We start from the raw sequence: 54,375 nt of genomic DNA, 5'->3' as shown, positions 1-54,375 counted from the left end.
TGGCGATGATCGACGCGGCCGTGAAGGACAAACGCGCGCTGTCGGTTGGCCTCGTCGGCAATGCGGCGGAAATCTATCCCGAGATTGCCCGGCGCGGCATCGTGCCCGACGTCGTCACCGACCAGACCTCGGCGCATGACCTCGTCTATGGCTACGTGCCGAAGGGCATGAGCCTCGAACAGGTGAAAGGCCTTCGCGACGATGGCCAGGGCCAGCTGATGGCAGCAAGCCGCGCCTCGATCGTCGAGCACGTCAAGGCGATGCTCGATTTTCAGAAAAAGGGCGCCGAAGTCTTCGACAACGGCAACCTGATCCGCACGCAGGCCAGAGAAGGCGGTGTTGAGAACGCCTTCGATATCCCGATCTTCACCGAGGCTTATCTGCGGCCGCTATTTGCCCGCGCTATCGGCCCGTTCCGCTGGATAGCGTTATCGGGAGCGGAGAGCGACATTGCCCGCATCGACGATCTGCTGCTCGAAATGTTTCCCGACAACAAGATCATTACCAACTGGATCCGGCTTGCCCGCGAGCACGTGCCTTTCGAAGGGTTACCGGCGCGCATCGCCTGGCTCGGACATGGCGAGCGCACGTCGCTCGCCCGCCGCGTCAATGAGCTGGTGGCAAGTGGCGAGTTGAATGGGCCTGTCGCCTTTTCGCGCGACCATCTCGACGCCGGCGCCATGGCGCATCCAAACATCATGACGGAGCGCATGAAGGACGGTTCGGACGCCATTGCCGACTGGCCGCTGATCGACGCGATGATGCTCTGCTCTTCCATGGCCGACCTCGTCGTCATCCATTCGGGCGGCGGCGGCTATGCCGGCTACATGACCAGCTGCGGCGTCACAGTCATTGCCGACGGCACGGAAGCGGCCGACGAGCGGCTCGACCATGCGCTTACCAACGACACCGCGCTTGGCGTGATGCGCTATGCCGATGCGGGCTATGAAGATGCGCTGGATGAAGTCGAGAAAAAGGAAGTGCCTTACATCCAGCTCGGCTGATCCGGCTGTTCTTGCCCGTGCGGGCGGGGTATGGTCAGGGCAATTCCTGAACGATTTGAAGAGACGCCCGTGATCCCCTGGTCCCTGCTCGACACCGCGAAAATACCGAATGGCGGCGGAGACCTTCGTCTCAAGCAGCGCGGCCAGGAGTTCTCGATCATGCTCGGAACCAACGAGCTGATGAATAGCCGGCTAAGCGGCTCCGAGCAGGCGCTTGCGACGCTTGCCTGCGAAAAGATCGGCGGCAGGCCGAAGCCGCATGTCCTCATCGGCGGGCTTGGGATGGGCTTCACCCTGCGGGCGGCGCTTGGCGTGCTTGGCACCGACAGCAGGATCACCGTTGCCGAGCTTGTGCCGGCCGTCGTCTCCTGGGCGCGCGGTCCGATGGCCTCTGTATTCGAGAACAGTCTCGACGATCCGCGCGTTACCATTCACGAGGGCGATGTCGGGTTGCTTATCCGTGCCGGCAAGAGCGAATTCGATGCCATTCTGCTCGACGTCGATAACGGTCCCGATGGTATCACCCACCAGGCAAACGACGGGCTTTACGATCTTGCCGGCCTTCGGGCTTCGTGGAATGCCCTTCGTCCCGGCGGCGTACTCGCCGTCTGGTCGTCTGGGCCGGATGCAAAGTTCACCAAGCGGCTCCGCGAAACCGGCTTTGCCGCCGATGAGGTCAGCGTGCGGGCAAACGGCAAGCGCGGCGGCGCCCGGCATATGATCTGGATCGCGACCAGGGCGGCTCGCTCGTAGTGTGTCGGAGGTCCGCCTGATTGCGAAAGCGGTTGACGCTCGGCGCACTGTCGTTTCCCGGGACACTTGATAGGTGTAAGGCAATACGGATCGCGGCGATCGCCGAATGCCTGAACACCTCTGACGCATCCATAAGTCATTTCAGGCGCTTGGCGCGGGCTTGACGGGAGATCCAATGTCCAACCGCAGCTTTGGGATTGCTCGATCTCGATGTGTGGACAGTATTGTGCTGGCGCTCCTCTTTTGGCGGCGCGACGCTTTTGCTGATCACGCTCTACCCGGCCCAGATGCGTCCGACGACCACGTCGACGGCCATGCCGCTCCATCTGCTTTCCGGTCTCGTCGCCGCGATCTCCATGTTCGGCTATATCGGCGCGCTGAAGCTGACGACCGTCGCCAATGTGCTGGCAATCTACGCAACAGTGCCTTTCGTCTCGGCCGGCATCGCATTTGTCTGGATGAAGGAACGGGTCGAACGCCGCGTCCTCGTCGCCAGCGCAATCGCCCTCGTCGGCGTGCTGATCGTGGCCGGATTTGCGGCGCGGCCGCAGGATCTTGTCGACAGTGCGCTCGCGCTCCTGATGACGGTTACATTCAGCATCCTTCTCGTCATGGCGCGTCGGTTCACAGCGCTTAAGCTCGCGCCGGTCAACGCAATCGGCGCCGGCCTTTGCGTGCTGCTCTGCCTGCCACTGATGTCGCACACGATCCCGGGCGGCCCGCCCGAACTGATGGTGCTGGCTGTATTCGGGTCGACAACATCGGGGCTCGCCTATCTGCTGTTCATGACCGGTGGGAGGCACATTCCCGCCGGCGAGGCCGGCCTTATCGGATTGCTCGACATCGTGCTCGGTCCGCTATGGGTATGGCTGGTCTTCGGAGAAAATCCGGGCACTGCCGCGCTCCTCGGCGGCGGGCTGATCCTTGCGGCTGTCGTCTGGTATATGTGGAGCGGGCTGAGGGCTGCTCAGGCGCGCAATACCGCTCGTCTGAAGTCCAGTCGCGCGGCGTGATATTGGTCGAGACCTCGATGAGGCTTCGACGTTTCGCTCTCTTCACCGGCTGGCGAGCCTCGCGACGCAAAGGGCTGCCACAAGACAACCCGCCAGCAGGAAGAGAATGAAACCGACCACGGCAGACCAACCGTCTGAGAGCCAGAAATAGCCGCCGAGCGAACCGGCAATGCTGGAGCCGAGATAATAGGCGAGCAGATAGAGCGACGAGGCGTGGCCCTTTGTATCGCGGGCGAGCCTTCCGACAAGGGCGCTCGCAACCGAGTGGGTGGCGAAGAAGCCGATCGTCACGAGGACGATGCCGAGGATGATCAGCGGCAGTGAAGACGATAGCGTGACGGCGGCGCCTGCAGTAGCGATTAGGACACTTGCCGGCAGGACGACGAAATGGCCGATGCGATCACCGAGGCCGCCGGCTGCCCATGATGCCGCGATCCCGAACAGATAGGCGGTGAAGATCAGGCCGAGTTCGGTCTGCGTGAGGTTGAAGGGCTCTGCGACCAGCCTGAAACCGGCATAATTATAGACGGTGACGAAGGAGCCCATGGCGAGAAAGCCGATGGCAAAGAGCAAAGGCAGGGCCGGGTTTCCCATGTGTCCAAGCCAGGCCTTCAGATGGAAACCGGCATTGAAGCCCTTGCGGGGCACGAAATTGCGCGACGGCGGCAGCAACAGCATGAAGCCGATTGCCGTCAGCAGGCCGAGAATGCCAACCGCGGCAAGCGCCGGGCGCCAGGAGAGATATTCAGCAATGGCGCCGGTGACGACGCGCCCGGCCATGCCGCCAAACGCGTTGCCGGCGATGTAGAGCCCCATTGAAGCGCCGAGGCCGCGCGGATCGATCTCCTCCGCTAGATAGGTCATCGCGACCGCCGGGACGCCGCCGAGCAGAAACCCTTCAAGCGCGCGGATCACCAATAACTGATGCCAGCTCGGCACGAGCGAACAGGCGATGGTGCAAAGGGCTGCACCCATCAGCGAGACGAACATCAGGCTGCGCCGGCCGAAGCCTTCGGAGGCCGCGGCCGCACAAAATATGGCAAAGGCCAGGAACCCGGTCGACAACGACAGCGACAGGGAGCTAGCCGCCGGGCTGACCCCGAAATCCCGAGCAAAGATCGGCATAAGCGGCTGGACGCAGTAGAGAAGCGAGAAGGTGGAGAAGCCGGACAGGAACAGCGCGAAGCTGGCGCGCTTATAGGCTGATGTGCCGCGCGTCAGGAACTGTGCGGTCTCCTGAAGCGGCTCAGGGGCGACGAGCCTGAGATCGGCGCGTGGCAAGGTAGCGGAGTTTTCGACCTGTTGAACTGCGATGGACATGGGCACACACCTTTCTTGCCCTCCGATCTAGTCAACCGGCCATCATTTGTCCAATATATGAAACAGGCGATTTCAATAGCTTTTGGAGATGACGATGGAGCTGCGGCATTTGCGATATTTTCTCACCCTCGCCGAGGAAGGCAATTTCACTCGAGCGGCTGCAAAAATCGGGATCGGCCAGCCGCCGCTCAGCCAGCAGATCCGCGATCTCGAAGACGAGGTGGGAACAAAGCTTTTCCACCGGGTGCCGCACGGAGCCGAGCTGACGGCGGCCGGGGCCGCCTTTCTTGCCGAAGCCAAAGCTTCGGTCGCGTCTGCCGAACGAGCCAAGATTGCAGCGCAGCGCGCCAATCGTGGCGAGACGGGGCGCTTGTCGTTGGGCTTCACTGCATCAGCCGCCTTCAACACCGTCGTCAGCGCGACGATCCGGCAATATCGCAGCCGCTGGCCCGAGGTGAGGCTTTCCTTGACGGAAATGAACAGCAAGGGGCTAATGGAGCGTTTGATGCGTGGCGAGATCGACGCGGCCTTTATCCGTCCAGGTCTTGAAGACCCGAGGGATGTGAGGCTGAAGCGGCTCGCAGACGAACCGATGCTTGTCGCCCTGCCGGCGGGTCACGTGCTGGCAAAGCTTCCGCGTGTACCGCTTTCGGCGCTCGCTGCGGAGCAGTTTATCCTGTTTCCACGCGTCGTCGGCCTCAGTCTCCACGACGACATCGCGGCGGCCTGCCGAAATGCGGGCTTCGAGCTCGTGGTCGCCCAGGAGGCGCCGCAAATTCCCTCTGTGGTCAATCTCGTCGCGGCCAGCCTCGGCGTCTCTATCGTGCCCGCGTCGATTGCGCAGATCAAACTCGACGGCGTCGCCTACCGTCCGATCGAAGGGCCGCCGGTGGTGGCGCGACTGGCGCTCGCGAGCCTGAAAGCGCAGCGAGCGCCGGTCACCGACAATCTCGTAAGCGTGCTTCCCAGCGATTGAGATTGATCATGGATCCCAATAGGGTGGATCGCCGAACGCCTTTTTCAGATGGTCGGCGACGGCCCGCAACTTGGCCGAGGGGCGTCGCCCTTCGGGATGCGCCATGTAGATGAATTCTGTGTCGGGCGCACAACCGACATCGATTGCCGTGAGCGTGCCGGCGCTGACCGCCGGGCCGGCGATGAAGGTGGGCAATAGCGCGATTCCGAGACCGGCGGTGGCAGCGTCGCGGATCATGTCACCATTATTGACCCTCAGCCCAAACCTGGCGCGGACAAGCACCGCGCCGTTGGGTCCTTGGAAGCGCCAGTCTGCCACGCCGCGATTGGTGTAGAAGATGCCGCGATGGCCGTCGAGTTCAGCCAGTGAACTGGGCGTTCCGTTGCGCGCCAGATAGTCCGGCGATGCAGTCAGGACGCGGCGGCTCTTCGCCAGTTTCCAGGCGACGAGGCGGCTGTCGGCAATTGCCCCATGGCGGATAATCGCATCATAGCCGTCCGATGCCGGGTCGACGCGACGGTCGTCGAGATCGAGGGAGAGTTCGATGTCAGGATGCTCGGCAAGGAAAGGGTAAAGCGCCGGGCCGAGATGCATGCGTCCAAAGGTGACGGGCGCCGCGATGCGAAGGGGGCCAGCAAGCGTACCGCGACGCTCGGCCATGTCGCTGGCGGCATCCTCGACCTCGCGGACGATGCGCGTTGCCCTCTCAAGGAAAGCGGTGCCATCTTCCGTCAATGTCAGTTTGCGAGTCGTCCGATGCAGAAGTGTCGCGCCGAGCGATCTTTCCATTTCCGCAAGGCGGTCACTGACGACCGACTTCGATAAGCGCAACCGCCGCGCAGCCTCGCTGATCGATCCCGCCTCGGCTACGGTCACAAAAGCCGCTATTCCCTCGATCTTCATCATCGTTCGGCGATTCCGGATTTCAGTTCCTCGATTTGCACACTAACCCGAACGCCGGAGATGCACCATTCTCTGGTCATTCGACAGGGCAGCGGATCGTCCGCACCCGTCTTCCCAAAAGGAAAATGAAATGGGACGTCTATCTGGAAAAGTCGCCGTCATAACCGGAGCAAGCGCTGGCATCGGCCGCGCAACCGCGAAACTCTTCGCCGCCGAGGGCGCAAAGGTCATTGTCGGGGCACGCCGGCAGGTCGAACTCGATACCCTGGTGGCCGAGATCGAAAGCGACGGCGGCAAGGCCGTAGCGCTTGCGGGCGACGTGCGCTTGGAAGACTATAATAAGGCGTTGGTCGCGCTGGCCGTGGAGCGGTTCGGCAAGCTCGATGTCGCCTTCAACAATGCCGGTGTTCTCGGCGAGGCGGGGCCGAGCACCGGCGTATCGGAGGCCGGCTTTAGCGAGGCGATCGCGATCAATCTTACGGCGTCCTTCCTTGGCGCCAAACACCAGATCGACGAAATGGTCAAGCATGGCAGCGGGTCAGTCATCTTCACCTCCACCTTTGTCGGCCACAGCTTTGCATTTCCGGGCGTTGCCGCCTATGCCGCCAGCAAGTCCGGCCTCATCGGCCTCACGCAGGCGTTAGCGGCCGAGTTCGGCCCGCAGAATATCCGCGTCAACGCCATCCTGCCCGGAGCAGTCGACACGGGGATGTACCGCGAGATGAACGACACTGCCGACAAGCAGGTATTCATCACCAATCTCCATGCGCTGAAGCGCGTTGCGACCCCGGAAGAGCTCGCCCGCTCTGTCCTTTACCTCGCCTCGGACGATTCGAGCTTTGTCACCGGCACCGCATCACTGGTCGACGGCGGCGCATCGATCACTCGGACGTAACACCTGGGAGTGTTGCTTCGCGCGCCGCTCGGTCTCGACGATGAATTGCGGCAGCACAAACGACGCGGCCTCAATGACTTCGGCCGCGCCGATACTTGCTTACGGCTTGATTCTTCTCATCGTTTTCGGATTTTCCGCTTGGTTAGGCTTTGCCTGCAATCAGGCGATCGCCGAAGAAGTCGACGATTGATCTGCCTTGGGCGTTACTTCCTCGAAACAAGGCCGCGCAGCGCCGTTTCTAAGGTTGTCGTTCCTTTGATCGAACTGGCTTCGCCGCCTTCAAATTCAATCCAGCCTTCGTTGAATCCGTCCAGCATGCGCATGCGAGGCATCGGGTTCTTCATGCCTTGCGATAGAAAGAGATTTTCCCAAGTGTGCCTGGCGACGGGCTCTGCGTGGACGGGTTTGCTCAGAACCTTTGCGAAGGTTGCCGCCAGTTCATTGGGTGTTACCCTTTCCGGTCCTTCGAGTTCGACGATGCGTCGGCCAGCCCAAACGTCCTGCAGCATCTGTGCGCCGAGTTCGCCGATATCTTCTACCGCTACCATCGGAAAGCGCTTGTCGAGCGGCTGGAGAAAACTCTGGATGATGCCCGCCTCTCTTGCGGGAGCGATATCCCAGGCGGCGTTTTCGATAAACCAGGCTGCACGCAGGAATGCGACCGGCATCGAAAGACTGGAGAGTAGCTGCTCGACGAGCCCCAGTTGGCTCAAGAGGTTGAGTTCGCACGCTTGTGCGCCGATGGTGGAAAGGCAGACGACGTTCGCGGGCTTCGCCTCTTCAAGCGCCGATTTCAATGCTGCAATGACGGCGCGCGTTTGGGGGAAACCCAAGGTCGGATCGAAAGTCGGCGGTATAAGCACGAAGACGCCGTCGACGCCGGCAAAGGCTTCTGCCAGCGCATGGGCATCTGTCATCTCCGCCAGGGCCAGCTCACAGCCGCGTGCTTCCCATACCGCACCCTTTTCGGCATTGCGGACGACGGCGCGGACCGGCAACCCCTCGGCCAGAAGCTTGTTGGCGACGCTGCCGCCCACCTGACCTGTAATTCCTGTAACGGCAAACATCGGCACTCTCCTTGGTGTTTCACTTCGAGTGCATCATGGGCGCCAAATTCTTTTGACTGAAGCGCGCTTTCGTCACATGATTGGTGACTGAAAATCATGGATCGCGCGATGTTCGACAGCCGGTTGCTGAACGGGGTCGGTGTGCTGGCAGCCGTTGTCGAAAGCGGCAGTTTCGTGCGCGCCGCCGACGCGCTGGGGCTGACAGCCTCCGGTGTCAGCCGGGCGATATCACGGCTGGAGGCGCGTGTCGGCGTTCGGCTGCTCGAGCGCACCACAAGATCGGTCGGCCTCACCGACGAGGGACGACGATTCTATACGGCGGTAGCACCTCTCCTTGGCGGCATCGAGGAGGCGGCCGTTGATGCAGCGGGTGCAGCCGGAACGGTGCGTGGGCGGTTGCGCGTCAATGTCGACCCCTATTTCTCAAGATTGCTGCTCGGGCCGCGCCTCGGCGAATTTCTCGATCGGCACGCGGACTTGCAACTCGAGGTGCTGACGCGCAATGAAATCGGGGAACTCGTCGCCGATGGCATGGACATTGCCATCCGCTTCGGGGAGCCGCTGCAGACATCGCTGATTGCAAGGCAGCTCCTGGCGACCCGCGTGGTGACCGTTGCAGCGCCCGGATATATCGAAAGATATGGCCGTCCGAGGACGCCGCTGGATTTGGCCGACCATGTCTGTATCCAATTCCAGGATCCGTTGACGGGGAGACCGTTCGAATGGGAGTTTCGAAACGCGAGCCAGACCATGCTGGTCGAAACGCGCAGCCGGCTTCTGGTCAACGATGCCGGGACGACGATGGCGACCCTGTTTGCGGGCGTCGGCATTGCCCAGGTCTTCGAGCTCGGCATCAAGGAATACCTGCGAGACGGCCGGCTGATCGACCTTTTTCCCGACTGGCCGGATGAGACCTTCCCGCTTAACGCCTTCTATCCATCGCGGCAGCATGTGCCGGCGAAGGTACGCGCCTTCATCGACTTCTGCCTTGAGATCGTCAGCTGAGCGACGCCTGATTGCATGTTGTGCGCCAAAGGCTTAGGCTCAAATCTGGTCCAGCAGGCGACGGGTTCAGGCCATGGTTCTCTCGGGAAAGCGCATACTCCTCATCATTTCCGGCGGCATCGCGGCTTACAAGAGCCTCGATCTCATCCGGCGGTTGCGTGAGCGCGGCGCATCGGTTCGACCTGTCATGACGTCGGGGGCGCAGGAATTCATTACGCCGCTTGCCGTCGGCGCGCTTGCCGCCGACCATGTCTTTACCGATCTCTTTTCCCGGCAGGATGAGCAGGATATCGGCCATATCCGGCTGGCGCGCGACTGCGACCTCATTTTGATCGCTCCGGCGACCGCCGATCTCCTTGCCAAGATGGCAAATGGGCTCGCCGACGATCTCGCATCCACCATATTGCTCGCGACCGACCGCCCGGTGCTGGCCGCACCGGCAATGAACCCGAAAATGTGGTCGCATCCGGCAACGAAGCGCAATGTCGAGAGATTGAAGAGCGACGGCATCCGCTTCATCGGGCCGATGTCCGGCGAGATGGCAGAGAGCGGAGAGGCCGGCCGGGGCCGGATGGCCGAGCCGCTGGAGATCACGGCAACTGTGGAGACGCTGCTCGACGACGGTCCGAAGCCGCTCGTCGGCCGCAAGGCAATCGTCACCTCGGGGCCGACCCATGAACCGATCGACCCCGTGCGTTATATCGCCAACCGCTCCTCGGGCCGGCAGGGACACGCAATAGCCGCAGCACTCGCAGCTCTGGGCGCAGAGGTCACGCTGGTGTCCGGCCCCGTGGCGATCCCCGATCCCACCGGCGTCAACGTCATACATGTAGAGCGGGCCGAGGAGATGCGGGATGCAGTGCTTGCAGCACTTCCGGCTGATATCGCTGTCATGGTGGCGGCGGTTGCCGATTGGCGCGTCGCTTCGGCATCTGACCAGAAGCTGAAGAAGCATCCGGGCGAATCCATCCCAACGCTGGCGCTCACGGAGAATCCCGACATCCTGGCGACCATCGGTCATCACACGATGCGACCGACATTGGTTATTGGCTTTGCCGCCGAGACGCAGGATGTCGAAAGCTACGCGCGGGCCAAGCTCGATCGAAAGGGGGCCGACATGATCGTTGCTAACGATGTGTCGCCCTCGACCGGCGTCATGGGCGGGCTTCGCAACACGGTTAAGCTCGTCCGCCGCGATGGTGTGGAGCAATGGCCGGACCTTGCCAAGGAAGACGTGGCCTTACGGTTGGCGGCATTGATCGCCGATCGTTTCAGGCGGGGATAGCGATCGGCAAAGACCTGGCCGATATGCGCTTTTCCGGCTGGAACACAGCCACATCGACCCCTGACGCCGTGACCGTGACGGCGCTGCCGTTTGGAATTTCGGCCCAGCTATCGACGTCGTCGTTCAAGGGCTCGGAGACAAGGCAATAACCCTGGCCGCTGCCAAGGGGGGCCGCATAGAGCGTCGGAGCCTTGCTGTCGGTCGCATAGCGGATGGCGTAGAGCGCCTTGCCATCCGAAAAAGCAGCGGTGAAGCGCAGGAGCGCTGATCCGATATAATTTTCGGCCAGGCCTTCGACAAAGCTTATCGTTTCGGCCATCGCCGCCATCGGCGTCTGGCAAAGGCCAAACTGCAGCGCCAACAGGAAGAGCAGCTCGGAGTCCGTGGTGCCGGTACGGGCGTTGAACAGCTCGTCGTCGAGCATCGCCTCCATTGGTCGACGAAGGCGGTCGAAATTGGCGATCTGGCCGTTATGCATGAAGGACCAGTTGCCATGAACAAAGGGATGGCAATTGTCGCGCCGCGTGCCGCCGCCGGTCGCCGCGCGGACATGGGCGAGGAAGAGAGGCGAGCGGATCTGCCGCGCCAGGCTTTTCAGGTTGCAATCGGACCAGGCCGGCAAGATATCGCGATATCGTCCCGGCTCCGGCCGATCACCGTACCAGGCGATGCCGAAACCATCGCCGTTCGTCGCCGTCTTGGCGCGGGTGGCGCAATGGGATTGCTCGATCAGGGAATGGGCCGGCGAAGAAACGAGCTCCTCCAGATAGAGGGGATCTCCGCTATAGGCTGCCCAACGACACATGGTTCTCTCACTCCGCCTTCCCGCATTTCAGTCTCGCGGGAGAATGTCGAAATCAAGGACGATTGTTAGGCGGAATGGGTAATAAAGTCTTAATTTTCCACCTGTTGCCGTCAATCATGACAGATTCTTGAAGAGGCGTCCGATCACGATTTTGCAACGCAGCATGCTCTTTTGTGAACAGTGCGTTTCCGGCGCGCCGCTTCGCGACGGAGATGGGATGATTATATTGGCGTCAAGTGAACCCGCCGAGAGGACCCGCCCATGTCGATCCGCCCCGTAAAGCATCAAAGCATTGCCACGCCAACCATGGAGGGCGCCGGTGTCAAGCTGCACCGTGTCTTCGGTTTCGGCGATCCGTCGCTGACCGATCCGTTCCTGATGATGGACGATTTCCGCAACGACAATCCGAGCGAATATCTTAAGGGCTTTCCCTGGCATCCGCACCGTGGCATCGAGACCATCACCTATGTGCTGGCCGGCACCGTGGAGCATGGCGACAGCCTCGGCAACAAGGGCCAGCTCGGTGCCGGCGACATTCAATGGATGACCGCCGGGAGCGGCATCATGCACCAGGAGATGCCCAAGGGAGATTTTGCCGGCCGGATGCATGGTTTCCAGCTTTGGGCGAACTTGCCTTCATCGCTGAAGATGACCGCGCCGCGCTATCAGGACGTCAAGTCGACCGACATCCCCGTTGCCGTGGACGACGACGGCACTGCGGTCCGCATCATCTGTGGAAACTTCTGGGGCAAGGCCGGGCCCGTCGACGGCGTCGCTGCGGAGCCGATTTACCTTGATGTCTCCGTGCCACCCGGCGTCAGGAAGCGGTTGCCTGTCGACACCTATCGCAACGCGTTTGCCTATATCTTTGCCGGGTCTGGCACCTTCCGCGATGCGTCGAAACCGATCGGAGTGAAGGTGGAAAAGGAAGTCAACGGCGAGGAGCTGAACATCCGCGACATGTCCGGCAATCGCACGCTCGTCGTCTTCGACAGTGGTGACGAGATCACCGTCCAGGCGGGCGACAAAGGAATCCGCTTCCTGCTCGTCTCCGGCAAGCCGATCGAGGAGCCGGTTGCCTGGCACGGCCCGATCGTCATGAACAGCCGCGAAGAGATCATGCAGGCGATGAAGGAACTGCAGAACGGCACATTCATCAAAGCCGCTCATTGAAGTCATCCCTCATCGAACAACCCTAAGGCAAACGGCCCCGCACGAGGCGGGGCCATTCTTCGCTAGCACTCAGATACAAGGCGATAGCGAAATCTCACGACGTCTGGATCAGGCCTTAGTGACCCTTGCTCTTGTTGTCCCCATGGCCGCCGTCGCCGGAATTGCCGTCACCGCCTTTGCCCTTGCCATCGCCTGACTGACCGCCTTTGCCATTGTCGCCAGAGCCCTTGTAGTCGGGGTTGCCCTTGCCGCCATCGCCTTTTCCGTCTCCAGCGTCGGCCTTGCCCTTGCCGTCGTCACCCTTGGCATTGTCGCCACCATTATCATGGCCCTTGTTGTCACCCTTGCCGCCGTCGCCCTTCGCACCTTCGGAACCGTGATCGGAGCCCTTGCCATTGTCGCCGCCGTCATGGCCGCCCTTGCCATTATCGCCGCCTTTGCCGCCACCGTTGTCATGGCCCCTGCTATCGCCCTTGCCGCTATCGCCACCCTTCGAGCCGTCGTGGCCGTGGTCGGAGCCCTTGCCATTGTCGCCGGCATCATGGCCGCCCTTGCCATTATCGCCGCCTTTGCCGCCACCGTTGTCATGGCCCCTGCTATCGCCCTTGCCGCTATCGCCACCCTTCGAGCCGTCGTGGCCGTGGTCGGAGCCCTTGCCATTGTCGCCACCCTTACCGCCGCCATTGTCATGGCCTCGGTTGTCGCCATCGTGACCGTGGTCGCCTCGCCCGTCGCCACCGCGACCGTGATGATCGCCTTCGCCCGAGCTGCCCTTGCCGTTATGATCGGAACCCTTGCCGTCGTGGCCGTGATCATGTCCACGGCTGCCACCGTCGTGATCATGATCGCCTCGCCCTTCGCCACCTCGGCCGTGATGATCGCCTTCGCCCGAGTGGCCCTTGCCGCTATGATCGGAACCCCTGCCATCGTGACCTTTGCCGCCGCCGTGGTCGTGGCCTCGGCCATCGCCGCCCCGGCCGTGATGATCGCCTTCGCCCGAGTGGCCCTTGCCGTCATGGCCGTGGCCATCGTGACCGCCGCGGCCGTTGTGATCGCCGCCATCACCCTTGCCGTGATGGTCGCCTTTGCCGTGGTCATGCCCATGATCTCCCCGGCCATGGTGGTCACCGCCTTTGCCGTCACCGCCGTGATGGTCGCCGTGGTGATCGCCCTTTCCATCGTGACCATGCCCGTGGCCATGACCATGACCATGGTGATCGCCGCCGCCGTTGCCACCATCGCCGTCGCCGCCGCCGTTGCCGCCGTTGCCACCGTCGCCATTGCCGCCGGTGCCGCCGTCGCCGTTACCGCCGGTGCCGCCCGAATTGCCACCGTCGCCGGAGCCGCCGGAACCGCTTCCACCACTCGAACCGCCACTACCGCCCGAGTTGCTGCCGCTTCCGCTGCCGGAATTACTTCCGCCGTTGCCGGTACCGGAATTGCCGCTGCCACTCGTGCCGCTGCTAGAACTGGTGCCTGCAGATGCACTGCGATTGCCCTGCGAGCCGCCGTTGCTGCCGGCGTTCCGATCGCCGCGGGTGCCGGCCTCGCCGGTCGAATTGTTTGGATCAGAGATCGTTGCGGTCGGCAGGCATAAAGCTGCTTCGATCGATCCGACCGGCGCTTTACTGCAATCTACTACCGACTGAGCTCTTGTCAGGCTCGTTCCAGCAAGTAGAATAGCGAAACTTGCCGCCACCAATACTCCATACCGTGTCATTTCGCGACTCTCCCATTTCAGATTCTTGTAGTTTAAGATTTTGTTAATATGAACTTAACTCTACGTTAATTACAATAATCTTGATTGATGACCGCGTTGCCTTGCGTGCTAGTAAAAGCTCACGGATTATTACTTCTCGGATTAATCGCATTAATCCTTTCGCAACTATCAGCACCTAAAATGACTACCTAAGTCCGATTCGGAATACGTTTCCGACCACTTCGGGGAGCCGTTCATGCGTATTGCCGGTGTTTTTGCGTTCGCTTTTCTTGCTGTGATTAGTTCGAAAGAATCGAGCGCTGCGGCCTCGATGCTCGAAGCTACGCGCTCTATCGGCGCGCCGGTGGGCTTCGTGTCGGCATGCCATCGCTATTCCTGGTTATGCTCAGCTAGCTCGGGCCGGGAGATGTCGGATGCGGAAGCGCTGCCTTTGCTGAAGCGCATCAACGGCCACGTGAACGCAACGGTGACCTCGGCAGACGATATGAGCGTCTATGGGAAGCAGGATTTTTGGTCGCTTCCGACAGGCGGCCGCGGCGACTGTGAAGACTATGCGCTGCAGAAAAAGAAGGACCTGATCGACGCGGGGTTCAGATCCGACCGCCTGGCGATGACGGTCGTGCTTGATCGCAACGGGCGCAACCACGCCGTGCTGCTTGCCCGCCTGAAGGGCGGCGACTACGTCCTCGACAATCTCACTGGCGGCGTCCGATCCTGGGAAAGCACCGGCTATACCTTCCTGGCGCGACAGAGCTTTGAAAACCAGCGCGTATGGAAGGTCATCCTGGCCGGGCCTCGCGCACATCAATTCCAGGGATCCTGATCCGCTTTCCCGTCGCTGTAAGCGGCCTTGACTGCTTTCGCAGTCGAGGCTATTCATAAAGTCATCCGATGACTTTATGAATTAAATCCATGCAACCTCTTGCCAGAACAAATCTTGCGGAAAACGCCGTCGAGAGCATCCGCGCCGAGATTGTCGCCAAGCGGTGGGCGCTCGGCGAGCGGTTGCCGAACGAAGCCACGTTGTCGTTGATGCTTTCCGTCAGCCGCGGTACGGTGCGCGAAGCGGTCCGCGTGCTGGTCGCGCAGGGATATCTGGAAACGCGCCAGGGTTCAGGCACCTATCTTCGCTCCACGATCGATCATGCCCGTAGCTTGAGCATGGCGCGGCGGGCGAGCTTGCGCGACCGCTTCGAGGCGCGTTGCGCGCTCGATGTCGAGGCCGCGCGGCTTGCGGCCCTGCGGCAGACGCCCCAGGTCGTTGCAGGACTTCGCGCCCTGCTCCTGGAGCGCGGCAACCATGGCGACCATTCGCGTGAGGTGTTTGTCAGCCGAGATCTTGCCTTCCATACCGCCGTTATCGCCGCCTCGGGGAACAAGGCGATGATGGAGATCTACGATTTCTTTTCGACATCGATCCAGGAAACGATCGAGGCGACCTTACGCCGCGATGTGCCGGAACCCGACATGCAGGCGCATATAGACGTCGTCGATGCCATCGCGTCCGGCGATCCTGAAAAGGCGGACGCTGCAGTGCGCCGTTTCATGGCCCCCGTCATCGCCGCACTCGACCGATTGCTGCACTCATGACGCAACCCGTCTCGAATGCTCCCTTGCCTCTCGATTTCGCTGATCAGCAACTTATCGACGCTGAGGTCGACAGCACGCCGCCGCCTTCGCTCCCGGTGGCACGCGGGCTGATCGGCCGCCTTGTCCTCGGCGCCAGTCTGGTGCTCATCGCATTCAATTTGCGGCCGCTGTTTTCGAGCGCTTCAGCGCTTTTGCCGGAGGTGCGGACCGAGCTGGGGCTTTCGGCCACCGGTGCCAGCCTGCTGACAACTCTGCCGGTCGTTTGCCTCGGGTTGTTCTCGCCACTCGCCCCGCGGCTTGCCCAGCGCTTCGGCTCCGAAAGGACGCTTCTTGGCGTGCTTTTGCTGCTGGCACTCGGGACAGTCATGCGCGGCCTGCAATCCATACCCTTGCTTTTTGTTGGAACGGCGCTCGCCGGCGGCTGTATCGCGGTCGGAAACGTGCTGCTTCCGGGCCTGGTGAAACGGGATTTTGCCGACAGGGCAGCGCTGATGACCGGCTTTTACACCATGGCGCTGTGTGCCGGCGCTGCCGGGGCTGCCGGACTGACGCTCCCCGCCGAACGCCTGCTTGGAGGCTCGCTTGCCGCGGCTCTCGCCGTTTGGGCAGCACCTGCGCTTTTCGTCGCGCTCATATGGCTGCCGCAAGCCTTTGCCAGCAAGAAGGCCAGCGCGCGTGCAGGGTTTCGCGTCGAGGGCCTCTGGAAAGACCCGACTGCCTGGAAAGTCACTCTGTTCATGGGGTTGCAATCGGCTCTTGCTTATTGCGTGTTCGGCTGGCTCGTGCCCATCCTTCGGGAGCGTGGTATTGACGCGGTGACTGCTGGTGCGATCGTCTCGGTTTCGGTCATGACGCAAGCTGCCGCCTGCCTTGTCGCACCGCACCTTGCCATGCGCGGCAAAGACCAGCGTCTCATCAACGTTTCTCTCTGCGCTGCTGCGGTCACCGCGCTCTTCGGTCTCCTGTTCGCGCCGCTATCTACTGTCTGGATCTGGGCCGTTCTGCAGGGCATCGGCCAGGGAGGACTGATCGCGGTCGCGATGGTGGCGATCGTACTGCGCTCCCGTGATGCCCATGTCGCCGCGCATTTGTCCGGCATGGCGCAATGCGTCGGTTATCTGCTTGCGGCGCTCGGGCCGCTCATCGTCGGCCTCATTCGCGGCTGGACGGGCAGCTTTGCACCGAGCGCCATTCTTTTCGGCCTCCTCGGTCTTGGCGCAGCACTTGCCGGCTGGGGCGCGGGCAAGGCTCGCCATGTCGGCACGCGGACGGTGGAGTTAAAGGCGATCTGAGCTCGCAAAGAGGCCGATTTCCCAACCAATGTTTGCCGCAAGTGGTCGTTTTTGCCTTGCCCTTGGGAAGACGCGACATAGATAGGTCTCTATGTCTTACGATCTACCTCGCATGCAAAGTGACGGACCTCCGTCACCTTTTGAAGAGCTGGTGTTCGCTACGCTTTCGCAGCATCCCGATGACTGGGCCCTATTCCTCGACATCGATGGGACGCTTCTCGACCTGGCCGAAACGCCCGATTCGATCGTCGTTCCGCCGCAGCTTCCATTCGATCTGAGCGCCCTGTCGCAAAGGCTCGGCGGCGCTTTGGCGCTGGTGACGGGACGGTCGCTATCGTTCGTCGATCGGTTGTTTTCCCCGTTTCATTTCCCCGTCGCCGGCCTCCATGGTGCCGAGCGGCGAGATGCGGAAGGGTATGTCGCGCACGTGCCGATCCCGCTCGAGTTTCAGGAGATGAAGCGAGCAATGGCGCTTGAAGCCGAGTGCTTTCCTGGTGTTCTCATTGAAGACAAAGGGGCAGCGGTTGCTGCGCATTATCGCCTGGCTCCCGAATGCCAGGCTGATGTCGAGGCGATGATGCGGCGGTACTTCGCGCAAGTCGGCCCTGGTTGGGCGATGCAGCGTGGCAAGATGGTCATCGAGATAAGGCCTGCCAGGGCTGACAAAGGCCAGGCTGTCGAAGCCTTTCTGACTGAGGCGCCATTCAGGGGGCGCCGACCGCTTGCGATCGGCGACGACGTTACCGACGAAACCATGTTCCATGCCGTCAATCGCGTCGGCGGACAGTCGCTTCGCGTTGGTCCGCCCGGACCGGAAACGGATGCCCGCGGCGCTATCTCCTCGCCCGCAATTCTTCGCCTGGCGATCGCTGGATTGATCGCGTGAATTCGGGGCGCTGACCCGTTGCCCCTGAAAGGAAATTTCCCATGAGCCGTCTTGTCATCGTTTCCAATCGCGTACCTGTGCCGGAAAAGGGCGGCATCGTGCCGGCCGGCGGGCTTGCCGTTGCCCTGAAATCCGCTCTGGAGGAACGCGGTGGGATATGGATGGGCTGGTCGGGCAGATCGAGCGGCGACAGCGAGCCGGAACCGCTGTCGGTCACGCAGCAGGGCAAGATCGGCTACGCGCTCACTGACCTGACCGACAAGGACGTCGAGGAATACTACCATGGCTTTGCCAACCGGGTCCTCTGGCCGATCTGCCATTACAGGCTGGACCTTGCCGAATATGGCCGCAAGGAGATGGCGGGCTATTTCCGCGTCAACCGCTTCTTCGCCCATCGGCTCGCGCCGCTGATCGCGCCAGACGACGTTATCTGGGTCCATGACTACCATATGATACCGCTCGCCGCCGAACTGCGGCAGATGGGCCTCAAGAACAAGATCGGCTTCTTCCTGCACATCCCCTGGCCGCCGGCGGATGTCCTCTTCACCATGCCGGTGCACGAGGAGATCATGCGCGGGCTCTCGCATTACGATCTCGTCGGCTTCCAGACCGACCACGATCTTGAGAATTTCGCCGGTTGCCTGAGGCGCGAAGGGATCGGCGATGAGATCAGCCCCGGCAACTTCAGCTCGCATGGGCGGACATTTCGCGGTGGTGCCTATTCGATCAGCATCGAGACCTTGGCCTTCGCCGAGTTTGCCAAAAAGGCCTCGAGCAACATCATGGTTCGCCGGGCGCGGCAGAGCGTCGAGGGCCGCCAGTTGATTATTGGTGTAGACCGGCTGGATTATTCCAAGGGGCTCACCCAGCGCATCGATGCCTTTGAACGGTTCATCCTTGCCAATCCGGCGCAACAGGGCCGCGTCACCTATCTGCAGATCACCCCGAAATCCCGTTCCGAGGTGCCTGAATATGAGGCAATGCAGCGAATGGTGGCCGAACAGGCGGGCCAGGTGAACGGTGCCATCGGCACGGTCGATTGGGTGCCGATCCGCTATATCAATCGCTCGATCGGCCGCAATGTGCTGGCAGGCCTTTACAGATTGGCCGAGGTCGGGCTGGTGACGCCGCTGCGCGACGGGATGAACCTCGTCGCCAAGGAGTATGTTGCGGCGCAGGATCCGGAGAACCCTGGCGTTCTGGTTCTGTCGCGTTTTGCAGGCGCTGCCCGCGAGCTTCGCGGCGCCCTCCTGGTCAACCCCTATGATGTCGACGGGACCGCGAACGCAATCGCCCGGGCGCTTTCAATGCCGGTCGAAGAGCGCCGCCAACGGTGGGAGGGGATGATGGAGCACCTGCTCGAACATGACGTGCTGCGTTGGTGCGATGATTTCCTCACAGATTTGACCGCTTGAACGGCTGATGCTTTCGGCATGTTTGCACCTTGCAGGCGGGTAGTTTGCCGGTGCATGCTCGGCTCATAGATAGTGCTTTTGCGGAACACCGATCTTGATCGACAGCGAACGGAAGAAGATGGCGGCCGGGGAATGGTATTGTTGCCTCGACGCCGAACTCGATGCCTTGCGCGTGCAGGCACGGGACGCGGTGCATGCCCATAACACCCTGCCGCCACGACAACGCGGGAACATTGCGCCCGACCTAGCCGCGCTGTTTGCCGAGGTCGCCGCGGACGCCTTCATCGAAGCCCCCTTCCACTGCTCCTATGGCATGAATATCCATCTTGGCCGGCGGGTTTACCTCAATGCGGGCTGCATCATTCTCGATAGCGCAACGGTGCGGATCGGCGACGGGTCGATGCTCGGTCCCGCCGTTCAGATCTATTGTTCGGAACACCACAAGGATGCAGCGCTGAGGCAGGACGGGATTGAAATCGCCCGGCCGGTGGACATCGGCGAAAACGTATGGATCGGCGGCGGCGCCATCATCCTCGGCGGCGTCACGATCGGCTGCGGTGCGATCATCGGCGCCGGCGCGGTGGTCACTCGCGACGTTGCAGCGGGCGCAACTGTGATCGGCAATCCTGCAAGGCAGCATCGCCAGACGACCCCGCCAGATGACTGAGCGTCTTTCGACTAATCAAGCGGCCTTAACGGCGTGGTACTCCTTGATGGCGACCATTTTGATTGCCGGATAACGCTCGGCCTCGTAGCGCAACGAAAAGCCGTCTTGCGCGAGGAACACCGGATCGCCATCAAGATCGCGGGCAATATCGCCGCGGCGTGCGGTGACGAACTTGTCGAGTTCGCCGGCCTGCTCGGCAGACACCCAGCGGCAGACGGAAAACCGCGACATCTCGAACGAGACCGGCAGGCCATATTCGCCCTGAAGCCGCTCCTTCAGCACGTCCAACTGCAGTGCGCCGACGACGCCAACGATGGCGGGAGAACCGTCTTCCGGCGAAAACAGCTGGACGACGCCTTCCTCGGCCATCTGCTGCAAGGCCTCCTTCAGCTTCTTGGCCTTCATTGCGTCCTCAAGGCGGACGCGGCGGAGGATTTCCGGCGCGAAATTCGGCACGCCCTGAAAGACGAGATCTTCACCTTCCGTCAGTGTGTCGCCGATGCGCAGCGTGCCATGGTTGGGGATGCCGACGACATCACCCGCGAAGGCGGTGTCGGCGATGTGGCGCTGCGAGGCGAAGAAGAACTGCGGCGCCGACAGGCCCATCGGCTTGCCGGTGCGCGAAAGCCGCGCTTTCATGCCGCGCTCGAGCTTGCCCGAGCAGACGCGGACAAAGGCGATGCGGTCGCGGTGGTTCGGGTCCATGTTCGCCTGGATCTTGAAGACGAAGGCAGTCATCTTGTCGTCGGTTGCCTGCACCGTGCGCGTATCCGCGACCTGGGCTCGGGGCGACGGGGCGAATTCGCCGAGCGCATTGATGAGGTCGCGTACCCCGTAATTGCGCAGCGCCGAGCCGAAGAAGACCGGGGTCAGATGACCTTCGAGGAAAGCATCGCGATCGAATGGGCGGCAGGCGTCGCGGGCAAGCTCGAGCTCCTCGACGAAATGGTCGCGCTCGTTTTCGGGCAAGCGGCCGGCGATTGCCCGCGGTCCGTTGACGGGGGTGGTCTCAGCCTCGGTATCGGAGCTGCGAACCTCATTCTTTGCCAGATGATAGGTGCCGCTGAAGCTCTTTGCACGGCCGATCGGCCAAGTGATCGGCGCCGTATCCAGCGCCAGTTTCTGCTCGACCTCGTCGAGAATCTCGAAGGGATCGCGGCTCTCACGGTCCATCTTGTTGACGAAGGTGATGATCGGGATATCACGCAGGCGGCAGACCTCGAACAGCTTCAGCGTTCGCGGCTCGATACCCTTGGCGGCATCGATCACCATGACGGCGGCGTCGACGGCCGTCAGCGTCCTGTAGGTGTCGTCGGCGAAGTCTTCGTGACCTGGCGTATCCAGAAGGTTGAAGACGATATCGTCATATTCGAAGGTCATCACCGATGTGACGACCGAAATGCCGCGCTCGCGCTCGATCTTCATCCAGTCCGAACGGGTCTGGATCCGATCCTTCTTCGCCTTGACCTCGCCGGCAAGCTGAATGGCGCCGCCGAACAGCAGCAGCTTTTCGGTGAGCGTCGTCTTGCCCGCATCCGGATGCGAGATAATAGCAAATGTACGGCGGCGGGAGACCGCCTCGGCGAGACTTTCGGCCATGAGATTATCCTGTGAATTGCCGCGTATCTAACGATTTAAAGCGGATATTGCAATTGACCTCTGGCTCCAGCGCGCAAACTAATGCCGCATGACCATACACACCGACACACGCCCGACCCTCCACCTTATCCGGCTGGCACATGGCCAGGGGCTCGACCTTCCCGCCTATGAGACAAAGGGGGCAGCCGGAATGGATCTGCGCGCAGCCCTTAGCGGGGATGGACCGCTGACCATTGCGCCGGGGAAACGCGCGATGGTGCCGACCGGCCTGATCTTCGAAATTCCCGAGGGCTACGAAGGCCAGGTCCGCCCACGCTCAGGGCTTGCCTTCAAGCACGGCATCACCTGCCTCAACACACCAGGAACGATCGACAGCGATTATCGCGGTGAGGTCAAGGTGCTGCTGATCAACCTCGGAGAGGAGCCCTTCGAGATCACGCGCGGTATGCGGATTGCCCAGATGGTGATTGCCCCGGTGATCCAGGTGCACGTCACCGAGATCGCAGAGCGAACCGAAACAGCACGCGGCGCGGGTGGGTTTGGCTCCACGGGAGTGTGAGACAGCCGACCCGGGCGATATTGCAGCTTGTCGCCGCCGCGGCTAGAACAGCAGACAACCGGGGAGGAACAGACCATGACGCTCACGAGCCTGTTTGCCTATTGCGGCGCGCTGTTCATTGCAGCTGCGATCCCAGGGCCCGGCATTACGGCGATCGTAGCCCGGGCTCTCGGCTCCGGCCTTCGCGAGACTTTCTTCATGGGACTGGGGCTGGTTCTCGGGGACATGACCTACCTGACCGCCGTCATCCTAGGCCTTGCCTTCGTGGCGCAGACCTTTACCGAAGTCTTTGTCGTCATCAAGATCGCTGGCGCGATCTACCTCGGCTACATCGCCTGGAAACTCTGGACTGCCGGCCTTTTGCCCCAGGAGATCGCGGCGAGGAAATCGTCGGGCATCGGCATGTCGTTTCTGTCGGGCCTGCTCGTGACCCTTGGCAATCCCAAGACCATGCTGTTCTACATCGCGCTGGTCCCGACGCTGATCGACATCAAAGCCGTCGGCCCCCGCGAATACGCGGTGCTCCTTGCCGCGACGTTTGCGGTGCTCCTTACCGTCCTCGTGCCCTACATGATGCTGGCATCGCGAGTCCGGACGCTTTTGAAGAGGCCACGCGCATTGCAGATATTGAACCGGGCGGCCGCGACCGTTCTTGCCGGCACCGCCGCCTTCATCGCAACGCGTACGGCTTGAAATAACCTTCTGCGCTTTGTCAGTTGCGAAGATTTTTTTCCCAATCGCCTCCCGCCGGTTGGAGCAACGCATACTGGCTTACGCCAGGGTTTAACCCTATTCTGCCGCAGATTTAAAAAGGGAGAGCACAATGTCCGACACACGCAAACCTGGCCGCGGCCGTATTTACGGTTCGATCACCGAAACGATCGGCGACACGCCGATCGTACGCCTCGACAAGCTGGCCAAGGAGAAGGGCGTCAAGGCGAACCTTCTGGCGAAGCTCGAATTCTTCAACCCGATCGCCTCGGTCAAGGACCGCATCGGCGTTGCGATGATCGAGAGCCTCGAAGCGCAGGGCAAGATCAGCCCCGGCAAAACCACGCTGATCGAGCCGACTTCGGGCAACACAGGTATCGCGCTCGCCTTCGCGGCTGCAGCCAAGGGCTACAAACTTATCCTAACCATGCCGGAGACCATGTCGATCGAGCGCCGCAAGATGCTGGCTTTGCTCGGCGCCGAACTCGTTTTGACCGAAGGAGCGAAGGGCATGAAGGGTGCGATTGCCAAGGCCGAGGAGCTGGCCGCGAGCCTGCCGGACGCCGTCATACCGCAGCAATTCGAAAACCCAGCCAATCCCGAGATCCACCGCAAGACGACGGCCGAGGAAATCTGGAACGACACCGACGGCAGCGTCGACATCCTCGTATCAGGCATCGGTACCGGCGGAACGATCACCGGCGCCGGCCAGGTCTTGAAGGCCAGGAAGCCGGGCCTCAAGGTCATTGCCGTCGAGCCCGCCGAATCTCCCGTTCTTTCGGGTGGCGCACCCGGTCCGCACAAGATCCAGGGCATCGGTGCGGGATTTGCGCCTGCGATCCTCGACACCAAGATCTATGACGAGGTCGTCACGGTCACGAGCGCAGAAGCGATCGAAATGGCGCGGCACGTTGCCCGTCTCGAAGGGGTACCGGTCGGCATTTCCTCCGGCGCTGCCCTATTCGCAGCAATCAAGATCGGCAGCCGCGAAGAAAACGCCGGCAAGAACATCGTCGTCATCATTCCGTCCTTCGCCGAACGCTATCTTTCGACCGTTCTTTTCGACGGCCTGGGCGGCTGAACTAGTTTATCTTGACAAACATCCGAGGGGCGCTGCGGCGCCTCTCGTCGTTTGGCGAGATCACCCCGATCAAACTCAGGCGGCAGCGTTCAGCCGCTCACCTGCGATGCGATAGGAGATCGCTTCGGCGAGATGGATTCGACCAACCATCTGCTTGTCGTCGAGACCCGCCAACGCGCGCGCCACCTTCAGCACCCTGTGATAGCCACGCGCCGAAAACTTCATTTTTTTTGCGGCATCGCGCAGCAATCGCGGGCCTGTCGCATCCGGTATCGATCTCCGGACAACGTCATCCTTAGTGGCGTAATCATTTCTAAAGAAGAGGACGCAGCCGAAATTGTCAGCCTTGTCGAAAGCTGCAAATTTAATGGCCCGCTCAAAATGCAAGTCTGCCACGGCTCTTTAGCGGTTCGGGATTGGATGGACTCTATTTTGTCATCCAGACACCCGCCTACGACATCGTGCCAACCTTCCTCTATGGCGACCACGACATGGCGCTCGAATTCGGTGGAGCGAAAGATCCAAATCTTATCGATCTGAAGACGTTCGAACGGGCGGCCGGCCATCTCAGGGTGGATCGAAAGGTACTTACCAATCAGGTAAAAGAGACAGTGGAACAGGCCCTCGATACATGGCCACTGCTGACCAAGCATGCACCAATCACCACAAGATGCAGGCGAACTTGGGGGAAAGACTGCATGCGCTGTCGCTCGCAAGGGAGGTCATGGATAAGTTGTCACTTGGCATTTAATTGGGGTCTGACAGCTATGTGCTCATCGCTATCCGAATTGAGGAGATGGCTTTGTTGGAAAGCGTCTTCGCGTCTCTGATCACCGGCACGTGCATATCTCCAAAAGAGGCGGACGTTGTATACTCGGTGCCAATATCGTAGCGTTTGTAGCTCTAGACCTTTGATTTGCGCCATCTGACAGCTTGCGCCTCGACTTCAGAGCAGAACCACCGCTCACCGTGTGCCAGCGAGATTCTGGTCGCGGAGTAATATGCATGACCAGGAATGTGGTAGATTCGCTCACCGGTAGCGATGCTGATGTTGTCCTTGATGCTGCAAGAACTCGGGGCTACCGATCCAGGCGTCAGCGTGAAAGGACCGGAAGCGAGAAATGCACCGACGAGTATTACCAGCCCCAGGATACTTGAACATATCGCCGCTCCCCATTTAAGCGGTTGTATTGGATAAGTATTGCTCTCAACTGATTAGTCAGGATCAAAATTTAACCATTGGTAGTCCCGCATTCAATTCACTAAACGCCGAAGGCAAAGCCATGCACAAATTCACAGTCACCGCCACCCAAGAGATTCAAGCCGACACCGCTGAAGAGGCCGCCCTGCTCATGTACCAACAGTTGAGCAAGGGGCCGGCCCCGATCTATTATTCGGTCACGGATGAGACAAACGTGACAACCGATCTAATACTAGACCGGGAGAAGGCAGATGAATTCGCAGGCGTCGATCACACCGCAGATCCTGGCAACTGGTAAGCAGGCTAGTATCGGCCCATGTGAGGTCCGCGCAGGTAAACCGCCGCCCTCTTCGTAAATTAGGCAGGTGGCACGCGCAAACCGGACACGCCGCATTCTGCATTGTAAGGTGGACTAATTTCCACGTTCGAGACGTCGTTTGACGGCGGCTTAAGGTTCTCTACGCTCAAGCCGCCGTGCTGGCGTAGGTCCCAAATGCACCAATTGCCGAAGCTCGTGGTTTTCCAGTTCGCGCCAGAAGCTCAGTTAGCGATAACGCCAGCCACCGCCATGGTAATAACGATGGCCCCAGTACCGGCGACCATCCCAATAGCCCCTTCCATGATAGTAACCTCCAACTGCGGGTCCGGGGACTACCACCACAGCGGGGCGATTTGGGCGGCAATAACCGTTCGGGCCGCGGTGAAAACCACCACCACAACCCTGCATAGCATCTGCAGACGAAGCTGCTAGCAATACAGCCGCAGCCGCACATGCAATTAGAAATGACTTCTTCATGTTCACCCTCTCATTTATGGCTCATGCGAGCGCCTTGAAGCACTAAGTTGAATGGAGACTTTAAGCGATTGCCAAGATAATTTTCTGGACCGTCAACCCCGAGCCTGCGTCGGAACTGACGCTTCAGCATAACGACCGACCCACTGTTAAGTTCCTCATCATTCGCGCATGATCTGCAGGCGACGACCAGGTTACTCAACCTGCCTCCCAATAGAAACCGGGAACATCGCTGATAGTGTGACGTAGGCTGGACACCCGTCACCGAGCATAAGCTGATACGCGCTTGCCCTATCAACGCCCGCTTAGGGCCGACTATTGCCGCTGACCAGCTTCTCCTTCGCGCCATGTATGGACGGTTTGGCAAGAGTTTTGTCGACTTTTTTGCACATTGCGGGTCGGAGCTGCCATGTGTCCTGCCTTTTGATGCGGCTCAGAACGAGGCCGTTGGCCATAATGCTCTCCGCGGATCGGATCCCGGACAATTGCACGCGCTCGAAGCGCTTGGCGCGAGGGCTTTGGCAAGTCGAGAGTGTTCTGCTGCGCCACGGACCGTTTCTCATCGAGGCGGTGATCTGATTCACGGGAAATGTCGAGCATGCTCGATCGCGTAGTTGACTGCGGTCTTAAATGCTCCAGAAGCGGGCCATTGGTATTGTTCTCCGGGTAATGCTGATCGAAATCTGGATCGCCATCGCCACCGCTTTGCTGATGAAGTATGGCGATCTTTATGCGGAGAAATCATCGTTCTCGTCTGCATGAGACTTGCGCTGAAGGAGTGCCTAGGCCTCAGGCGACGGACCATCCACCGTCCACAAGCAGGTTCGCGCCGGTGATTAGGCTCGCAGCCGGTGATGCGAGGAAGACTACGGCACCCACCACATCATCGGTTTCACCGATCCGGCCGAGTGGAATGTGATCGAGCGTCGCTTTGCGATTGTCGTCATCGGATAAGAAAGGTGCTGTACCATCCGTGTGGATGAACGTCGGCGATACTGTATTTACGGTGACGTTATAGCGCGCCCATTCTGCTGCAAGGCAGCGTGTGAGGTGATTAATTGCCGCCTTGCTCATGCAATAGATTGCCTCGCCGCGCAGTGCCACGGTACCGGCCTGTGAGCTGATGTTGATGATCCGGCTGCCATTGCGCTTGATCATTTGACGGCCTACGGCCTGCGTGATCAGAAAAGTGCCCTTGATGTTGACATCGAGTATTTCGTCAAGGTCCTTCTCCTCAACGAGTTCTGCGAGATTGCCCGGAGCCACGCCGACATTATTGACGAGGACGTCTATCCGACCGAACGTAGTAAGCGCCGCGTCGACGGCTTGTGCGATGTGGGCCTTATTGGGAATATCCAGTACAACAGGGAGAACTTTTCGCCCCGCACCCTCGAGTTCGGCAACCAGGCCCGCCGACGCTGCGACATCACGGACCCCCAAAACAATATCGGATCCCGCTGCGGCACAGGCAAGTGCGCAAGCTCTACCGATGCCACGGCTCGCTCCCGTTATGAAAGTCACCCTGTCCGCAAGGCTGAAGTCCGGCGCATTCTTCTGCATCATGATGCCTCCCTCGATGAAGCTCATTTATGGCAGCGTCGACGTGCTGATGCCAGATGTTCTGCGCATGCTGAGTAGGATCTCTTTGACCCGTGGGCGGTTCTCGGGCGTCTCTTGACTCTGCTTGGCCAGCCCGAGCTTCAGATCTGCTTTGGGCGGGAAGCGGAAATCAAACTAGCCTCGAATAGCGGACTTCAGGAAGCAGTCACGCTGCGCCAATTCCCTGTTTCGTCCCTGTTTTAGGCATGGCCTATTGAGTTGAACGCTTGGCTGTCACACGCTCGCGCCCAAGGCGATGAGAAGTGCATCCAACTGCTCGAACTGCTCGGGCATCGCATCTTCCATGCCGACGAAAGCATCGTCGAGCGCTGTCTTCGAGGAAAAGAGTTCTTGCAGGACCAGCAGGGTCCTGCCGTCCTCTTCTTCCTCGAAGGTCACAGTCGTGACGGCGGCGTCATTGCTTTCGTCATTGGTCCAGACGAGGCGCCAAGGCGGCGACACTTCGAGATACTTGCCGAAGAAGGCCATGGAGGCCGAGGCGTCGTCTCCGAACGCGATGCGATAGCTGCCCCCGGTGCGAACATCCATCTCGCAGGAAAGCAGGGGGATGCAGCTCGACTTCGGCGCCCACCACAGCTTGAACAGCTCGGGCTTGGTCCACGCGTCGAACACGAGGCGAACCGGGCCGTTGAAGGTGCGTGTCACGACGAGCTCGCGCTCGGACCTCCGTTCGACCGCCGTGGGGCCATTCCTTGATCTGCCACCCATCGACTTTCTCCTTCCGCTTTAGGGCCCGAGGACTTCGTCGAGCGCGTCGAAGCGTGCGCTCCAGATCTGGCGGCGCGCTTCGATCCAGGCCGCCTCTTCTTCGAGCCCGCGCAGGCCGAGCCTGCAGGTCCGCACACGCCCGACCTTCTCCGTCGTAACCAGCCCCGCCTGCTCCAAGACGCCGACGTGCTTCTTCATGCCCGTGAGGGTCATGTGGAACTGCTCTGCAAGCTCCGTGATCGAAGCATCCGCACTCCCGCCCACGCCAACGCCCGGATGAGCGCTTCTTAGGAATCGCCAGGAAATGACCAACCCTATTGGGGCGGAGCGATTGAATTGACCAAGCCCGTTGGAGGTTTTATACGAAAGCTTTTGCGAAACTCCGGATTAACCCCAATATTTCTTCTAGAACAATGGGTTTATCTGAATGGTGTCAAATCAAGAAAGCGGAACCAGCGGATTGGTAAAGCGACGCAGCACGGCTGTAGCATCAGCCATGGAGAATCAAAATTATCAAGATAATGGTATTGCTGTACAGCGCCGATGGCGGGGATTGGCAGTCTCCCCCTAAAGGCACAAGCCTGAAGACATTGAACGAAGCCGAAGAGCAAGGCCTCATCTTAATCCGCGGGGAATTTCAGAAACGACAATTCCGTCTGACACAGCTGGGCTCCGAATATGTCGAGCGCGACAAAAGACGTCTGGAAGCTCGCAGGCACTGAACCGATACCGCTGGCTAAATGCGAACTGAGGCGCACATCGCCGGGCCGCCCCAACAGGCCAAAGGCGAGGTCGACAACGGCAGAATCTCGCCAACATCAGTCAAAAAAGATCGCCATTCCCGTCAAATGCCCTCATTGCTGGAGGAGAAGCATTCTGCATTGTGGGGTGGATTATTTTCCACGTTCGAGACGTCGTTTTGCGCCCGCTGCTCGCGCCGGATGGCTTTGAGGCCGAGATTGATTGCTGTGAGATGCGCCGCGGTGGTGGGGCTGGCTTCGCGCAGGCGGGAGCACCGCGCAGGTTGCGAAAGCCGTCGGCACTGAGCGCCCAGGCGGGTGGTTGCGCGGCGACAAATTCGCCGACGATCATGATCGCCGAAAAAGCGGCAGCGATGATCCTCAAAGACCGGTGACAGGAGGACGAGACAATCACGACAATCGTTAGCCGTGAGTTTCCGATGCCGCATCGCTCTTGAGTCACCCGCCTTGGCCGAAGGCCGGGAAGTCAGGCACGGTTTCCTTCGAGTTTTGCCAGGACGCTGGCAAGGAGGAGATTGGGCAGTAGCGGTAGCGCGTCGTGGCGCCTCCGACCCGGGTGACAAAGGCACCGGAATCCGGGACGACGATGGTGGCATTCGCGGTGTGCCTCTTGCCCTTCGTCTGCTCCTGACATTTCTCCGTCATCGTGTAGGACGTCCCGTCGCGCGCCACTCCGTCGATCGCGCAGAGGTCGGAGCCTTCCTCGAACGCCGTGCCGGTGAACTGGATGACGATTGCCTGGTATGCCTCTCCGCACGCCGCATCCGAGTTCACGTAGTAGCCGGGACGCAACGGCAACTTTGTCTCTGCGGGGGCGGGCGTGGTCTGCGCAAGCGGTGTCGTCGCCGAGATAGTCGGCGCGAAAGCCTTCAGCAGCGCGGGCTGCGCACCTTCTTTCTTGAGCACTGCTGCAGGTATGATAACCGGTTCCTCGCAGGCAGTCATCACATGCGGTAACTCGAGTTGGAGCGCCAACCCGCCGCCCTTTGCGTCCAGCCAGACCATCATGCCCGGCGGTCCGTCTGCCGCCTCGCCCAGCAAAGCCTGCTTGCAATCTTCAAGGTCGCTACCCGGCGCCTCGCCAGCGCCGTATCCAGCCATATAGAGATCAAACAGCCGCTTGGAAGCCAGGGTGACGACTTTGGTACCGTCTGCCTGCTCCGCCAATGCTACCGTGCCGGTTAGGGTAGCTGGAAGCAGATGCGTCCAGTCGACCGGCTGTCCCGTGGTCAGATCGTAGACGATAGACATGGTGCTCGAGTCGGGGTGGGCGCTTCCCTCGCAATTAATGGAATCCGTGATGACTAGGCTGAGGAACCCGGGGCCCCTCATGGCAACATCCACCGAGCGTTGCCAGTCGCCCCCCTTGCAGTCCTTGGATGCCTTAAGAACATTGAGATCCAGGCGCTTCAATCCGGCGTTAATGCGACGTTCGGCATCGTCGACAGGCGCGGTGAGCTGCGGCATGGCCGCGATGTCTTTGCCGACAGGGCTGGGCACCGCCAGGTGCACGGAACGGTCTGCCGACAGAATGGGCCCTGCCATGCAGGCGTAGGCAAGCAGGACGACGCAACTCATCTTCCACATCAGAACCTCGAAACGACAAATCTCCCCTGGCAGCTGTGGCACGGAAAATGGCGATCGCATAGTGCCGCGAGTCTCTATACCAGAATTGGTCGGGGCGTCGTCACGCCCACGCATCGTGGAAACGCATGGGTCGGCCTCGCTAGTACATCCCAATCAGTCCAATGGCGGCGGCTCGAACTGCTTGAAGGGCGCTGTAGCTTTAACCGAGCAGTGCTCAAAATGTGGGATCTGGCAGCATGACCAGATCTGCACGTGATCCTCTGTCGTCGTCACCGGTTTCCAGCTGACGTGATCGCCCATGCCGTTTGGCAATCCTGAAGACAGCCCGATTTCGGACTGGCTCAAGAGGGAACCCCACTTGGTCGCTATGGTCGGCCGGAAAAGATTGCTGCGGTGGTCGGGTTGCTGGCGTACCCATCCTCAGAGTGAACGAGCGCTCTGGCCTGTGTTTAAACGTGCGATATCCACTCGACTGCGCTAGGCAAGATTTGCGTCAGGGAGGAGCCTGGAGCGTCGCCAGGCTCCGGAGTTCTAAGCGAGAAAATCGACCTTTTCCTCGGTGAAGAGGATGAGCGTTTTAGAAGGATCGAGGAAGTTCAAGTCATCTTTTTGCACCACAGAACCCCATTCAGGGGAACCGACAACCTTCGCAACGTCTGCAATTTGCTCGAACCATGCCTCGGCGTAGCCGTCGAATGGCGCGGCCGGCAGACCTTCCGGAACGCTGCCAATGCTATGTTGCTGCTTATACGCAATTGTGTGTTCTTTCACCGCCGGAACGGATTGGACGATCGGCCAGTGCTTGTTCATCCAATAATCACTGAATTGTTCGAACGTCAGGTCTGCGCGGCGCTGTAAGAAAAGGCTCATCTTGATCATTGGGGACTCCAGTTGTTTGAGCGCGTGCCAACTATTCGCCTCCTCGCGTGGAGGCATGGGCGAAGTGATTAGGTCGATTGCCCGACACAGATGAGATAATTTCGCATATGGATGTTCGGTAGCGGCAGGCGTCGTATATCACTCATACGGCGGCCGAATGGATGAGTTTTGAACGCTTGCGGTATAAACGCGCTAATCCTCGCATACTCACACAGCGGCAATACCAGGCGGAATGTATATGAGCGATCAAATATCTGCGCTTCGGCTCTTTGTCAGGGTCGCGGCGACAGGAAGCTTCTCACAGGCCGCGCGCGAGCATAACCTCACTCAACCGACCGCCTCGCGCATCATTGCTTTGCTGGAAGAGAAACTCGGTGGGACGCTCTTCATGCGAACAACACGTGCCGTAACTCTTACCGAGAGTGGGGCGGAATATCTTGCTCGTATCAAGCCTGTCCTGGACGCACTGGACGAAGCCGATCATGCAGTTCGCGGCAACGGACAGCTACGTGGCAGCTTACGGGTAGGCGTATCGTCTATCGTGGCATCTCGTGTCTTGGTACCGAGTCTGTCCGAATTTTCAGAGCACCATGCTCAGTTGCGCATTGAGCTTGTCGTCGACGATAGGCGTCAAGACCTCATCTCGGAAAACGTTGATGTCGTGCTCCGATTTGGGAAGCTCGCCGACAGCAGCGCTATCGCCCGCCGCATCGGCCGATGGCCGTTGGTTGTAGCCGCCTCGCCGTCTTACATCGCTCGGAAGGGCCTACCGATATTGCCGGCGGACCTCGCATCCCACAATTTTGTAATAGCCGGACCCACGGCTGGAAAAGTGCTTACGTTCAAGAAAGATGGCAGTGAGATTTCCATTCAAACCGATGGCAGTCTCGCGATCACCGGAGCGGAGGTTGCGATCAATGCGGGGGTCTGTGGGCTCGGAATCATTGTAGCGAGTCTCCCAAGCGTCGAACGCGAGTTTGGCCAGAGTAGGTTGGTCCGTCTGTTGCCAGACTGGGACGTTGGCGACATCACCGCACATGCCCTCTTTCCCAGCGGGCAGACACCGAAGCCGGCTGCCAGGGCGTTCGTTGACTTCATCGTTCGCCACCTCGGAGGAGATCACGTCGAGACTGCTGGCTGATGCGAATTTCTTTCGCGTCGCTGTTGAAGACTTCCCGAGCACCGAGCTTCGGCTGGCGAATGCGGTGGGGTGACGAACCGGCTTTGACGACTCTGCAATTCGGCTTGACGACAAACGACAGCTTTGGGGCCAACAGTTGCCGCAGACTAACTTCTCCTTCGCGCCAACTGCGATCATTGCGCCTCTGGTTGCGCGGCCATCGTCTTAACCGGGGACGATCTAGCGAATGAACCTGTTGTCAAGGCCGCGGGTGGACTTTAACCTCAGTTGATGAGCGACCAACTGATGGCATTGAGAGTGTTCGCCCGCGTCGCTCGCGCCGGAAGTTTTTCCCGTGCCGCCAAGGAAATGAAGCTGTCGCAACCAACCGCGTCGCGCTTGATCGCCGTGCTCGAAGAACAGCTTGGAGCGACACTGCTCATTAGGACCACTCGGTCGGTAACACTGACCGACGCCGGAAAGGACTATCTTGCAAGCGTTCAAACCGCTCTCGACACATTAGACGAGGCTGAACACGCGGTTCGGGGAAGCGGTGAACTGCGAGGCCGGATTCGCATCGCGGCGTCATCGATATTCGCTTCAAGAGTCATCGTCCCGATTCTCCCTCAGTTTATGGCGCTCCACCCAGCATTGCATGTTGAGCTAATCGTCGAGGATCAACGCCAAGACTTGATTGCCGAGGGTGTCGACGTTGCAATCCGGTTCGGAAAACTCGCGGACTCAGTCGCCATTGCGCGGCTGCTGGGTAGATGGCCATTGGTTCTTGCAGCAGCACCGCATTACCTGGAAAGACACGGCACGCCCAGCGGACCGGATGAGCTGTCCGGTCATAGGGCGATACTGGCTGGTCCGGTCGCTGCATCTGAGTGGACTTTTCGCAAGAGCGATCAGCAGCTCGCCATCAAGCCAAAGGGTGCGCTTTCGATCACGGGCAGTGAAGTGGGTATGAACGCCTGCATAGAGGGTCTTGGGATAATATTGGCAAGCTATCCGTCGCTTCGCGACTATCTTGCCCGAGGAGAACTTACTCGCCTCTTGCCGGACTGGGATATGGGCGAAATCGAGAGCCATGCCTTGTTTCCAAGCGGACAGGCCGCCAAACCTGCCGCGCGCATCTTTGTGGAGTTTCTCCAGCAAGAGCTTCGCAACTTACAAGACACTTCAACGCTCTCGATCCAATAACCTCCGGCTTGCAATCGCTTCTCCGTCGAGACCGAAGCGTCGGTCCAGGCGGCAAGCGACTGCAGTTTTGGTTTCCCGCCTGGTCAGTCGTGGAAAGGTACCCACCAGGTCTTGACCTCAACATTGAGAAGGCCGGACTGGACGGTCGGATCGTCCGTTCCGAGCTTCGTGGCTTCCTCAAGATCGGAGGCGTTGAAAATCGCCATGCCGCCGTCCGCCAGTTTCCCCGCAAGACCGCCCGGAATTTCCATGAACGGACCACTCAGGACGATCTTGCCCTGGTCGTGGCACTTGCTGATGTAATCGACGTGGTCCGTGAAGCCAGGCTGTTCATTGTATGTCACGCCCTCAACCCAGTTCCGGCCGGGGCTGTGGAACACAACGAAGTAATGGGGTCCATTTTCGTCAACCATGTCACTTTTCCTTTGAAAGGCGCGTGTACTCGCGCTGTGGCCAATCGAGGCCAGAGGGTAGAGATAGTGAAATGACAGTGGCTCGGTAGCCGTCATCAGCGGATATCACTTATTTGACTGCCGGATGAAACAGCGGGAAGTGGTGACTGAGACAGGCCAACCGACGAGCCCATGCTGGAATTGGCAAATCCCAGGCTAGGACAAACGCCTTGCGTCCTGCGCCATTCATTCATTTTGCAAATATATGTTGTTCAAGAAAGACTGGTACTGCCCGCTGAAGCGCTAACCCATCTAGGGGTTGGGCCCCGGTCATTCGACCGCGCCTTCAATGAAAAGGTAAAGTCGTCATGACCAAAGTTCTTTCAGGTAAAGTCGCACTGATAACCGGTGGTTCCCGGGGCATCGGGGCCGCCATCGCAAAACAGCTCGCCGAACAAGGCGCGAATGTTGCCTTCAGCTATGTCTCCAGCGCGGTAAAGGCGGAAGCCCTTGTCGGCGAACTTGAGAACGCGGGCGTCAAAGCGGCCGCGTTCAAAGCTGACCAGTCTGACGCGGCACAGGTAACCAAACTTGTCGGAGATGTCATTGCCAAGTTCGGTCGTCTCGATATCCTCGTCAACAATGCTGGTGTCTTCGAAACTGGGGTACTGCACCTTACTGAAGACACCAGCAATTTCGAGCGCCAGTACGCCATCAACATTCAGGGCGTGGTCGCTGCGATCCGTGCCGCAGGACGCGTCATGGGCGACGGAGGCCGAATCATCTCGATCTCGTCGGTTGCCGCCACGCTGGTCGGGGCTCCTGGACTTGCGGACTATGTCGCGACAAAAGCGGCGGTAGAAGGTTATACAAAGGGCGCTGCACGCGACCTTGCTGCCAAGGGCATAACTGTGAACGCCGTCGGCGTCGGGGCGGTGAACACCGACATGAATCCCGAAGACGGTCCAATTTCGGACTGGCTCAAGGGGGGAACAGCACTTGGCCGCTATGGTCGTCCAGAAGAGATTGCTGCGGTGGTAGGTTTCCTGGCATCACCTGCCGCGAGCTTCGTGACCGGAAGCATAGTGATTGCCGATGGCGGTTTTTCTGCCTAACTCAACAAGGAGATTCGCCACGTGCGGATCTCCATCAACGAGTTAAGTTTTCCTGCAAGAGCAGCAGCGTTATCCGCAGCATTGCTCGCGCGTCGGAGTTGGCAATAGCTATTGCAGCTTTGGGCGAAACCCCGGACACCCGGTATTCTGCATTGTGGGGTGGATTAATTTGCAGGTTCGAGACGCTGTTTGATAGAGGCTTTAAGCTTCTTCGCTCAACTTGCCACGCTTGCGTGGGTCTCAAATGGATGCTTGCACCGGCCATTGCGAGGGCAATTCACCGCCTACGATGATCAGGGAGCGCAGCATGTCATTTCGACAAATGCGAAAAGCCCACTGTAACGCTGGGCTGGTAGGCAGGTCCGAGCTTTCGGTGTGTGACTCGCTGAAATCAACCTTGAGGCGACAAATAGGCGGGTTCGATTAAGCTGATCGCAAATTGGTGGGAGCGAACAATGAAATCAGCCAACGATCAAGAATACATGCCACTCGTAGAAGCCGAATGGATCAGCGCCGTGATCGTGCTTACCCTGCCGCTTGCCATTTTCGCCGTGGCACTCGCATGTTCGTTTTTCGTCTAAGGCCCCCGCCTCGCGAGCAACATCCAGGATGAACCCCACATTAACGAGATCGTAACGTTTCGTTCACTCCCCGGGGATTACTTTTAAATCAACGTCCGTTGATGACGTTGTTGAGAAGCAAAATGCTAATCGGAGGAACCCCATGAACAAGCTCTTCATCGCTTCTACAATCGCATTGGCCTCACTTGTCGCCACGACCCTTCCGTCCTTGGCCGATGACGGTTATTACCATCACAATCGCCACTATGACCATGGCGATTGGGACCATCACCATCATCATCACGACTGCTTTACAAAGAGAATAGTCGGTTGGCATCACGGCCATAAGGTCGTCACTGAAGAGCGTGTTTGCCGATAGTCGTTTCCAATAAGGCCCGGTCACTTGCCGGGCCTTATACTTTTAGCGTTGCCCTGATTCCTGGCAAGCTTTGGCTTGCATTGGCGTCAGAAGAGCCGATGATTGCTATTTCGAGAGCGCGTCAGTTAACCCCTGGAGGGTGCAATGGGATTGTCGAAGTTTCGAGAGGGCTATGAGCAGAAGCTCAAAGAGCAAGAAGAGAAAATTCGGTCCATGGAGGACAAAGATGTTCGCCACTTTCGCCAAGAAGGTAACGGCCCGCTGGCGGATATTTCCGAAGAAATCAGAGCTGAATACTACCGCCACATCGAGACGTATGCAGCATTGATTGCGGAGATTGACGCGATATTGGGCGTCTAGGCCACCGCGTTCCAAGAACACTGATCGCATCGGGACAACCGGAATTCGGACAAGTCCACAAGGTCGACATTGTCTTTAACCCGCGTGGTGCGAAATGCGAGCTGGTGAGCGCGGAATCAGGCGTCGCAATTGGGGGACGACGCCTAACTGTCCAGGTCCGCCGCATGTGTACGATAGCGGACAGTCCTGAACTCATCCCGGATCGAATGGTTCCATTGGGTAGCGGAAGTACGCCTCGGCAACAGGCGTCGTATATTGAGGTGCGAAAGAGGATCAAAGATCACTGATCGACACGGCCTCTCCGAGGTCTGCGAATTTACATCTGAACCTTATGGTCGTCCCGGGTGTTTAGCTGGGGATTGCAATCTGATTGATTGCCGTGGGCACCCAAGGAGATATTGTGAAAGATGCATCGACGCGCCGTTCGCGCACACCGCAGCAGCGACAGGCTCAAGCCGATCTGGCTGCCCAAGCCTTTAAGCTGGATCAGGAAAATCGAACAAGAGATCGTGAAGTTAAAACCGAACGCCTACGACAACAGCGTCTTGCCAAGGAGTCGGCAGACGCGCAGGAACGCCTTCTGAGCAAGGGGTTTCAGCCTAGTTTCGCCGGGCCAACTCCCGGCTTGCCCATGAAACTTCCCCATACTCTAGTCATAAGTGTTTGAAGCGTAATGCCAGAATTCTTTTTCAAAATTGTCGAGGGCGAGGAGATCGAGCAAGTTGCAGACGGATTCGAAATGGCGAATGTGAGCGAAGCAAAGCAGGTGGCAATTGCTGCACTTGTCGAGGAAATGAACAGCCGCATGCCGTGGCCGCCTAGCTCTGCCACCAAGATTGAAGTCCAAGATGAAAGTCGATCGGCTATGTTCACCGCAAAGTTGACGCTGGAGATCGAAGATGTCCAGCAGGAAAAGTCTCTTCTGATCTGCTCGGTTGTCCAAGAAGCTGAGCCCCCTATGGCTCCGAACCCCAAAGGTCCGGTGCGCCTGCCGGAATGATCAAGCTGTGGGGTTCGTTTGAACGCGTCGCCGGGGCCGCGATGGAATTCAATACGAGATCACAGATGGCCCGAATGCGCGAAGAATCAATGCAACGACTATGAAAAGAAACACAGCAAGGAACGCGACCGCTAGAATCGATTTAGCGTGCTTGGGTCGTGCTCTTCCCTCGGGTCTCTTCGCCAAGAGAGCGAATTGGTATTGTTAGACGGTCTGATGGCGCCGATTCCCCGGATACGCCGCATTCTGCATTATGGGGTGGATTAATTTGGGCTTCCGCTAAGAAGAGCTCGGCGCTTACGTTAGAGACGCGGCAGCTAGGCCCATGCCCGATACCCTCTGGCTTAATCGGCATTTTGATTCAAGGTGCGCCTATTTGGACCGCATTCCGTAGGCGGCAAGAAATACCTCAACCGACGCGTCGGCGTGCTGTTCAAGGTCAGCTTTCGAGCGTGGGTTTCTGTTTCCAGTGAACATTGCTTCGTTCATGGGGATCCAAAGAAGCATCCCAAAAAAGTGGCTGGCTGCTAAATAAGGATCGGAAACCTGCAGTATGTGTCGTGTTGTAAGTTTTTGAAAGCATGACGCCATTGAAGCTTGCATCCGCTCGAAGCCTTTCTCGTACCAGTCTTGACCGAGCTGTGGCATTCGATCAGCGTTGGCGATAATTAGGCGTCGCAGCTTCAATAGCTCTTCATCCATCAGCATTGTTATTAAACGTCGGGCAAGCTGCTTTAGGCCACCCTCCATAAAGCTAGCGTCGGAGAGCAGCGTTGCCACGAGCTCAATGACGTCGTTGGTTTGGGCAGCAGTTGATTGAACAACTGCGGTAAAAAGCGACTCCTTGTCCGTGAAATGCTTATAGACCGTTTGCTTGGAAACCGTCGCGTTAGTGGCGATTTCCTCCATACTGGTTCCGTCATAGCCTTTGGTAATGAACGCTGCCTTGGCCGCTCTTAAAATCTCGCGATCCTTGCGCGCAGACCTTGTTTCACCATGGATTTCCATGCCGTCCCTCACTGCAGTACTAGACAGTACCGTACCCGTATGATATTCAGCAAATACGGTACTAGAGGGGCTAGTACCCGTCAACGAAACGATCGGTGAGCTCTATGGGCAAAATGATTTTCGTGAACCTGCCGGTGCACGATCTGCGCAAATCGACGTCGTTTTATGAGGCGGTTGGGGGGACCAAGAATCCGCAATTCTCGGATGACGCCTCGTCTTGCATGGTGTTTTCCGAGGCCATTCACGTGATGCTCTTAACGCATGATAAATACAAAGCTTTCAGCCAGCGTCCTATCGCTGATGCGCACAAAACAAGCGCCGCGCTGATCGCATTGACCGTCGAGGATCGCACGATGGTTGACAGCATCGTTGACCTCGCCGCTGCCACGGGAGGCGTTGCCGATCCCAATCCGAAGCAAGACCACGGCTTCATGTATGGACGCAGCTATGAAGACCCGGACGGAAATGTATGGGAAATCATTTGGATGGCGGCTGCGGCATAGTAGCACTCAAGGTCTCGCAGCCGCCCGAGTTTACAATCCCTGGCAAGCCATAGCCGAAACGCGCTACACATCATCATCCATCCTAGACTGACTAAAAGGAATTCCGATGGCACCACCATCCCCCATCTGGTCACGCGTATCCATCCTCTTGGCACGGCTAATCTTCGCAGCCGTCTTCGCAATGGCGATGTCGTTTAAATTCCTCGGGATAAATGACACAGCGGCGTTTATCGGCGCGGCAAATTTGCCAGCACCTCTCCTTCTCGCTTGGGCTGCAGCATTCTTCGAGTTGGCACTGGTGTTGTGCTTTTTAAGTGGAGCGTTTTTCACCGAGGCATCCCTTGCTGCGGCGGCCTACGTCCTTTTTCTCGGAATCGTGTTCCACGGACCGGCTCATTGGAACGGAAGTCAGACTGAATTTGGCTTCTTCGTCGACCATTTCACGTTCATCGCCGGTCTGCTGTTCGCTGCGGCTCACGGTCCAGGCGACTTGCTGGCCTTAGAAAACTTCCGGCTCATCAACTTCGGAGCCCATCAGAAATAAGCTGCGGGCTAACCCGTTATTGAAGCCAGAGTGCGCCCAAACAACGAAATATTCACTTCGAAGTCCGAGCCGTGAAAGGGTCCATCGGCTTTGATTGATACCGGAAAGCTATCCTTCTCATCAAAGTAATGAAAGTCGCCCTAGCCAACGCGCCGTCGTTCATTTGCAAGATTCCGGAACTTTGCTCGCATCTAACCCCCTCCTACCAATTTTCCGCACTGGTGTGGGTCTCAAATGCGCCAGCACCGGCTTTAGTCACGCTCTTATTTCCTTGCGCAATCAACTGGAAAATTGCGAGGCTTAGGTCAACTGATCAGACCGGGACCAGTCCGTGGCGCAGCATGATCTCATTGGCCTTGGCAAGGTCCGGTTTGCCGGGCACGTTTACCACCTCGGCAATTTCCTCGAAATAGCGCCGTCCAATTGTACCCGGTGTGATGGTCGCCAAGACCTTGGCTGAGCCATCATTAAGGTTCTCGTGATGGTGCACCGCCCCTCGCGGAATGAATATGGCGTCGCCGGCGCGAATCTCGTGCGTTAACCCATCGACGATGACAGTGAGCGTGCCTTCGAGGCCGTAGAGGAATTCGTCGGCATCCCGATGATGATGCGGAGCGGGGACCCGCGCCCGAGGTGGCACTGTGAATTCGAACACCGTCGCGCCGACTTCACCAATGAGAAAACGCAGTTCGAGTTGCCCGATGCGCACAATATCGGCTTGTACCGCTTCCATATAAGGCCCCCACAATGTAAAGTAGCTTTACATCAATAGGTAAAGTGACTTTACATACATGTCAATCCCATTGCCCCCAGATTCAATTCCCGACGCGTTGCCCGGTCCGCCGTTCTTCGGCGCGCTGCTACGCGTTGTCTGGCAGCATGTGCGCGACCGCATGTTGCAAGCCATTCACGAGGCAGGGTTTGTTGACTTCCAGGAGGCGCATTTTGCCGTGTTCTCATTTCCACTGCCGGATGGCATGAGACCGGCCGAGCTCGCGCGTCACAAGCGGATGTCGCGACAAGCTGTGAACTATCTGCTCAGCCAGCTTGAAGACCTGGGTTATGTCGAGCGGCGCGCAGCCGACGGTAGCGATCGCCGACTGGTCTATCTTACGCTACGGGGACATGACGTAGTCGCAGCCATTTTCGGATGTCTTCGGCAGTTGCATGAGCAATGGTCCGAAGAGGTTGGAAAGGAGCGCTTCGATGACTTCGTAGATGTGTTGAAGCAGCTGTCGACCAAAGCCCAGGAACCGACAAACCCCTGAAAAAGCTCAACTTTGCGACGTTGGTGAGGGCTGTCTCAGAACGGTTCGAGAACCGTACCTCCGAAGGTGAGCCGGCCTGAACGCATAGATATTAGCCCATGGACGCCTACGGGATTTGAAGGCCGCTTTGGGCGGCGAAACCCGGACGCGCAGTATTCTGCATTGTGGGGTGGATTAATTTCCACGTTCGAGACGTCGTTTGGCGGAGGCTTTAGGTCTTCTTCGCTCGACTTGCCGCACTGGCGTGCGTCTCAAATGCGCCATCAGCGATCAAGTCATCCTCAGACGGCGATTCTCTGAGCGAACACCAAACAATCGGGCATCACCGAATTTAGCCCTTCAATCAGCATGTCCGATGCTTCTGCAAGAGCGCCTTCTGGCATTGTCTCAAGGCTTTCCAACACAAACCACATTCGACCATCGGCTGCCTCCAGTCGGGTGCGCGTGCCCTGACGCCAGTTCCAACGCCGGCATGTGACGCCCGCATCGTCTCGCCAGATGACCTCTCCAGGGAGTGGATTCTCGATCACCTCTTCGCCGTTCATGACTGTTTCGAAAGGTTCGCGTCCGTCGGCCACGGTAAGACGCGGACGCCCGGAATAGGCATCGTGATTCTCGCCGCCAACGGGAATGGCATATTTGAGACTGACGGCGTTATAGAGATCGACGACAGGATTGATCGAAGGAATCATTCCGTCCTTCAACACCCGCTTTCTCAATGCTTGCGACGAACAGGGTGTCCGATTGGGCTTGGCTCCGAACCGGGTATAGGCGTCGGCCCAACTGGTCAAATGGGCGTCCGTCCATGCTGGGCCGCCCCGCAAGACGTAATCGCAGGCATCTGTCAGTAGCCCTGTGGGAAGGCTTCCTACTCCGGCATTTGTCGCGTCGACATGAATGCTCATCGCTCTGAAACCGGGGGCGATTTGCTTGATCCGTTCGTCGATCACGGGTGATTCAAACATCTATTCCTAACTCCAGAATTCCACTCAAAAGCCAATTGCTCGTCTCAGACCGGGATCATGTCAGAAACGATCTGATCGGTGGGGCTGCGGCTATCGCCAAGTCCCTGTTTTACCCCTTTGCGATCGGCCTCAGGGCGATTTTGGCTCATCTTGCGCTTCCCCTGCAGCGAAACGACGGGCATGCGAATACCGACAATGCCGCGGAGCTGAGCCTTGATGTAGGCTTCGGGAGCGTCAGTGACTGCCCAAGGCATCGAGCGCGACACCTCGTGAATGCCCGTGAGGCGCGACACCACCTCGAATAGTCGTTCGGCTTCTTCGAAGAACTCGACCGGCCCGCTCGCATGGACGGCTGTGTAGTTCCACGTTGGGACTACCTTGCCATGCTCGGCTTTTGAGGCGTACCAGGATGGCGTCACGTAGGCGTCCGGTCCCATAAAGACTGCAAGTCCATGTCCGATGACAGGAGCCTGCCACTGCGGGTTCGGTCGCGCCAGATGCGCATAGAGGACGCCCATTTCTCCCTCCGCCTCATCGAGGAACATAGGTAAGGGCGTGGCCATCGGACCATCGGGTGTAGCCGTCACGAAATTGGCAAGGCGACATTGCCGCATCATTTCGTAAAGCTCGGTCGTGTCTTCCACGGTGAAGGCTGGCGACGTGTACATAGGCATCTCCTTGACGTCAGCGCATTATTCACATCAAGGTGGCACAAGATACACCGCCACTTTTGGAATATTTCATTGGTCCAGTTGGTGAAGGGCTCACGAAAGAGCGGCGCGACCCGCCGTATTTACCTGTCTTTGCGCGACCAGATTACGTCCGGCGTCTACGATGCGGGTGAGAGATTGCCCTCAAGCCGCGCGCTTGCGGACGAACTCGGCGTTTCCAGGACCACGGTGACGGCCGCCTATGACCAGTTGATGTCTGAAGGGTACATTCAGGTGCGGCACGGCGCAAAGCCGACGGTCACGTCCGAAGGACGACATCCGTACTCCAGAGCCGTATCGCAAGCACAGGAAACCACTCCTCAGGTATCCGCCTATGCCTCGCGTGCAATGGCATTGCCGAAGAACTTCAGCGCGGAACAGGCAGCGCTTCAATACGACTTCCGGTACGGCGACGTCGCTTCGTCGGACTTTCCCAAGCTGGCTTGGCGGCGTGCCCTGAACGGGGCAGTCCTGGCGCACCGAGAACGGCTTGGCTATGAGCATCCAGCCGGTAACCTGGCACTTCGTCGTGCCTTGCAAGGCTACCTCTGGCGAGCCCGTGGCATTGAATGCGATGTCGCCCAGATCATGATTGTCAGCGGTGCCCAGCAGGCGTTGGACCTGTGTGCGCGGGTGCTTGTCGATCCGGGAGGCCAGGTTGTCCTCGAGGAGCCCTGCTACGCGATGGCACGTAACGTGATGCTTGCGACAGGAGCAATGCCCGTCGCCATCACGTGCGACAATGATGGAATGGACACCTCTCGGCTTCCCGATCCTAAGGATGTAGCCCTGGCATTTGTAACGCCCAGCCATCAGTTTCCGCTGGGCGGCGTCCTACCGTCCGGACGTCGCAAGGCCCTGATCGAATGGGCGATCGCCGGGAACACCTACATCATCGAGGACGACTACGACGGGGAGTATCGATATGACGTGCGTCCGATTCCGCCGCTGTGGACGACCGGTCAAGGTCGGGTCATCTATGTCGGCACCGTATCCAAGACGCTGTCGCCAACGCTCCGCCTTGGTTACATGGTGCTGCCTGGCGCGCTTGTGGAGCCCCTTGTCCGATGCAAGCAGATCACCGATCGGCACAGCTCAAGCTTCGACCAAGAGGCTCTGGCTTCAATGATCGAAACGGGCGCATATGAAAGCCACGTTCGAAAGATGAGGCGACTGAACGCCGAAAGGCGTGCGGTATTCCTGAATGCAATGGCCAAAGCGTTTGGCGAAGAGGTCGACATCGTTGGAACGTCAGCGGGCCTCCATGTGGTCGTGTGGTTCAACCACCTCACTGCCAGCGATGAAGAGCGTTTCGCCGGCTGCGCGAGGCAGGAAGGTGTTGGCATCTACCCAATCTCGCGTCTGTTTGCGGCCCCAACAGATCAACGTGCGGGGTTGATATTCGGATACGCCTCCATGCCCGTTGCGCTGATTGGAAAGGGTGTAGATGACCTAGTACAGGTTTACCGATCCAAATTCCGGTCGGCATGACCGCTTTGGGCGGCGAAACCCGGACGCGCGGTATTCTTCATTGGGGGGTGGTTTAATTGCCACGTTCAAGACGTCGTTTGACGGAGGCTTTAGGTCTTCTTCGTTCAACTTGCCGCACTGGCGTACGTCTCAAATGCGCCAACAGGCGACATTAGCAACCGGACGGTCAGAAGGACATCGATGCGCCGATCGGCTACGGTCACATCGACCAGAAGCGACCATCCAGGTCTTCTCGCAGTGTCTCGGGGCCTTGCATCCAGTTATTGTTCGAGCCAGATAAGCATTGGAGGTTCGCAAATGCTGCTCGAAACCGGGTTCCGAGGTGGCGCATTGGCGCTGCTTGGCCTACTTGCGATCATTGGTCTTCCTGGCACGCTCCGATCGCCGATCGGTCGCGCCACACTGCTATTCGACCTGTGCGTAATAGCGTTCCTCATCGAAACGGCTCCCGGAATACACGAGGGGCTCGTCTGGTGGATCATTCCGCTGCGGATTCTCAGTAACTCAATCGCAGGCGTTTTCGTTGCGTGGGCCGAGACAGTCTTCGGTGACGCTTCCCAGTCGACGCGATGGAGGTGGGCGGTCTTCGTTGCTCTCCTGCCGCTCGCAGCCGTGGCAACATTATCCGGCTCAAGCTTGGGGTGGAATGCGACGCACGCTGCGACGCTAATCGTGGTAGTCGTCGAAACCGCCCGGGTACTTGGAGGACGCAAAGCAGACCTGGTTGAGGGGCGACGACGCTTTAGGTTCATTTTCGCCTGTGCTGTGGGTCTGGCAATCCTGGCAACAACAGTGCTCGATGCAGCCGGCGTCCGCTGGCTGCCCGGTCTCTCGGCCGTGCTGGGCTTGGCCATAGTCGCCGCTTTGATACGGCTGCGTGCTGTCATGCCTGAGCCTACGCTTGAACCGGCGCCGGTCGCGCGAGAGGGCCTTACTATCCCCGTCGCGGCAACGGAAATGAGCGCTGAGGAGCGCCAACTGGCGGAGCGGCTGCGGTGGGCGATGGAGCAAGATCGTGCCTACCGCGACTCGGACCTCTCGGTGGATCAACTGGCCGAGCAGTTGGGGGTCCCTGAATATCGACTCCGAAGAACGATCAACCAGCGCCTCGGCTATCGGAACTTCACTGATTTCGTCAACGAGCACAGGTTGAAAGAGGCGCGGGAGGCGTTGTCTGACCCTGCGCAATCGCGCGTCCCGGTCCTCACCATCGCCCTCGATGCCGGTTGGGGATCGATCGGTCCGTTTAATCGCGCCTTCAAGGGTCAAACCGGCCGAACGCCCACTGAGTTCCGCCGTCGCGCACTGGCCGATTTCGCAATCGGCCATATTTTGCCAGATTCAGCCAGGTCGGACGCGACTTCTGGCAAGACCCCGACCTCGGCATGAGGCCTGATCCAGGCGTAAACCGGAGGACAGGTCATGCCTGGAGAGAGGCCGAGCCAACGCCTTTTATATATAGACAACCTGCGTTGGTCTGCGATCAGCATGGTCGTCGTCATGCACGCGGCCGTGACCTACTCGCCTTTTGGCGAGTGGTACTACCGTGAGCATCCCGAACTGAGTATCGCAGCGAAGATTGCCTTCGCTGCCTATCAATCCTTCCAGCACGCGGCGGCAATGGGTTTGCTTTTCGGCATAGCAGGCTTCTTTTCCGCCGGCGCCGTTGCAGGCAATGGCGTCCGCAGCTTCATCCGCGAGCGGCTACAGAGACTTGGCCTGCCATTGCTGCTCTATATGACCTTGATCGGTCCGCTGACGGAATATTTCGTTGCAGGGTCTTGGCGGTCGAACCCGCCGCGCACGTTCATCCAGGACTGGTGGCTGCACCTCCGTTCAGGGGAACTACTCGACGGCTCGGGTCCCCTATGGTTCTGCCTTGTACTTCTTCTATTCTCGGCGGCCTACGCCGTAGTGTGCCAGGCGCGTCCGATACGATTCGCTCCGCGTCATCCTCCTTCGGCAGGGGCCGTGTTAGGTTACGCGGCCCTGATTGCCATCGTGACTTTTGTCGTCGGCGTTACTTTTCCGAACGCGACAACTGTTCTCAACATCGATGTACACGACTTTCCGCAATACCCGCTAATGTATGCCGCCGGAATTGCCGCATGGAAAGGAGACTGGTTGTGCCAGATACCATCACGTGTCGGAAGGCGTTGGTTGTGGAATGGCCTTTGGGTCGGTGGTGCGTTGTGGATCGTCCTGGTCGCCGCGGGCGGTGCCATGAGCGGCGACGTGTCCCCCTATGGCGGCGGTTGGCACTGGCAGGCTGCCGGCACGGACGCCTGGCGCTCATTCACCTGTCTTGCTCTTTCGCTAGGGGCAATCGTCCTCTACAGAGACCACTTTAACAGCCAAGGACCCATCGCTCGCTTCCTCACGCGCAATGCGTTCGGCGTCTACGTCTTGCACGCGCCGATCTTAGTCGCGATTACGCGTTTGCTGCACTTTTTACCTGTTTCCATTGGCCTTAAATTCGCACTCGCCAGTCTGGGCGGCATCCTGGCAAGCTTTCTCATTGTCGGTCTTGTGGCCCAGCGAACACCTGGTTTGCGCGCAGTTCTCTGAACGTCGGCTATGGGTGAAACCCGGACACGCGTTATTCTGCATTGTGGGGCGGATTAATTTCATTGCTCTGTGAGCTGCATCAACCGGCGTTTGATGCTTACTCCACTGGATCGACCGCGTACAGGTGGCTCTCAAATGCGCCACAAGCTGCCGTCGGGTCAGTTTGGAGGCGTGACCGTCTTTGGGGCCGACGAACGAACCCGCTGCGCGGGAGGGCGCCCGCGGTTGAGGTTGAGATCAATAACCGGTCGTCGCGCATGCATTGAGCGTCGTTCGGCGTGAGCAAACCATGACGGGCTTCTTCAACAAGGAGCCTGACGATGTCCCATCCAGTTCTTGATGCACCCATCAGCCCGCTGCGCCAGAGGCTGATCGACGACATGAACATGCGGCGTTTCTCACGGGAGACGCAGCGCAACTATCTCCGCGATATCGGGCGCCTGGCGACGTTCCTTGGGCGCTCACCAGGCACAGCGACCTCCGACGACCTGCGCCGGTTCCAGATCGAGCAGCAGAAGGACGGCGTTCCCGTGCCGACCATGAACAGCATCGTGTCGGCGCTACGCTTCTTCTTCACTCATACGGTTGATCGTCCCGATCTGGCGCGCAAGCTCGTTCGACTGGCGCACCCGCGCACGCTGCCAGTAGTGCTCAGCCGCGACGAGGTTGCCCGCCTCCTAAACGCCACGACCTGCCTGAAACACCAGGCAGCATTGTCAGTCGCCTATGGTGCGGGTCTTCGCGTCGCCGAAGTGTCGATGCTGAAGGTCGCCGACATTGACAGTGAGCGCATGCTGCTCAGGGTCGAGCGCGGCAAGGGCGGCCGGTATCCCAACGCCATGCTGTCGCAAGACCTGCTTTTATTGCTGCGCCAGTGGTGGCGGGTCGGGCGGCAGCAGGGCGTGATGCACCGCGACGGCTGGCTGTTCCCCGGACAGCACGCCATGAAGCCGATCAGCACGCGGCAGCTCTATCGCATCGTCGTTGAGGCGGCCCAGGCCGCCGACATCGCCAATCGGGTTGGGCCGCACACGCTACGCCACAGCTTCGCTACCCACCTGCTGGAGGACGGCACCGACATCCGGATCATCCAAGTCCTGCTCGGGCACGCCAAGCTGAACAACACCGCTTTCTATACCAAGGTCGCGACCCGAACGGTGCGAACAGTGACAAGCCCGCTCGACAAGCTCGGCCTGTTCAAGCCGGCAGAGATATCGCCCGACGGCTAAGCCGTGCGCGCCTCTGTCGAGGTCGCCGACATCTTCCGCGCGACGGGACCCGCCTACCGGGCCGACCATGCAGGACACCTGAGCCTCACTCAACTCAAGGTCATGTCGGCAATTGAGCAGTGTCTGCGGCGCGTCAATCAAGATGAGGGCCTCTCATCCAGATCGCCGCGCTATACAGTGTCGCACCGCAGCCCTCGGTGGTCACGGCGAGGCTTGCGAGGACTGCGGCCAGTGGCGGATCGCCTATAACTCCTGCCGCAACCGGCATTGTCCGAAGTGTCAGGGTGCCGCGGCGCGGACATGGCTTGCCGAGCGCGAGGCCGACCTGCTGCCGGTCGGCTACTTCCACGTCGTGTTCACGCGGCCCGCCGAGGTCGCCGACATCGCGTTCCAGAACAAAGCGGCAGTCTACGACCTGCTGTTCAAGGCGGCATCGGAAACGATGCTGACCATCGCGGCGGATCCAGAGCATCTCGGCGCGCGCATTGGCATCACCGCCGTGCTCCACACATGGGGATCGGCGATGACGCACCATCCGCATGTCCACATGATCGTGCCGGGTGGCGGCATCGCGCCAGACGGAAGCCGATGGGTATCGTCGCGTCCGGCCTTTCTGCTCCCGGTACGGGTACTAGGCAAGCCGTTCCGCCGGCTGTTCCTCACTCGGTTGCTCGGGTTGCACGATACCGGCAGGCTTACCTTCTTCGGATCGATGGCGCACTTCATCGACAGGCGGGCATTCCAGTGGCACCTGGCACCCGTCCGGAAGAAGCGCTGGGTGGTTTATGCCAAGGCGCCCTTCGCCGGGCCTCAAGCCGTGCTTGCCTATCTGTCGCGCTACACTCATCGGGTCGCGATCTCCAACAGCCGCCTCATCCGCTTCAACAAGGACAGCGTCACCTTCCGCTACAAGGACTATCGCCGCGACAGCGCCGACCGTCAGCAGGTGATGACACTCGCAACTGACGAGTTCATCCGCCGCTTCCTCATCCATGTCCTGCCGCGTGGCTTCCACCGCATTCGGCACTACGGCCTGCTCGCCGGCTCCGCCCGCAAAGCCAGCCTCACGCTCGCTCGCGAACTACTGAACGTCGCCGCGCCATCTGATGACGATACCCCAGACAAACCGGACGACTTCCGCCCGCCATGCCCATGCTGCGGCGGACGCATGATTATCATCAAGATGTTTGAACGGTGGAGGCAGCCGCGCGGACCGCCGGACAAAACCACACCGAACCGGGAGACCACCCCATGACCCGGCATGGCATGATCCGGCCTCCAGCCGCAGGCAGCCCCCGGCGACAAACCCACACGCGTCTATGCCGATGATCGACATTAAAGGAGACGCGTCCCGCCGCGTGACGTGCCAACCATACGGCGCCAAGGAACAACAAAGTGGTCTGTCCACATCCATCCTGGTGCTTCCTGACGGCGCTCGCGCCACCAACGGCACTGGCGGAAATCTGAAATCCCCATAACCATCGCCATAGCCTGTGGCCCGCGGGTTCCTTCCTCGGGGACTTTCATACGCCTGCCGGCGCCCGAAACTCTTCACGACAGCGGAAGGGCGGGTTTTGGCTGCTCAGCGGCAGATCGCGGACGATTCCGATCAACCGGCAACGCTTCGCCTCAGAATGTGACACGAAGACCGCGCTCGAGTGAGGTTAAGCGCGAAGCTACACCAAGCGCCGTGAACGTGGCAGCAAGTTCTTTGGCAGTTTCCTTGAAATGCACCCATCCTTCGTTATGAACGGCGACGATAGCGGCATTTGGGAAAGCATGCGCCGTTTCCAGTGCGTCATTGCTATCCATAGTCATATGAAACCGCCCACGCGGCTCCGCCGAGCCGGTAAACAGCATCACAACCTTGGGCGAAAATCGGCGCGCGACTTCGGCCGTACCTTCGAACCAAACCGTATCGCCGGTAATGTAGATCGCATCGCCAGGCTGCTCGGTACCAAGAAGGAAGCCAATAACGTCTCCCGAAATCGGTTCGATACCAACCGGACCGTGGCGGGCCGGCGCTGCCGTGACGAACAGCTTTTCCACCCCTTGTCCGCTAATCACACGCGTTTCGAATGGCGAAAGACCAATCGCATTGCCGCCCAGCCGGCCCGCACCGGCTATCGTTGTGAAGGTTGAGGCAACACCAGAAAGCATCGCGCGACCGGCGTAATCGAGATTGTCGAGATGCTGGTCGTGGCTCAGCAATACGCCGTCCAAAGGACCAATTTCTTCGACAGATAAGGCTGGACCGGACGTTTTCTCAAAATGCACGGGCGTCTTCTGATACAGACTTGGCGGATCAAAGGTTGGGTCGGTTAACAACCGGATTGTCCCAATTTCGATGAGGGCCGTCGGGCCGCCAATCAATGTCACGGCTATATGAGGGTTGGGCATGGCTTGTTCTCCAAAGCAAAATTTCTCCAGGACCGCAAAGTAGTCGCTCGCCATCTGCGCGAAAACTCCCTAACTTCTCACAATGGCTGATCATTTTCGCACAGACGTAGATTGGGAAGACATCCGCATTTTTATCGCGCTCGCGCGCCACGGCAGCCTGTCGGCGGCGGCGCGCGCACTTTCGGTCAATCACGCGACCGTCGCCCGGCGCATATCGTCCCTCGAACGGGCTCTGGGCGACAAGCTGGTCGAGCGCCGGCCAGACGGTTTCGTTTTGACGGCTTCGGGTGCGCGGGCACTCGCGTTGGCAAATGACATGGACACCGCAGCGGCCTCGCTTTCCCGTGGTGGGGAAAGTGACGGACCATCGGGACTGGTGAGGATCAACGCAACGCCCAGCCTGATGCAAGGTTTTCTGGTGACGCGTATGGCTATGCTTGTCGGGCGATACCAGGCACTCGACATCGAATTGGCAACCAACATGCGGACGATCAGTCTGGAACGGCGCGAAGCCGACATTGCCTTACGGCTTGGGCGTCCGGATGACGGCGACATTCTCGCCAAGCGTCTTCTATCGCTCGGCTACGGGCTTTACGCCTCGGCCGGATGGAGCCGGCGGATCAACGCTGGTAAGATACCAGTTTTTGTTGGGTTTGATGAAGCCAACGCCCATCTCCCCGAAGCGGTCTGGCTTGATCGGCATTTTCCACGGGCGCACATGACGTTCAGGACAAATACGCAGTTCGCCCAAGCCGCCGCTGCACGCGCTGATGCAGGCATCGCTCTCTTACCACATTTCATAGGCCGTGCCGACGACGCCCTTGTTCCATGCCATCTCGGCCAGGAGCCGCCCTCCCGAGACTTATGGATGCTCACCCGTCGACAGGAAAGCCGGGGCGCGCCCATCCAGATCGTAAAGGGATATATCGAGGACATTTTTCTGGCAGAACGGTCGCTTTTTGAAGAGTAGGCACAATTTCGGCGACCAAGTATGACGATGTTGCATCTAATTCTATCGCGCGAATGAATGACCGGTTTCGAGAAAGTCGGCGCTACGCGGGAATGGCAACCGTGGAGGCGCGATCCGGAAGCTAATAACTAGCTTCGGGAGTTGGCCCGGAGCGGACGTAGCTTGAGCCGCGTGGTCACGTCCGATCCGGCGAAATTCACCCACCGACTCGTCAAGGCTTGGCTGACCTCTCGTGGGATATTGCCCGTAAATGTCGCCGCTGTTATGGTCCTGTGTCGGGGTTCGGCCCGGCGATCACCTAGAGCAAGGCAGCATGACGACGGCTGAAAGCACCCAGACGCGGCGAGAGCCGAAGCAGCAACGCTCACGGCGGACCGTGGACGACGTGCTCGAGGCGGTCCAGCTTGTGGTGAAGCGCCACGGGACGCAGGCGATTACCACGAACCGCATCGCGGAGGCCGCCGGAGTCAGTGTCGGGTCCCTGTATCAATACTTCCCCGACAAGCGCGCGATCTTGATCGCCCTTCATGATCGACATGTCGACGATGTACGGCAGGTCATCGAGCAGACGACGGCGACCTGCGCTCCGACTTCGCTGGAGGAATTCGCGCGCGAGCTCGTCCATGGCCTCGTGAATGTGCACACGGACATTGCGGAACTGCACGAAGTTGTTTCGTCCGCCGTTCCGGAAAGCGCTCTCGGCTTTAGGAACGCGCTGCATCACACGTTCTGGCGGGTACTGTCACGTGCCGATCAGGATCGGTACAGCCTCGACGAGACGGAGCGAATGCTTTTTGTCCTTCCACGCATGGTGGAATCGCTCGTCCACGGAGCGGCCCACCAGGCGCGTGCCGCCCTCTCGCGTGATGGCGCCACGAGCGAGGCAATTCGTACCGTAATGGTCTACGTAAATTCTTTTCAAGGCAACGGACCGAAACACTACTGAAACGACGCGACGTTCTCGGCGGCCCATTGCGCGAACGGAATTGGTTCCCGCCCCGTCACCCGCTTCACCCCGTCCGTCATCGTTTCAAGCCGGCTCTCGCGCACCGCACGCCAGATGTCCACGAGAGCATCGACATTGGGGCCTTTCCCGGCCCATTGGACGGCGTCGGCATACGCCTGCCGGTCGGATATTTCCTCGAAGCCGACAGGTCTGCCGATGGCTCTGCCGATCGCGGCCGCCATCTCCCCATACGACAGCGCCTCACGACCGGTGATCACCAGTGTCTCTCCGTCGTGGTCGCGCGTGGTCAGGGCGGCGGTGGCGACGGCGGCGATGTCGTCTGGATGGATGAATGCGATCTTGCCTCCACCCGTTGACGAACGCAGCACGCCGTCTCGGCTGATGGATTCCGACCAACCGAGCGCGTTGGACATGAACCCGGCTGCCTGAATGAAGGTGAACGCCGCCCCGCTTTGCCGAACGGCTTCCTCGCCGCGTGCGTGCCACGGACCGGTACCGATCCCGGTTCGCACGTCCAGTGTAGAGAGCTTGACCACATGCCGTACGCCAGCGTGGCGGGCAGCGAAGGAGACCGCGCGATCTCGCGTCTCGAGATCCCATCCATCCGTCACGAGGAACACCCCGTCGACCCCAGCCAGCGCAGCCGCCAGCGAGGGACCTGGCTTTTCGAGGTCTCCGGTATGGATATCGACATGGTCATCGAAAAGGGCTCTGGCCCTCTTCGCGCTGCGCACGAAAACGGACGGGCGTGCTCCAGAATCTACGAGGCGCTGAGCTACTCGAGAGCCGATGTTTCCGGTGGCGCCGATGACGAGGTATTTCATTTGGGCTCGCTCCAGCCACGGATCACTTCGAGTGCTAGTCGCTTCTGGCCCGCCAAAGTGAAATGCAGACCGTCGCCCATGAGCAGGTCGGAAGGAGGCGGACTTCCCAACGCGGAGAAGGCGTCGATAACCTGCCCGTCGCCGTCGCGAACGATCTTGGCGACTCGCTCCAAGTCTTCGTTGCGGAACCGAACCCCGAACTTGGCCAGGCCCCAATGCGCCGCCACTTGTGCCTCGTTGACCGCAGGGGGAGTGATCCAAACGCAGCTCGCCGTGGTCTCTCTGGAAACGCGTTGACGCAGCTCCGCAATGTTGCGCGCAGTCTCCTCGTGATGGACGAGCGTCTTCGTGGGGTGCGAGCCCTGCGTGCGGGCGTCATTCGTACCGAAGAGGAAGAGGACCCAGTCGGGCCGGGAATTGGCGATCTGTCCGACCCGCACGAGACCGTGCGTGGTCGTCTCGCCCGCAACTGCGCTGATGGTCAACGAAATCCGGTCGGTGCCGCGGCGCATCGCCAGCATTTCCCTCAGGATCACTGCCCAGGACTGGGGCTCGGACGTCAAGCTGTCGCCGAACGCGACTACGCTGGCCCCTTTCCGCAGGGGAAGGCGATCGACCATCGATGCCACGGCCTGGTCAGCAAGCAACGCGGCGGCCGCTTCCGAGGCCTCCTTTTGCATGCGGCCAAGTTCGGTCGCGTAGATCTCGACCGGGAGGTTGAGGAGCTCGGCATGAGCTTCTTGGCCAAAGCTGGCGCCTCCGGGAAGGGAGGACAGGGTGCGCTCGGGCTGGATGACCTTCAAGAGCCAGCGCACTTGCTCGTTCGACATGGGTTTTCACCTCGAAGTTGGATCCGTTTGCAGATGGCGAAAATTAGCCGCATCTCAGTGGCGTCGCTACTCGCGTTTCTGGCTCGTTAAGACTTTGTAATCAATTAGAAATTTGGCGCCGTCCATAGACTCCGTCAGGTTCCAGCGGTTGCCGGTTGCGCCCAGAAAGTTGGTTAAGAGCCGGGACAACGCCCAGTTGATCACCGGGTTGGTATGGACATGACCAGTTCGCGAATCGGGCGTGCGGCCTTCGACGCTAACGACGCCGACCGCCTGAGAGAGCGTGTTTCCCGCTTCGGCATTCATTTCGATCTGATCCACGGTGATGCGTAGCGGTCACGCCGAGTGTGCGCTTCTGGCGCAAAATTGCTTTATGCCTGTTCGCTTGGATGGCCGCTTTTAGGATGCGGCTGGGGTCACTCAATGGCCGAAATGGTGAAGGGTTTCGGGTGCCGTCAGGCGTACGAAAGCCTCTCATGCAGGAACCCGCGGTCGGCATTCTCTGAGCTATGGGGTTTTGTGTATCGGATCTTCCGGCGGGCCGCCGATCGCAGCGGCGTTTGTTAGTCCCGGCGGGGCGAAATTGGTGTTTGTACGTGTGATTGCCGAGTTTTTTGTGGTGATTGTGAGCGCGTTTGCTCGGCTGAAAGCCGTCGCCATAGGGACTGGCGCAGACCCTCCGGGACTGGCGCAGACCCTCC

The 54,375-nt window shown here is 59.5% G+C and carries 60 protein-coding genes and 4 pseudogenes (1 of these 64 only partly in view); 40 read left to right on the top strand and 24 right to left on the bottom strand.

The window, feature by feature from the left end; all coding sequences use genetic code 11:
• From AB4Z52_RS09425 to AB4Z52_RS09415, 3 genes are all read left to right on the top strand, one after another.
• Positions 1-1,004, top strand: the 3' portion of a protein-coding gene (locus AB4Z52_RS09425) for a urocanate hydratase (protein WP_442217648.1). The gene continues 658 nt to the left of window position 1, outside the view; only the last 1,004 of its 1,662 coding nucleotides appear in the window; its start codon lies beyond the left edge, outside the window; its stop codon occupies positions 1,002-1,004.
• A 69-nt stretch (positions 1,005-1,073) separates the two neighbouring features.
• Positions 1,074-1,757 carry a spermidine synthase gene (locus AB4Z52_RS09420; protein WP_442217647.1) on the top strand — a complete coding sequence of 228 codons (684 nt, stop codon included), beginning with the start codon at positions 1,074-1,076 and terminating at the stop codon, positions 1,755-1,757.
• A gap of 197 nt (positions 1,758-1,954) precedes the next feature.
• A complete protein-coding gene (locus tag AB4Z52_RS09415) occupies positions 1,955-2,770 on the top strand; it encodes a DMT family transporter (RefSeq protein WP_442217646.1) in 816 nt (271 codons plus the stop codon).
• 42 nt (positions 2,771-2,812) lie between these two features.
• Here the strand turns inward: AB4Z52_RS09415 and AB4Z52_RS09410 are convergent, their stop codons facing one another.
• Positions 2,813-4,090, bottom strand: a complete 1,278-nt coding sequence (locus tag AB4Z52_RS09410) for an MFS transporter (RefSeq protein WP_442217645.1) — start codon at positions 4,088-4,090, stop codon at positions 2,813-2,815.
• Positions 4,091-4,184: 94 nt separating this feature from the next.
• Between AB4Z52_RS09410 and AB4Z52_RS09405 the strand changes: the two genes are divergently transcribed.
• Positions 4,185-5,066, top strand: a complete 882-nt coding sequence (locus AB4Z52_RS09405; RefSeq protein ID WP_442217644.1) for a LysR family transcriptional regulator — start codon at positions 4,185-4,187, stop codon at positions 5,064-5,066.
• Positions 5,067-5,072: 6 nt separating this feature from the next.
• Here the strand turns inward: AB4Z52_RS09405 and AB4Z52_RS09400 are convergent, their stop codons facing one another.
• On the bottom strand, positions 5,073-5,972 hold the full coding sequence (locus AB4Z52_RS09400; RefSeq protein ID WP_442217643.1) for a LysR family transcriptional regulator: 900 nt from the start codon (positions 5,970-5,972) through the stop codon (positions 5,073-5,075).
• Between the two features lie 127 nt (positions 5,973-6,099).
• Here AB4Z52_RS09400 and AB4Z52_RS09395 point away from each other — a divergent pair, with 127 nt between their 5' ends.
• Positions 6,100-6,864, top strand: coding sequence for an SDR family oxidoreductase (locus tag AB4Z52_RS09395; RefSeq protein ID WP_442217642.1), 765 nt, complete (start codon positions 6,100-6,102; stop codon positions 6,862-6,864).
• A gap of 203 nt (positions 6,865-7,067) precedes the next feature.
• On the opposite strand, the gene AB4Z52_RS09390 is transcribed toward AB4Z52_RS09395, so the two are convergent.
• Positions 7,068-7,931 (bottom strand): NmrA family NAD(P)-binding protein, encoded by an 864-nt coding sequence (locus tag AB4Z52_RS09390; protein ID WP_442217641.1) that lies wholly within the window; start codon positions 7,929-7,931, stop codon positions 7,068-7,070.
• 108 nt (positions 7,932-8,039) lie between these two features.
• On the opposite strand from AB4Z52_RS09390, the gene AB4Z52_RS09385 reads away from it, so the two are divergent.
• Positions 8,040-8,936 (top strand): LysR family transcriptional regulator, encoded by an 897-nt coding sequence (locus AB4Z52_RS09385; protein WP_442217855.1) that lies wholly within the window; start codon positions 8,040-8,042, stop codon positions 8,934-8,936.
• A gap of 73 nt (positions 8,937-9,009) precedes the next feature.
• Complete coding sequence (gene coaBC / locus AB4Z52_RS09380; RefSeq protein WP_442217640.1) at positions 9,010-10,221, top strand: bifunctional phosphopantothenoylcysteine decarboxylase/phosphopantothenate--cysteine ligase CoaBC; 1,212 nt, start codon at positions 9,010-9,012, stop codon at positions 10,219-10,221.
• Here coaBC and AB4Z52_RS09375 read toward each other — a convergent pair.
• Positions 10,208-11,026, bottom strand: a complete 819-nt coding sequence (locus AB4Z52_RS09375; RefSeq protein WP_442217639.1) for a class II glutamine amidotransferase — start codon at positions 11,024-11,026, stop codon at positions 10,208-10,210. The genes coaBC and AB4Z52_RS09375 overlap by 14 nt on opposite strands.
• Before the next feature lie 261 nt (positions 11,027-11,287).
• Here AB4Z52_RS09375 and AB4Z52_RS09370 point away from each other — a divergent pair, with 261 nt between their 5' ends.
• The gene (locus AB4Z52_RS09370) at positions 11,288-12,199 is read left to right on the top strand and encodes a pirin family protein (RefSeq protein WP_442217638.1); all 912 of its coding nucleotides are present in this window, start codon (positions 11,288-11,290) and stop codon (positions 12,197-12,199) included.
• Positions 12,200-12,307: 108 nt separating this feature from the next.
• Here the strand turns inward: AB4Z52_RS09370 and AB4Z52_RS09365 are convergent, their stop codons facing one another.
• Positions 12,308-12,508 (bottom strand): hypothetical protein, encoded by a 201-nt coding sequence (locus AB4Z52_RS09365; RefSeq protein WP_442217637.1) that lies wholly within the window; start codon positions 12,506-12,508, stop codon positions 12,308-12,310.
• A 16-nt stretch (positions 12,509-12,524) separates the two neighbouring features.
• Here AB4Z52_RS09365 and AB4Z52_RS09360 point away from each other — a divergent pair, with 16 nt between their 5' ends.
• From AB4Z52_RS09360 to AB4Z52_RS09330, 7 genes are all read left to right on the top strand, one after another.
• The gene (locus tag AB4Z52_RS09360; RefSeq protein WP_442217636.1) at positions 12,525-13,796 is read left to right on the top strand and encodes a hypothetical protein; all 1,272 of its coding nucleotides are present in this window, start codon (positions 12,525-12,527) and stop codon (positions 13,794-13,796) included.
• A 364-nt stretch (positions 13,797-14,160) separates the two neighbouring features.
• Positions 14,161-14,742, top strand: a complete 582-nt coding sequence (locus AB4Z52_RS09355) for a transglutaminase-like cysteine peptidase (protein WP_442217854.1) — start codon at positions 14,161-14,163, stop codon at positions 14,740-14,742.
• A gap of 89 nt (positions 14,743-14,831) precedes the next feature.
• The gene (locus tag AB4Z52_RS09350) at positions 14,832-15,509 is read left to right on the top strand and encodes a FadR/GntR family transcriptional regulator (RefSeq protein WP_442217635.1); all 678 of its coding nucleotides are present in this window, start codon (positions 14,832-14,834) and stop codon (positions 15,507-15,509) included.
• Entirely contained in the window at positions 15,506-16,801 is a 1,296-nt protein-coding gene (locus AB4Z52_RS09345) for a CynX/NimT family MFS transporter (RefSeq protein WP_442217634.1), read from the top strand. Before AB4Z52_RS09350 ends, AB4Z52_RS09345 begins: the two co-directional genes overlap by 4 nt.
• A 91-nt stretch (positions 16,802-16,892) precedes the next feature.
• On the top strand, positions 16,893-17,687 hold the full coding sequence (otsB, locus tag AB4Z52_RS09340; RefSeq protein ID WP_442217633.1) for a trehalose-phosphatase: 795 nt from the start codon (positions 16,893-16,895) through the stop codon (positions 17,685-17,687).
• Positions 17,688-17,728: 41 nt separating this feature from the next.
• Positions 17,729-19,102: an alpha,alpha-trehalose-phosphate synthase (UDP-forming) gene (gene otsA, locus AB4Z52_RS09335; protein WP_442217632.1), complete on the top strand. Its 1,374-nt coding sequence runs from the start codon at positions 17,729-17,731 to the stop codon at positions 19,100-19,102.
• A gap of 118 nt (positions 19,103-19,220) precedes the next feature.
• Entirely contained in the window at positions 19,221-19,769 is a 549-nt protein-coding gene (locus AB4Z52_RS09330) for a sugar O-acetyltransferase (RefSeq protein WP_442217853.1), read from the top strand.
• A gap of 15 nt (positions 19,770-19,784) precedes the next feature.
• Here AB4Z52_RS09330 and AB4Z52_RS09325 read toward each other — a convergent pair whose 3' ends face one another.
• A complete protein-coding gene (locus AB4Z52_RS09325) occupies positions 19,785-21,368 on the bottom strand; it encodes a peptide chain release factor 3 (RefSeq protein WP_442217631.1) in 1,584 nt (527 codons plus the stop codon).
• 88 nt (positions 21,369-21,456) lie between these two features.
• Here AB4Z52_RS09325 and dut point away from each other — a divergent pair, with 88 nt between their 5' ends.
• From dut to cysK, 3 genes are all read left to right on the top strand, one after another.
• On the top strand, positions 21,457-21,927 hold the full coding sequence (gene dut, locus AB4Z52_RS09320; protein ID WP_442217630.1) for a dUTP diphosphatase: 471 nt from the start codon (positions 21,457-21,459) through the stop codon (positions 21,925-21,927).
• A 75-nt stretch (positions 21,928-22,002) separates the two neighbouring features.
• Positions 22,003-22,620 carry a LysE family translocator gene (locus AB4Z52_RS09315; RefSeq protein WP_442217629.1) on the top strand — a complete coding sequence of 206 codons (618 nt, stop codon included), beginning with the start codon at positions 22,003-22,005 and terminating at the stop codon, positions 22,618-22,620.
• 130 nt (positions 22,621-22,750) lie between these two features.
• Positions 22,751-23,719, top strand: coding sequence for a cysteine synthase A (gene cysK / locus AB4Z52_RS09310; RefSeq protein WP_442217628.1), 969 nt, complete (start codon positions 22,751-22,753; stop codon positions 23,717-23,719).
• A 75-nt stretch (positions 23,720-23,794) separates the two neighbouring features.
• On the opposite strand, the pseudogene AB4Z52_RS09305 reads toward cysK, so the two are convergent.
• The 3 genes and pseudogenes from AB4Z52_RS09305 to AB4Z52_RS09295 form a co-directional block, all read right to left on the bottom strand.
• Positions 23,795-23,989: pseudogene (locus tag AB4Z52_RS09305) on the bottom strand (YifB family Mg chelatase-like AAA ATPase); the annotation flags it as partial.
• Positions 23,941-24,372, bottom strand: a complete 432-nt coding sequence (locus AB4Z52_RS09300) for a hypothetical protein (protein WP_442217870.1) — start codon at positions 24,370-24,372, stop codon at positions 23,941-23,943. The gene AB4Z52_RS09300 and the pseudogene AB4Z52_RS09305, both read right to left, overlap by 49 nt.
• A gap of 250 nt (positions 24,373-24,622) precedes the next feature.
• Entirely contained in the window at positions 24,623-24,745 is a 123-nt protein-coding gene (locus tag AB4Z52_RS09295; protein WP_442217852.1) for a sunset domain-containing protein, read from the bottom strand.
• Between the two features lie 257 nt (positions 24,746-25,002).
• Between AB4Z52_RS09295 and AB4Z52_RS09290 the strand changes: the two genes are divergently transcribed.
• Positions 25,003-25,218 (top strand): hypothetical protein, encoded by a 216-nt coding sequence (locus AB4Z52_RS09290; protein ID WP_442217627.1) that lies wholly within the window; start codon positions 25,003-25,005, stop codon positions 25,216-25,218.
• Between the two features lie 246 nt (positions 25,219-25,464).
• Here AB4Z52_RS09290 and AB4Z52_RS09285 read toward each other — a convergent pair whose 3' ends face one another.
• The 4 genes and pseudogenes from AB4Z52_RS09285 to AB4Z52_RS09270 form a co-directional block, all read right to left on the bottom strand.
• Positions 25,465-25,716, bottom strand: a complete 252-nt coding sequence (locus tag AB4Z52_RS09285) for a GCG_CRPN prefix-to-repeats domain-containing protein (RefSeq protein WP_442217626.1) — start codon at positions 25,714-25,716, stop codon at positions 25,465-25,467.
• Positions 25,717-26,502: 786 nt separating this feature from the next.
• The gene (locus AB4Z52_RS09280; RefSeq protein ID WP_442217851.1) at positions 26,503-27,273 is read right to left on the bottom strand and encodes an SDR family NAD(P)-dependent oxidoreductase; all 771 of its coding nucleotides are present in this window, start codon (positions 27,271-27,273) and stop codon (positions 26,503-26,505) included.
• A gap of 273 nt (positions 27,274-27,546) precedes the next feature.
• The gene (locus tag AB4Z52_RS09275; RefSeq protein ID WP_442217625.1) at positions 27,547-28,041 is read right to left on the bottom strand and encodes an SRPBCC family protein; all 495 of its coding nucleotides are present in this window, start codon (positions 28,039-28,041) and stop codon (positions 27,547-27,549) included.
• A pseudogene (locus AB4Z52_RS09270) lies at positions 28,031-28,299 on the bottom strand (ArsR/SmtB family transcription factor); the annotation flags it as partial. The gene AB4Z52_RS09275 and the pseudogene AB4Z52_RS09270, both read right to left, overlap by 11 nt.
• A 263-nt stretch (positions 28,300-28,562) precedes the next feature.
• On the opposite strand from AB4Z52_RS09270, the gene AB4Z52_RS09265 reads away from it, so the two are divergent.
• On the top strand, positions 28,563-28,763 hold the full coding sequence (locus tag AB4Z52_RS09265; protein WP_442217624.1) for a hypothetical protein: 201 nt from the start codon (positions 28,563-28,565) through the stop codon (positions 28,761-28,763).
• A gap of 161 nt (positions 28,764-28,924) precedes the next feature.
• On the top strand, positions 28,925-29,176 hold the full coding sequence (locus AB4Z52_RS09260; protein WP_442217623.1) for a hypothetical protein: 252 nt from the start codon (positions 28,925-28,927) through the stop codon (positions 29,174-29,176).
• A 64-nt stretch (positions 29,177-29,240) separates the two neighbouring features.
• Here the strand turns inward: AB4Z52_RS09260 and AB4Z52_RS09255 are convergent, their stop codons facing one another.
• Positions 29,241-30,389 carry a hypothetical protein gene (locus AB4Z52_RS09255; protein WP_442217622.1) on the bottom strand — a complete coding sequence of 383 codons (1,149 nt, stop codon included), beginning with the start codon at positions 30,387-30,389 and terminating at the stop codon, positions 29,241-29,243.
• 236 nt (positions 30,390-30,625) lie between these two features.
• Here AB4Z52_RS09255 and AB4Z52_RS09250 point away from each other — a divergent pair.
• Positions 30,626-30,698, top strand: a pseudogene (locus AB4Z52_RS09250) (IS6 family transposase); the annotation flags it as partial.
• Positions 30,699-30,920: 222 nt separating this feature from the next.
• On the opposite strand, the gene AB4Z52_RS09245 reads toward AB4Z52_RS09250, so the two are convergent.
• Positions 30,921-31,268 (bottom strand): EthD family reductase, encoded by a 348-nt coding sequence (locus AB4Z52_RS09245; protein ID WP_442217621.1) that lies wholly within the window; start codon positions 31,266-31,268, stop codon positions 30,921-30,923.
• A gap of 238 nt (positions 31,269-31,506) precedes the next feature.
• On the opposite strand from AB4Z52_RS09245, the gene AB4Z52_RS09240 reads away from it, so the two are divergent.
• Together AB4Z52_RS09240 and AB4Z52_RS09235 are read left to right on the top strand one after the other, a co-directional pair.
• Positions 31,507-32,409, top strand: a complete 903-nt coding sequence (locus tag AB4Z52_RS09240; RefSeq protein WP_442217620.1) for a LysR substrate-binding domain-containing protein — start codon at positions 31,507-31,509, stop codon at positions 32,407-32,409.
• A gap of 270 nt (positions 32,410-32,679) precedes the next feature.
• Positions 32,680-33,591 carry a LysR substrate-binding domain-containing protein gene (locus AB4Z52_RS09235; protein ID WP_442217619.1) on the top strand — a complete coding sequence of 304 codons (912 nt, stop codon included), beginning with the start codon at positions 32,680-32,682 and terminating at the stop codon, positions 33,589-33,591.
• 83 nt (positions 33,592-33,674) lie between these two features.
• Here the strand turns inward: AB4Z52_RS09235 and AB4Z52_RS09230 are convergent, their stop codons facing one another.
• Complete coding sequence (locus tag AB4Z52_RS09230) at positions 33,675-34,004, bottom strand: YciI family protein (RefSeq protein ID WP_442217618.1); 330 nt, start codon at positions 34,002-34,004, stop codon at positions 33,675-33,677.
• A 347-nt stretch (positions 34,005-34,351) separates the two neighbouring features.
• Here AB4Z52_RS09230 and AB4Z52_RS09225 point away from each other — a divergent pair, with 347 nt between their 5' ends.
• From AB4Z52_RS09225 to AB4Z52_RS09200, 6 genes are all read left to right on the top strand, one after another.
• Positions 34,352-35,098 carry an SDR family NAD(P)-dependent oxidoreductase gene (locus tag AB4Z52_RS09225; RefSeq protein WP_442217617.1) on the top strand — a complete coding sequence of 249 codons (747 nt, stop codon included), beginning with the start codon at positions 34,352-34,354 and terminating at the stop codon, positions 35,096-35,098.
• A gap of 455 nt (positions 35,099-35,553) precedes the next feature.
• Positions 35,554-35,679 carry a hypothetical protein gene (locus tag AB4Z52_RS09220; RefSeq protein WP_442217616.1) on the top strand — a complete coding sequence of 42 codons (126 nt, stop codon included), beginning with the start codon at positions 35,554-35,556 and terminating at the stop codon, positions 35,677-35,679.
• A 142-nt stretch (positions 35,680-35,821) separates the two neighbouring features.
• Complete coding sequence (locus AB4Z52_RS09215; protein ID WP_442217615.1) at positions 35,822-36,037, top strand: hypothetical protein; 216 nt, start codon at positions 35,822-35,824, stop codon at positions 36,035-36,037.
• A gap of 144 nt (positions 36,038-36,181) precedes the next feature.
• The gene (locus AB4Z52_RS09210) at positions 36,182-36,397 is read left to right on the top strand and encodes a hypothetical protein (RefSeq protein ID WP_442217614.1); all 216 of its coding nucleotides are present in this window, start codon (positions 36,182-36,184) and stop codon (positions 36,395-36,397) included.
• A gap of 400 nt (positions 36,398-36,797) precedes the next feature.
• Positions 36,798-37,064 carry a hypothetical protein gene (locus tag AB4Z52_RS09205; RefSeq protein WP_442217613.1) on the top strand — a complete coding sequence of 89 codons (267 nt, stop codon included), beginning with the start codon at positions 36,798-36,800 and terminating at the stop codon, positions 37,062-37,064.
• 6 nt (positions 37,065-37,070) lie between these two features.
• On the top strand, positions 37,071-37,397 hold the full coding sequence (locus AB4Z52_RS09200) for a DUF6894 family protein (protein ID WP_442217612.1): 327 nt from the start codon (positions 37,071-37,073) through the stop codon (positions 37,395-37,397).
• 372 nt (positions 37,398-37,769) lie between these two features.
• Here AB4Z52_RS09200 and AB4Z52_RS09195 read toward each other — a convergent pair whose 3' ends face one another.
• Positions 37,770-38,405 (bottom strand): TetR/AcrR family transcriptional regulator, encoded by a 636-nt coding sequence (locus tag AB4Z52_RS09195; protein WP_442217611.1) that lies wholly within the window; start codon positions 38,403-38,405, stop codon positions 37,770-37,772.
• 104 nt (positions 38,406-38,509) lie between these two features.
• Here AB4Z52_RS09195 and AB4Z52_RS09190 point away from each other — a divergent pair, with 104 nt between their 5' ends.
• Positions 38,510-38,908 (top strand): VOC family protein, encoded by a 399-nt coding sequence (locus AB4Z52_RS09190; protein ID WP_442217610.1) that lies wholly within the window; start codon positions 38,510-38,512, stop codon positions 38,906-38,908.
• A gap of 106 nt (positions 38,909-39,014) precedes the next feature.
• Positions 39,015-39,452 (top strand): DoxX family membrane protein, encoded by a 438-nt coding sequence (locus AB4Z52_RS09185; protein ID WP_442217609.1) that lies wholly within the window; start codon positions 39,015-39,017, stop codon positions 39,450-39,452.
• Between the two features lie 313 nt (positions 39,453-39,765).
• On the opposite strand, the gene AB4Z52_RS09180 is transcribed toward AB4Z52_RS09185, so the two are convergent.
• Entirely contained in the window at positions 39,766-40,185 is a 420-nt protein-coding gene (locus tag AB4Z52_RS09180) for a cupin domain-containing protein (protein WP_442217608.1), read from the bottom strand.
• A gap of 58 nt (positions 40,186-40,243) precedes the next feature.
• Here AB4Z52_RS09180 and AB4Z52_RS09175 point away from each other — a divergent pair, with 58 nt between their 5' ends.
• A complete protein-coding gene (locus AB4Z52_RS09175; protein ID WP_442217607.1) occupies positions 40,244-40,720 on the top strand; it encodes a MarR family winged helix-turn-helix transcriptional regulator in 477 nt (158 codons plus the stop codon).
• Between the two features lie 281 nt (positions 40,721-41,001).
• Here the strand turns inward: AB4Z52_RS09175 and AB4Z52_RS09170 are convergent, their stop codons facing one another.
• Both AB4Z52_RS09170 and AB4Z52_RS09165 read right to left on the bottom strand, forming a co-directional pair.
• Complete coding sequence (locus tag AB4Z52_RS09170; RefSeq protein ID WP_442217606.1) at positions 41,002-41,685, bottom strand: B3/B4 domain-containing protein; 684 nt, start codon at positions 41,683-41,685, stop codon at positions 41,002-41,004.
• A 44-nt stretch (positions 41,686-41,729) separates the two neighbouring features.
• Positions 41,730-42,353 carry an FMN-binding negative transcriptional regulator gene (locus AB4Z52_RS09165; RefSeq protein ID WP_442217605.1) on the bottom strand — a complete coding sequence of 208 codons (624 nt, stop codon included), beginning with the start codon at positions 42,351-42,353 and terminating at the stop codon, positions 41,730-41,732.
• A 75-nt stretch (positions 42,354-42,428) separates the two neighbouring features.
• Here AB4Z52_RS09165 and pdxR point away from each other — a divergent pair, with 75 nt between their 5' ends.
• From pdxR to AB4Z52_RS09140, 5 genes and pseudogenes are all read left to right on the top strand, one after another.
• Positions 42,429-43,886: a MocR-like pyridoxine biosynthesis transcription factor PdxR gene (gene pdxR / locus AB4Z52_RS09160; RefSeq protein WP_442217604.1), complete on the top strand. Its 1,458-nt coding sequence runs from the start codon at positions 42,429-42,431 to the stop codon at positions 43,884-43,886.
• 297 nt (positions 43,887-44,183) lie between these two features.
• Positions 44,184-45,275: a helix-turn-helix domain-containing protein gene (locus AB4Z52_RS09155; RefSeq protein WP_442217603.1), complete on the top strand. Its 1,092-nt coding sequence runs from the start codon at positions 44,184-44,186 to the stop codon at positions 45,273-45,275.
• Positions 45,276-45,308: 33 nt separating this feature from the next.
• Positions 45,309-46,454, top strand: coding sequence for an acyltransferase family protein (locus tag AB4Z52_RS09150; protein ID WP_442217602.1), 1,146 nt, complete (start codon positions 45,309-45,311; stop codon positions 46,452-46,454).
• A gap of 320 nt (positions 46,455-46,774) precedes the next feature.
• A complete protein-coding gene (locus tag AB4Z52_RS09145; RefSeq protein ID WP_442217601.1) occupies positions 46,775-47,683 on the top strand; it encodes a tyrosine-type recombinase/integrase in 909 nt (302 codons plus the stop codon).
• A gap of 3 nt (positions 47,684-47,686) precedes the next feature.
• Positions 47,687-48,938, top strand: a pseudogene (locus AB4Z52_RS09140) (IS91 family transposase).
• Positions 48,939-49,312: 374 nt separating this feature from the next.
• Here AB4Z52_RS09140 and AB4Z52_RS09135 read toward each other — a convergent pair.
• Positions 49,313-50,083, bottom strand: a complete 771-nt coding sequence (locus AB4Z52_RS09135; RefSeq protein ID WP_442217850.1) for an MBL fold metallo-hydrolase — start codon at positions 50,081-50,083, stop codon at positions 49,313-49,315.
• Positions 50,084-50,165: 82 nt separating this feature from the next.
• On the opposite strand from AB4Z52_RS09135, the gene AB4Z52_RS09130 reads away from it, so the two are divergent.
• Both AB4Z52_RS09130 and AB4Z52_RS09125 read left to right on the top strand, forming a co-directional pair.
• Positions 50,166-51,053: a LysR family transcriptional regulator gene (locus AB4Z52_RS09130; protein WP_442217600.1), complete on the top strand. Its 888-nt coding sequence runs from the start codon at positions 50,166-50,168 to the stop codon at positions 51,051-51,053.
• Positions 51,054-51,366: 313 nt separating this feature from the next.
• Positions 51,367-51,999: a TetR/AcrR family transcriptional regulator gene (locus AB4Z52_RS09125; RefSeq protein ID WP_442217599.1), complete on the top strand. Its 633-nt coding sequence runs from the start codon at positions 51,367-51,369 to the stop codon at positions 51,997-51,999.
• On the opposite strand, the gene AB4Z52_RS09120 is transcribed toward AB4Z52_RS09125, so the two are convergent.
• From AB4Z52_RS09120 to AB4Z52_RS09110, 3 genes are all read right to left on the bottom strand, one after another.
• Entirely contained in the window at positions 51,993-52,844 is an 852-nt protein-coding gene (locus AB4Z52_RS09120; protein WP_442217598.1) for an NmrA family NAD(P)-binding protein, read from the bottom strand. The two genes, AB4Z52_RS09125 and AB4Z52_RS09120, sit on opposite strands and share 7 nt — an antisense overlap.
• The gene (locus AB4Z52_RS09115; protein ID WP_442217597.1) at positions 52,841-53,674 is read right to left on the bottom strand and encodes an SGNH/GDSL hydrolase family protein; all 834 of its coding nucleotides are present in this window, start codon (positions 53,672-53,674) and stop codon (positions 52,841-52,843) included. The genes AB4Z52_RS09120 and AB4Z52_RS09115 overlap by 4 nt, the downstream gene beginning before the upstream one ends.
• Before the next feature lie 66 nt (positions 53,675-53,740).
• Positions 53,741-53,980, bottom strand: coding sequence for a hypothetical protein (locus AB4Z52_RS09110; protein ID WP_442217596.1), 240 nt, complete (start codon positions 53,978-53,980; stop codon positions 53,741-53,743).
• Positions 53,981-54,375: the final 395 nt, after the last annotated feature.

It is taken from the genome of Rhizobium sp. 2YAF20 (assembly GCF_052114685.1).
Classification (GTDB): Bacteria; Pseudomonadota; Alphaproteobacteria; order Rhizobiales; family Rhizobiaceae; genus Rhizobium.
The sequence above is the reverse complement of the archived record's forward strand: the minus strand, read 5'-3'. Positions and strand labels throughout refer to the sequence as shown.

Coding starts and splice junctions, on each gene's coding strand:
- AB4Z52_RS09185 (WP_442217609.1), top strand. CDS start 39,015: ATGGCACCACCATCCCCCATCTGGTCACGCGTATCCATCCTCTTGGCA.
- AB4Z52_RS09405 (WP_442217644.1), top strand. CDS start 4,185: ATGGAGCTGCGGCATTTGCGATATTTTCTCACCCTCGCCGAGGAAGGC.
- AB4Z52_RS09240 (WP_442217620.1), top strand. CDS start 31,507: ATGAGCGATCAAATATCTGCGCTTCGGCTCTTTGTCAGGGTCGCGGCG.
- AB4Z52_RS09370 (WP_442217638.1), top strand. CDS start 11,288: ATGTCGATCCGCCCCGTAAAGCATCAAAGCATTGCCACGCCAACCATG.
- AB4Z52_RS09275 (WP_442217625.1), bottom strand. CDS start 28,041: ATGGGTGGCAGATCAAGGAATGGCCCCACGGCGGTCGAACGGAGGTCC.
- AB4Z52_RS09150 (WP_442217602.1), top strand. CDS start 45,309: ATGCCTGGAGAGAGGCCGAGCCAACGCCTTTTATATATAGACAACCTG.
- AB4Z52_RS09245 (WP_442217621.1), bottom strand. CDS start 31,268: ATGATCAAGATGAGCCTTTTCTTACAGCGCCGCGCAGACCTGACGTTC.
- AB4Z52_RS09350 (WP_442217635.1), top strand. CDS start 14,832: ATGCAACCTCTTGCCAGAACAAATCTTGCGGAAAACGCCGTCGAGAGC.
- AB4Z52_RS09330 (WP_442217853.1), top strand. CDS start 19,221: ATGGCGGCCGGGGAATGGTATTGTTGCCTCGACGCCGAACTCGATGCC.
- AB4Z52_RS09365 (WP_442217637.1), bottom strand. CDS start 12,508: ATGCCAAGGGTGACGACGGCAAGGGCAAGGCCGACGCTGGAGACGGAA.
- AB4Z52_RS09395 (WP_442217642.1), top strand. CDS start 6,100: ATGGGACGTCTATCTGGAAAAGTCGCCGTCATAACCGGAGCAAGCGCT.
- AB4Z52_RS09235 (WP_442217619.1), top strand. CDS start 32,680: ATGAGCGACCAACTGATGGCATTGAGAGTGTTCGCCCGCGTCGCTCGC.
- AB4Z52_RS09285 (WP_442217626.1), bottom strand. CDS start 25,716: ATGAAGAAGTCATTTCTAATTGCATGTGCGGCTGCGGCTGTATTGCTA.
- AB4Z52_RS09410 (WP_442217645.1), bottom strand. CDS start 4,090: ATGTCCATCGCAGTTCAACAGGTCGAAAACTCCGCTACCTTGCCACGC.
- AB4Z52_RS09110 (WP_442217596.1), bottom strand. CDS start 53,980: ATGAATGCCGAAGCGGGAAACACGCTCTCTCAGGCGGTCGGCGTCGTT.
- AB4Z52_RS09385 (WP_442217855.1), top strand. CDS start 8,040: ATGTTCGACAGCCGGTTGCTGAACGGGGTCGGTGTGCTGGCAGCCGTT.
- AB4Z52_RS09375 (WP_442217639.1), bottom strand. CDS start 11,026: ATGTGTCGTTGGGCAGCCTATAGCGGAGATCCCCTCTATCTGGAGGAG.
- AB4Z52_RS09225 (WP_442217617.1), top strand. CDS start 34,352: ATGACCAAAGTTCTTTCAGGTAAAGTCGCACTGATAACCGGTGGTTCC.
- AB4Z52_RS09145 (WP_442217601.1), top strand. CDS start 46,775: ATGTCCCATCCAGTTCTTGATGCACCCATCAGCCCGCTGCGCCAGAGG.
- AB4Z52_RS09325 (WP_442217631.1), bottom strand. CDS start 21,368: ATGGCCGAAAGTCTCGCCGAGGCGGTCTCCCGCCGCCGTACATTTGCT.
- AB4Z52_RS09345 (WP_442217634.1), top strand. CDS start 15,506: ATGACGCAACCCGTCTCGAATGCTCCCTTGCCTCTCGATTTCGCTGAT.
- AB4Z52_RS09195 (WP_442217611.1), bottom strand. CDS start 38,405: ATGGAAATCCATGGTGAAACAAGGTCTGCGCGCAAGGATCGCGAGATT.
- otsB (WP_442217633.1), top strand. CDS start 16,893: ATGTCTTACGATCTACCTCGCATGCAAAGTGACGGACCTCCGTCACCT.
- AB4Z52_RS09125 (WP_442217599.1), top strand. CDS start 51,367: ATGACGACGGCTGAAAGCACCCAGACGCGGCGAGAGCCGAAGCAGCAA.
- AB4Z52_RS09165 (WP_442217605.1), bottom strand. CDS start 42,353: ATGTACACGTCGCCAGCCTTCACCGTGGAAGACACGACCGAGCTTTAC.
- coaBC (WP_442217640.1), top strand. CDS start 9,010: ATGGTTCTCTCGGGAAAGCGCATACTCCTCATCATTTCCGGCGGCATC.
- AB4Z52_RS09115 (WP_442217597.1), bottom strand. CDS start 53,674: ATGTCGAACGAGCAAGTGCGCTGGCTCTTGAAGGTCATCCAGCCCGAG.
- AB4Z52_RS09170 (WP_442217606.1), bottom strand. CDS start 41,685: ATGTTTGAATCACCCGTGATCGACGAACGGATCAAGCAAATCGCCCCC.
- AB4Z52_RS09175 (WP_442217607.1), top strand. CDS start 40,244: ATGTCAATCCCATTGCCCCCAGATTCAATTCCCGACGCGTTGCCCGGT.
- AB4Z52_RS09290 (WP_442217627.1), top strand. CDS start 25,003: ATGCACAAATTCACAGTCACCGCCACCCAAGAGATTCAAGCCGACACC.
- AB4Z52_RS09220 (WP_442217616.1), top strand. CDS start 35,554: ATGAAATCAGCCAACGATCAAGAATACATGCCACTCGTAGAAGCCGAA.
- cysK (WP_442217628.1), top strand. CDS start 22,751: ATGTCCGACACACGCAAACCTGGCCGCGGCCGTATTTACGGTTCGATC.
- otsA (WP_442217632.1), top strand. CDS start 17,729: ATGAGCCGTCTTGTCATCGTTTCCAATCGCGTACCTGTGCCGGAAAAG.
- AB4Z52_RS09315 (WP_442217629.1), top strand. CDS start 22,003: ATGACGCTCACGAGCCTGTTTGCCTATTGCGGCGCGCTGTTCATTGCA.
- AB4Z52_RS09360 (WP_442217636.1), top strand. CDS start 12,525: ATGGCCCTTGTTGTCACCCTTGCCGCCGTCGCCCTTCGCACCTTCGGA.
- AB4Z52_RS09390 (WP_442217641.1), bottom strand. CDS start 7,931: ATGTTTGCCGTTACAGGAATTACAGGTCAGGTGGGCGGCAGCGTCGCC.
- AB4Z52_RS09200 (WP_442217612.1), top strand. CDS start 37,071: ATGCCAGAATTCTTTTTCAAAATTGTCGAGGGCGAGGAGATCGAGCAA.
- AB4Z52_RS09215 (WP_442217615.1), top strand. CDS start 35,822: ATGAACAAGCTCTTCATCGCTTCTACAATCGCATTGGCCTCACTTGTC.
- AB4Z52_RS09300 (WP_442217870.1), bottom strand. CDS start 24,372: ATGCTTGGTCAGCAGTGGCCATGTATCGAGGGCCTGTTCCACTGTCTC.
- AB4Z52_RS09255 (WP_442217622.1), bottom strand. CDS start 30,389: ATGTGGAAGATGAGTTGCGTCGTCCTGCTTGCCTACGCCTGCATGGCA.
- AB4Z52_RS09400 (WP_442217643.1), bottom strand. CDS start 5,972: ATGATGAAGATCGAGGGAATAGCGGCTTTTGTGACCGTAGCCGAGGCG.
- AB4Z52_RS09130 (WP_442217600.1), top strand. CDS start 50,166: ATGGCTGATCATTTTCGCACAGACGTAGATTGGGAAGACATCCGCATT.
- dut (WP_442217630.1), top strand. CDS start 21,457: ATGACCATACACACCGACACACGCCCGACCCTCCACCTTATCCGGCTG.
- AB4Z52_RS09190 (WP_442217610.1), top strand. CDS start 38,510: ATGGGCAAAATGATTTTCGTGAACCTGCCGGTGCACGATCTGCGCAAA.
- AB4Z52_RS09155 (WP_442217603.1), top strand. CDS start 44,184: ATGCTGCTCGAAACCGGGTTCCGAGGTGGCGCATTGGCGCTGCTTGGC.
- AB4Z52_RS09120 (WP_442217598.1), bottom strand. CDS start 52,844: ATGAAATACCTCGTCATCGGCGCCACCGGAAACATCGGCTCTCGAGTA.
- AB4Z52_RS09265 (WP_442217624.1), top strand. CDS start 28,563: ATGGTATTGCTGTACAGCGCCGATGGCGGGGATTGGCAGTCTCCCCCT.
- AB4Z52_RS09180 (WP_442217608.1), bottom strand. CDS start 40,185: ATGGAAGCGGTACAAGCCGATATTGTGCGCATCGGGCAACTCGAACTG.
- AB4Z52_RS09210 (WP_442217614.1), top strand. CDS start 36,182: ATGGGATTGTCGAAGTTTCGAGAGGGCTATGAGCAGAAGCTCAAAGAG.
- AB4Z52_RS09280 (WP_442217851.1), bottom strand. CDS start 27,273: ATGCAGAAGAATGCGCCGGACTTCAGCCTTGCGGACAGGGTGACTTTC.
- AB4Z52_RS09135 (WP_442217850.1), bottom strand. CDS start 50,083: ATGCCCAACCCTCATATAGCCGTGACATTGATTGGCGGCCCGACGGCC.
- AB4Z52_RS09230 (WP_442217618.1), bottom strand. CDS start 34,004: ATGGTTGACGAAAATGGACCCCATTACTTCGTTGTGTTCCACAGCCCC.